This window comes from Azohydromonas aeria (assembly GCF_009760915.1).
GTDB classification, from domain to species: domain Bacteria; phylum Pseudomonadota; class Gammaproteobacteria; order Burkholderiales; family Burkholderiaceae_C; genus Azohydromonas; species Azohydromonas aeria.
Window position 1 is genome coordinate 1 of the sequence record NZ_VIDQ01000049.1, and the last position, 55,241, is coordinate 55,241.

Sequence of the window (55,241 nt, forward strand, 5' to 3'; positions counted from 1 at the left end):
GAACACGTCGGCCGTGTCCACCAGCTTGTGCATCAGCTCCAGCCCGCGCGGGTCCTTGAGGTTGATGCACAGGCCCTGCTTGCCCATGTTCTGCTGCAGGTAGTAGCCGCTTTGCCCGTTGACGAAGCAGGCGTGCTGGCGCCCGGCGTCGCCGGTGGTCGGGCGCTCGACCTTGATGACCTCGGCGCCCATGGCAGCCAGGCAGCGCGAGAGGTAGGGGCCGGCCAGGAAGTGGCTGTAGTCGATGACGCGGATGCCGGCCAGCGGCAGCGCTTCGGTTGTGCTCATGGAATGCTCTTGAATCGTTGCGGGCGGGGATCAGGCGGCGGCCGGGCGCAGCGGGATCATCAGGCGGTGCTCGCCCTTCTGGACCACCTCGCCGCGCTGGTTGATCAGCTCCGAGGGCAGGATGACGATGCCCCAGCCGCGACGGCTCCTGCTCTGGCGCGCCGTGCCGACGCGGAACTTCACGCGCACCCTGTCGCCGAGCTTGATGGGCAGCACGAAGTCCCAGGTCCAGCCCATGGACATGCCCGGCTGGAAGCGCAGCGCGCTGCGGGTCTTCAGGCCATCGGCGATGGACAGGCCGAACAGGCCATGCGCGACGCGGGTGCCGAACGGCGTGGTCCGGGCGTATTCCTCGTCGGTGTGCACGGGCGTGAAGTCGCCGGTGAGCTCGGCGTAGGCCATCACGCGGGCTTCGGTCACCTCGTACTCGGGGCTGGTGCACTCGGCACCCACCTCCACTTCGTCCCAGTACAGCTCGGGCGTGCCGGGGTCGGGGCTGTGGCTCATGTCTCGTTCCTTGGGGTTCGTGTCTTGCGTCCTGGAGGAGCGCGGGCTCAGGCGCGGGGGTCGATGGCGAGCGCCTCGGCCACGGCATTGCCGGTGGCCTGCAGGATCTCCACCGCCAGCCCGTCGGGCAGGCGCAGCCAGTTGCGGCCCTGGGGCATCTCGGTCACGCCAAAGGCCCTGGCCGCTTCCAGCGCGGCTTCAAGGTCGCTGGTCATCACGCCCAGGTGGGCCAGGCGACCCTCGGGGCCCTCGAAGCCTGGGTCCTGGATGAACTGCATGCCGCCGATGGTCCAGACCTGGCGCGGCGCCTCGGGGTCGCCATCGACCATGCGCGTGCTCATGCCCAGCACCTCGCGAAAGAAGCGCAGGTGCCATTGCAGATCCTTCACGCGCACGGCCACGTGCTCGACGTAGGAACGGGTGCTTGCCGTCATGGGGTGTCTCCTTGATGGGTTCAGGCGGCCTGCAGCCGGCGCTCGATGCCCTTGATGCAGGCCACCAGCGTGCGGTTGACGGGCGTGGGCACGCCCAGGCGTTCGCCCTGGCGCACCACGGCGCCGTTGATGAAATCCACCTCGGTGACGGAGCCCTTTTCCAGGCTCTGCAGCATCGAGGTCTTGAACTGCGGCGGCAGCCCGGCGCTGGCCTTGATCCAGGGTTGACGGGGGTCCGTCATCGACAGCCGCACGCCCTGGGCCTGCGCCACCGCGATGGCCTCGGCCACGGCGGCCAGCGCGGCCTGCTCGACCTCGGGCACGGCGTACAGGTCGCCGTAGGTCAGGCCCGTGATGCCGGCCAGTGCGCCGGTGGCCACGTTGACCAGCAGCTTGTCCCACATCGTCCCGAGGATGTTGTCGCTGACGATGCAGCGCAGGCCGGCCGCCTCGAAGGCCTTGGCCACCGCCTGCGCGCGGAAGCTCACCGTGCCGTCGAGTTCGCCGATGAGCGTTTCCTTGTCCTTGACGCCGATGCGCACCCGGCCCGGCGCCAGCAGCACGCCACCCACGTAGGTCTTGCCCGCCATCACGCGCTCGCGGCCCACGGCGGCAATGAGCTCGTCCTCGTGGCCCAGGCCGTTCTGCAGCGACATCACCACCGTGTCGGGGCCGACCACGGGGCCGGCCGCCTCGATGGCGCGCCGGGTGTCGAAGGACTTCACCAGCACGATGACCAGGTCCATCGGCTCCAGGCCGGCGCAGCCGGTGGCGGCACTCACCTTCACGCTGCGCTCCACGCCGTCCTCGACCAGGCGCAGGCCGTCGCGGTTCATGGCGTCCACGTGCGTGGCGTTGCGCGTCACCAGCGTGACCTCGCAGCCGCCCTCGGCCAGCACGCCGCCGATGGCGCATCCCAGGGCACCCGCGCCCAGCACACAGATCTTCAAGTTCATTCCTTGTCGCTTGGCTGCTGCCTGCAACGGCAGCGCGTGGCCGCAACCATAGGCAGCGGCGAAACTGCTGGCAATGCAATGCGGTCAATACACTCCATTGCGCTGCGCAATACGGAAGACGACCCGCCCATGAGCACTGAAGACCTCTCCCTGCCCGACCTGAAGCTGCTGCGCCTGTTCGAGCTGCTCTACGGCACGCGCAGCGTCACGCGTGCGGCCGAGCAGCTGGGGCAGAGCCAGCCCACGGTGAGCATCTGGCTGGGCAAGCTGCGGGAGCTGCTGCACGATCCCCTGTTCGTCCGCACGCCCGCGGGCATGCAGCCCACGCCGCGGGCGGATGCGCTCATCGGCACGGTGAGGGAGGCGCTCGCCTGCGTGCGCCGCCTGGCCGAAACCGCCCCGGAGTTCGATCCTGCCCAGGCGCAGCGGCGGTTTCGCATCTGCATGACCGATGCCAGCCACGTCACGCTGCTGCCGCAGTTGCTTGCGCACGTGCGCGCCGTGGCGCCGAGGGTTCGGCTGGAGGCCGCACGCATCGACGCGGACACCGCGCGTGCGCTGGAAGCTGGTGATGCCGACCTGGCCATCGGACTGGTGCCGGGGCTGGAGGCGGGCTTCTACCAGCAGACGCTGTTCGCGCAGGACTGGGTGTGCCTGGCCAACCGCCGCCACCCTCGCCTGGCCGACGGGCGGCTGACGCTGCGCCGCTACGAGGCCGAGCCGCACGTGGCCATCGCCTCGGGCACCGGCTACCAGTTGCTCGCGGCGACGCTCAAGGAACGCAACATCACGCGCGACGTGCACCTGGAACTGCCGGGATTCCTGGGACTGCCCGCCATCGTCTCCACCACCGACCTGGTGGCCACGCTGCCGCGCCACATCGGCGAGACGCTGGCGCGCACGGCAGATCTGCTGGTGCTCAGGTGTCCGCTACCCATCCCGGGCTTCGAGGTCAAGCAGCACTGGCATGCGCGCTTCCACCATGACGCCGCCAACCGCTGGCTGCGCGGCGTGTGTGCGGCGCTCTTCATGCAGGAGGGCGCACCGCGCAAGCCCGCGACGCAGACGCGGGACTGAAGCCAGCAGGTCAAATCGATGCAGCCGTCAACGGAAAAGCAGGACTCTTGCCGACACGAAGACCGCTGCCGCGATGAGGGACAGGCCAACGGCCTGGGGAACGAAATGGAGGAAGACCTTGAGCAGATCCAGCAGGTCCGCAAGGGTCTGGCGATGGTTTTTCACGGGAGTCGTTTCGCGGCGTGAGCCGGCCGGCACCGGGACACGAGGCCGCGTGGAATCAAGGGTTGTCCAGGATCGTGATCCGATTGTCCCGAAATGTGTTTCACGAATGTGAAAACCCCGGCCGGGGTTGTTTCATGGCGAAACCAGATCAGTCGTCCCGCACGGGCCCCATCTCGTTGCTGCCGCAATGACCAGCGCAGTTTCCGGTGCGCACGACAGGGATTCCGATCGTCGGACCCATGCGCTGCGTGAATGCCGCGGGGGCGCTGGACCTGCAGGCCGGCGCGGACCCGCTGCGCGCGCAAGGAGCCTTCGCGTGATCGAGATCGTGCGAGCACCGGTGCTCGGCACCGGAACCGGGCACGAGGTCGAAGGGCTGGAACGCACGGCATGCACCAACGGCACCGGTTGCCGGCTCAACCGCGCGCCCGACCGCCGATGCGGGGATCAGGCCATCGCGTGGCGCAGCGCGAGCCCCGTGTTGCCGCCGATACGGGCCTCGGCAGGCTGCCACGCCAGGTCACGGGCCACCCACAGGTCGCCCCAGCGCAAGGCGCGCCGGGCGCGAACCCCTTCCACGTAGTCCCGGGCACCGGGGGACAGGAAGGCGAGTTCCTGCAACTCCGCGTGCGCCGCCACGGAACTGGTCAGCTCGTCGAGATCGCGCGACAGCGGCTGGCAAGCGTGGACCAGCGCCTGCCAGCCGGCACAACGGCGCGACTGGCGGCCGAGCACCCAGATGCTGGCGAATCCCAGGCCGGCAATGCCTGCCATCTCGCCATCCCTCACGACGGCGCCCACAACGATGGGCACCAGCAGCATGAGGGCGGCTGCGAAGGCGAGCAGCAGGCCCAATGCGGATGTCGTTGCACAGAACTCCAGTTCCCGCACGGCCGTGGCGCATGCGCCGTCGAGCAGGGCGTCGGGCAGAACCGTGTGCAGGCTGAATACCTGACTGAAAAGCGTGTAGGCGGTGCTCACGTGGATGGTCCCAGGCGTTCTTCGGGCCCGGTTCCAGGCCCAGATACGGTGACAGGCCCGGGATCACAACACAGAACGCGCCGGCAGGCACCAGGGTGCCTCGATGTCCCGGCATGGCCCGCGCCCTCGCCATGAGCACTTCATCGACAATCCGCAGCCCCGGCCGGCGCCAGGGGCGCTCGCGGCCGGAGGGTGCGAGGGCGCAAACATCGAGGTCGAAGGCGTTGGATCAGCAGCAGGGATTCGTGCTCACGCGGCACTGGCGCGACACGCCGCAGGGCACGGAGGTGGAGTTCTGGCTGGCCACCGATGACGGTCCCTGCCGGGTGCGGCTGCCCTGCCAGAACTCGGTGGCCTTCTTTCCCGCCGAGCGGCACGAGCAGGTCGCCTCGCTGCTGCGCGGCGAGCGCGACGTGGAGATCCGCCCGCTCGAGCTGCGCGACTTCCAGCACCGCCCCGTGATGGGCCTGTACTGCTGGCAGCACCACCACTTGATGCGCGCCGAAAAGCTGCTCAGGCGCGCCGGCGTCCCGGTGTTCGAGGCCGACATCCGCCCCCCGGAGCGCTACCTGATGGAGCGCTTCATCACCGCGCCGGTGCGGTTTTCCGGCACGCCCGACGGCCGCGGCCTGGTGCGCCAGGCGCGCATGAGGCCCGCGCCCGGCTACCGCCCTCGCCTGCGGCTGGCGTCGCTCGACGTCGAGACCAGCCGGCACGGCGAGCTCTACTCCATCGCGGTCGAGGGCTGCGGCCAGCGCCAGGTCTGGGTGCTGGGCCCGCCCGGCGGCCACGAGGAAGCGGTCGATTTCCGGCTCGACGTTGTCGAGTCCCGGGCGCAGCTGCTGCAGGCGCTGTGCGACTGGCTCGCGCGCCACGACCCGGACGCCCTCATCGGCTGGAACCTGGTGCAGTTCGACCTGCGCATCCTGCACGAGCACGCGCAGCGGCTGCAGCTGCCGCTGCGCATCGGCCGCGGCGGCGCCGTGATGGAGTGGCGCGAGCACGGCACGCAAGGCGGCCACTTCTTCGCGGCCGCCGCCGGGCGGCTGCTCATCGACGGCATCGAGGCGCTGCGCTCGGCCACCTGGAGCTTCGCTTCCTTCGCGCTGGAGAACGTCGCGCGCGAGCTGCTGGGCGAGGGCAAGGCCATCGACACGCCGCACGAGCGCATGGCCGAGATCGACCGCATGTTCGCCCAGGACAAGGTGGCGCTGGCCCGCTACAACCTCAAGGACTGCGAGCTGGTGACGCGCATCTTCGCGAAGACGCGCGTGCTGCACTTCCTGCTGGAGCGCGCCACCGTCACGGGGTTGCCGGCCGACCGCAGCGGCGGCTCGGTGGCGGCCTTCACGCACCTGTACCTGCCGCGCATGCACCGCCTGGGCTTCGTCGCGCCCCTCCTGGGCGAGGAGAAGCCCGGCAGCAGCCCCGGCGGCTTCGTCATGGACTCGCGGCCCGGGCTCTACGACTCGGTGCTGGTGCTGGACTACAAGTCGCTGTACCCGTCGATCATCCGCACCTTCCTGATCGACCCGGTCGGGCTGGTCGAGGGCCTGCACGGCGCGGACGCAAGCGGCTCGGTGCCCGGCTTCGACGGCGCGCGCTTCTCGCGCACGCGCCACTGCCTGCCCGCCATGGTCGAGCAGGTCTGGCAGGGCCGCGAGGCCGCCAAGCACGAGGGCAACGCACCCCTGTCCCAGGCGCTCAAGATCATCATGAACTCGTTCTACGGCGTGCTCGGCACGCGCGGCTGCCGCTTCTGCGACCCGCGCCTGACGGCCTCCATCACGCGCCGGGGCCACGAGATCATGCGCAGCACGCGCGAGCTGATCGAGGCCCAGGGCTGGCGAGTCATCTATGGCGACACCGACTCGACCTTCGTCTGGCTGGGGCGCGAGCACAGCCAGGCCGACGCGGCGCGCATCGGCCACGCCCTGGTGCAGCACGTCAACCGGTGGTGGCGGGAGCACCTGGAAACGGAATTCGGCCTGCACAGCGCGCTGGAGCTGCAGTTCGAGACGCACTACCGGCGCTTCCTGATGCCCACCATCCGCGGCTCGCAGGAAGGCAGCAAGAAGCGCTATGCCGGGCTGGTCGCGCGCGACGACGGCAGCGAGCACCTGGTCTTCAAGGGGCTGGAGACGGTGCGCTCGGACTGGACGCCGCTGGCGCAGCGCTTCCAGCAGGAGCTCTACCTGCGCGTGTTCCAGCGCCAGCCCTACCGGGAGTGGGTGCGCGACTTCGTGCGCCGCACGCTGGCGGGCGAGCTGGACGAGCTGCTGGTCTACCGCAAGCGGCTGCGCCGGGACCTGGGCGACTACCAGCGCAACGTGCCGCCGCACGTGCGCGCGGCGCGCCTGGCCGACGCGAACGACAAGCGGCTCGGACGCCTGCTGGAGTTCCCGGGCAGCGGCCGCGGCCGCATCAGCTACGTGATGACGACCTCGGGGCCGCAGCCGCTGGAGCCGCGGCAAGCGCCCATCGACCACCACCATTACGTCGAGCGCCAGCTGCGGCCCGTGGCCGACGCCATCCTGCCCTTCGTGCAGGACGACTTCATGAGGCTGATCGATCCCAACCGCGGCCTGTTCTGAACCCGGCCTGCCCGAAGACCGAAGACCGCTCGCGAGGCAGCAGGACACGCAGAGCCCGCAAGGCCCTGTGCGATCCACGCCGATGCCGCCACGCTAGGGTTGCTCCCATGGCCACTTCCAAGCTCCCCGTGACGCTGCCCGCGCACTGGTTCGCCGAGGACGACTGGCGCGGCACCCTCCTCCACGCCGCGGACGGCAAGGGCCGCGTCCTGGCCTCGGTCACGGTCAGCGAAGAGGTGCGCGGCTACCTGGTCGGCGTGCAGCAGGTGCCGGCTTCCCACGGGCGGGCGCGGCGGTACATGAGCCGGGGCTGGCGGGCGCGGCTGTACCGGGATGCGCTGGCGGCGCTGATGTCGTCCTGGCGCGGCCTGCAATCCGCGCAGGACCCCGGCCACGCGGCGCTCATGGACGCATCCGGCAAGGAACGCTGAACCGGTAATCGTCTCCTGGCGCTCGCCTCGCCGTGTGGCGTTTGCCGGCGAGCGGCCTGCGTGGCGTCATCGCCCGCCGCTGCGGACCTGGGAGCGCGGCTCCTGTGCCGCCAGCGACAGCCCGATCCGCCATCCGACAGGCGGTTCCCGCCCGCCCTCACAAGGTCTTGAGGCGTTGAGCCTCGCAGGCCTCCTCCACGATCCAGTCGTGCACTGCCGATACCCGCCGGTCGTCCAGCGCGCCCGCGACGTACACCAGGCAGTACCGCTTGCCGGTGCGCACCGACTGCGCGAACGGCGCAACGAGCTGGCCGCTGGCCAGTTCATCCGTGGTCAGGGTGCGCCGCGCGATCGCCACGCCCATGCCGGCAATGGCGGCCTGGATCGTGATCTGGTTGCGGTTGAACATGTAGCCGCGGCGCACGTCGACCTGAGGCGCCCCGATGGCCCGCAGGTAGCGCTCCCACTCGGCATAGGGCGCGCTGCCGCGCCACGCCGTCATGTCGTGCAGCAGCGGATAGTGATCGAGCCGGTCGGGCGCTTCCAGCGGCGGCCGCCCGCGCATCAGCGCCGGCGCGCAGACCGGAAAGATCTCCTCCTCGATCAGCACCGTGCTCTGGAAGCCCGGCAGCGCGCCGTCGTTGAGGTCGATCGCCAGGTCGAACTCGCCCTCGCGCAGCGACCGGGTGCTGTCCTCGGCCTCGACCTGCAGCTCGATCCCCGGATAGCGCTGCATCAGCCGCGGCATGCGCGGCAGCAGCCAGATGGCCAGGAACGAGGGCAGCGAGCGCAGCCGCACCACGCCGCTGAGCGCGCCGCCACGCAGGCGTGCGATCGCGAGATCCACCGCCGCGTAGGCAGGATCGACCGCGGCCTGCAGGCGCCGGCCCTCGTCGGTGAGCTCGATGCGCCGCGTCAGGCGGCGAAACAGCCTGAAGCCCAGCCAGGCCTCCAGCGCCTTGATCTGCTGGCTCACCGCGCCGGTCGTGATGTGCAGCTCCGCCCCGGCTTCCGTGAACGACTGGTGCCGTGCCGCGGCCAGGAACACCTTCAGCCGCGAATGGACCTGTGATGGCGCAGTGACATTCATGCTTCAGTTTTACTAAACCGGAAGCAAGAAATCATCGTTTGAAACGTGAAATCCTGCTGCGCATACTTCGCCGCCATCGGCCCCCCATGGGGTACGTGTAAGTCAAACTGAACCTGCCGCCATACACATGTCCATCAGCGCACTTGATCTGTTCAAGGTCGGCATCGGCCCGTCGAGCTCCCACACCGTCGGCCCGATGCGCGCGGCGTACGAGTTCGCGCATCAGCTCGAGGCCCAGGGGCGCCTGGCAGCCGTGCACCAGGTACAGGTGAAGCTGTACGGTTCGCTGTCGGCCACCGGCATCGGCCACGGCACAGACCGCGCCGTGGTCGTCGGCCTCAGCGGCGAGCGGCCGGACCAGGTGGATCCCGACCGCATCGGTGCCATCGCCGACGGCGTGCGGACCGGCGGGACGCTGCAACTGGCCGGCCGGCACGCCGTGGCCTTCGACTGGGAGCGTGACCTGCGCCTGCTGCCGGTGTCGCTGCCGCACCACCCGAACGCGCTGCGCCTGGCCGCCCGGGGCGCGGACGGCTCGGTGCTGGCCGAGGAGACCTACTACTCGATCGGCGGCGGCTTCGTGGTCAGCGAGGCGCAGGCCCGCGGTGGCGCCACCGGTGCAGTCCCCGTGGACGTGCACTACCCCTTCGACAGCGCGGCCGAGCTGCTGGCGATCTGCCGCAGGCATTCGCTGCGCATCAGCGAGGTGATGCTGGCCAACGAGCTGGCATGGCGCAGCGAGAGCGAGACGCGCGCCGCGCTGGCGCGGATCTGGGAGGCCATGCGCGGCTGCGTGGCGCGCGGTATCACGCAGGAGGGCACGCTGCCCGGCGGCCTCAACGTGCGCCGCCGCGCCGCGGCGCTGCACCGCCGGCTGCAGGAGCGCGAGCGCTCGGGCAACCTGATCAGCCAGACCTTCGAGGCGCTGGACTGGGTCAACCTCTACGCGCTGGCCGTCAACGAGGAGAACGCCGGGGGCGGGCGCGTCGTCACCGCGCCCACCAACGGCGCGGCCGGCATCATCCCCGCGGTGCTGCACTACTACATGAGGTTCCAGCCCGGCAGCGACGAGCGCCACGTGGTGGACTTCCTGCTTGCGGCCGCGGCGATCGGCACGCTGCTCAAGAAGAATGCGTCGATCTCGGGCGCCGAGGTCGGCTGCCAGGGCGAGGTCGGCTCGGCCTGCGCGATGGCGGCGGCCGGGCTGGCCGAGGTGCTGGGCGGCACGCCCGAGCAGGTCGAGAACGCGGCCGAGATCGGCCTGGAACACAACCTGGGCCTGACCTGCGACCCGGTGGGCGGGCTGGTGCAGGTGCCGTGCATCGAGCGCAACGCCATGGGGTCGGTCAAGGCGATCAACGCCGCGCAGCTGGCGCTGCGCGGCGACGGCGCGCACGCGATCTCGCTCGATCAGGCCATCCGCACCATGCGCGACACCGGGCGCGACATGCTCGACAAGTACAAGGAAACGTCCCGCGGCGGGCTCGCCGTCAGCTTCATCGAGTGCTGACCCGACCGCCGGGCGCCCATGTGCCGCCCGGGGAGCCGCAAGTCCGGCAGCGCGACCGGACCCCATTCATACACATCGCGCGCACACCGGCCCCTGCCGCAGGAGACAACGCATCATGAACACGGCCGTACAGGCGCTTCCAAGGTTCTTCGCCCGCACCAGCCTCGTGACCCAGATCGCCATCGGACTGGTCTGCGGCATTGCCCTGGCGCTGCTGGCGCCCGGCGTGGCACGTTCGACGGCCCTGCTGGGCGACCTCTTCATCGCCGCGCTCAAGGCGGTGGCCCCGGTGCTGGTGCTGGTGCTCGTGGCGGCGGCCATTGCCGGGCATGAGAAGGGGCAGCCCACGCACGTCAGGCCGATTCTTCTGCTGTACCTGCTCAGTACCCTGGCCGCGGCGCTGGTGGCGGTGGCCGCGAGCTTCATGTTCCCGACCACGCTGGTGCTCAACGCGCCGCCGGTGAGCGGCGAGCCGCCCGGGGGCATCCTCGGCGTGCTCAGGAACCTGCTGCTCTCCGCGGTGAGCAATCCGGTCAAGGCGCTGATGGAAGCCAACTTCATCGGCATCCTGGCCTGGGCCATCGGCCTGGGCGTCATGCTGCGTCACGCCAGTTCCGGCACGCGCCAGATGCTCTTCGACCTTTCCGACGCGATGTCGTCGCTGGTCAAGGTCGTGATCCGTTTCGCGCCGCTGGGCATCTTCGGGCTGGTGGGCGCGACGCTGGCCCAGTCCGGCCTGGGCGCGCTCGTCGGCTACGGCCGGCTGCTGGCGGTGATGGTGGGCTGCATGCTGTTCGTCGCGCTGGTGGTCAACCCGCTGATCGTCTACCTGAAGACGCGCCGCAATCCGTATCCGCTGGTCTTCCTGTGCCTGCGCGAGAGCGGCATCACCGCGTTCTTCACGCGCAGTTCGGCCGCCAACATCCCGGTCAACCTGGAGCTGTGCCGGCGGCTGAAGCTGCACGAGGACACGTACGCGATCTCGATTCCGCTCGGCGCCACGATCAACATGGCAGGCGCGGCGGTCACGATCTCCGTGATGACGCTGGCCGCGGCGCATACGCTGGGCATGCAGGTGGACATGCTCACGGCACTGCTGCTGTGCATCGTCGCCTCGCTGGCAGCCGCCGGCGTCTCCGGCGTGGCCGGCGGCTCGTTGCTGCTGATCCCGATGGCCACGAGCCTGTTCGGCATCTCCACCGACGTGGCGATGCAGGTGGTGGCCATCGGCTTCGTGATCAGCGTCGTGCAGGACTCGGCGGAGACCGCGCTGAACTCGTCCACCGACGTGCTGCTCACGGCGGCGGGCTGCGTGGACGAGTACCAGTTGCCGTAGTCAGCGTCGCCTGCGCTGGCGGGGCGGGCCTGACCATGAGCGCGCGGACACGCGAACGCAAAATGAGCCGATGGTCTTGTCCACGCCGTCACCCACCCCGGCCGTGTCGCCGATGGCCGAACCCGTCGCCATGCCATGGCTGGCCGAACGCATCAGATCGCTGCGTTCGCTGCGGGCGGTCGCCCGGCATGGCAGCACGGCACGTGCGGCGGAAGCGATCCACGTCTCGCAACCGGCGGTGGTCCGCTCCATCGGCGCGCTGGAGAAGGCGTGCGGGCTGGCGTTGTTCGTGCGCACCGCGCGCGGCATGGTGCCCACGCCGCTGGGCGAGCGCCTGGCGCGGCGGGCCGAGACGCTGATGCTGCACCTGGCCTGCGGTGCATCGGAAGCCCTCGCCGCTGCACCGCTGACGGCGCGGACGCCCGCGTCGCCAGCGCGTTTCCCGGACATCGTCTCCGCCGGCAGCCTGCGCGCCCTGGTGGCCATCGCGGCCGGCGGCAGCGAGGCCGCCGCCGCAGCGGCGCTGGCGGTGACGCAGCCGGCCGTGCACGCCGCGCTGCAGGCGCTGGAGCAGGCGCTGGGCGTGCGGCTGTTCTACCGGATGGCGGCCGGCACGCGGCTCACGCCCGCCGGCGAGGCCTTGCTGCGCTGCGTGAAGCTGGCGCTCGCCGAGATCAGGGCCATGGAGGGCGACCTCGCGGCCTGGCGCGGCAACATCCGCGGGCGCCTGGTGGTGGGGGTGCTGCCGCTGTCCGTGTCCCTGTTCCTTCCACGCGCGGTCGAGGCCCTGGTCCGCGACCATCCCGACATCGAGATCGAGATCGTCGACGGGACCTACGAGAGCCTGTTGCGGCAGTTGCTCAGCGCAGACGTGGATGCCATCGCGGGTGCGCTGCGCGACGGGGCAGACCCGGACCTGCGCCAGTTGCACCTGTTCGATGACGACCTGGTCGTCGTGGCCCGTGCCGGCCATCCCTGCCTGCAGCGCCGGGGCCTGTCCCTGGGCGACCTGGCGCGATGCGACTGGGTCACTCCGCTGCCGGGCACGTCGGCCGACCGCGCCCTGCAGCAGGTCTTCCACGCGCAAGGCCTGGATGCGCCGCGCGGGCCGTTGCGCGCCAGCAGTCCCGCCCTGACCCTGGCCCTGGTGATGCAGGCCGGCCGCCTGGCCATCGCCTCGCGTGCCCAGGCGATGTCCGAGAGCCAGGGCGGCCAACTGTGCATCGTCCCGCTCGACTTGCCCACCACCATGCGGCGCATCGGCGTGGCCACCCGCGCCGTGGGCGAGCCCTCCCAGGATCTGCAGTTGTTCCTGCAAGCCTGCCAGGGCGCAGCCCGGCCACCGGCCGGCGACGCGCGCCGGCATCGCGGTTGACGCGACTGCCCCCTCGCGGGATTCACCGCGTGCGCGGCGCCCCATAAGCAGAAGTCATGGGCCAGCCCCGATCCGTGATTGGTCGGCGGCGCCCAGGCCTGTGATGCTCTCGCCTGAGGACAAGAAGCTGCAACGGCCCGCGCCATGCGGGTTCCGGCCTTGCTGGCCCGGAGCAGTTCCTGCACGGCGGCGCTGCCGCGGGCGGCGTCGCCGCCAGCCTCCCGGCCCGAGAGAGACAACCTGTTCCCCTGAGGACTTGTATGACCGACATCCGCAAGACGCTCGATGAGAGCGCCATGAGCCGCTTCCAGTGGGTCGCCGTGGCGATCTGCGTGATGCTCATCATGCTCGACGGCTTCGACGTGCTGGTGATGGCCTTCACCGCTGCCAGCGTGGCCGCCGAGTGGAAGCTCAATGGCGCGCAGCTGGGTGTGCTGTTCAGCGCCGGCCTGTTCGGCATGGCGGCGGGCTCGCTGTTCGTGGCCCCGCTGGCCGATCGCATGGGGCGCCAGCCCGTCATCGTGCTGTGCCTGATCGTCGTCGCGGCGGGCATGCTGCTGTCAGGCGTGGCGCAGAGCCACGCGCAGCTCGTGGCGCTGCGCGGCATCACCGGCGTGGGCATCGGCGGCATGCTTGCCAGCGTGGGCGTCATCACCGCCGAGTACTCCTCGCTGAAGTGGCGCAGCACCTGCGTGGCGCTGCAGGCCACGGGCTATCCCATCGGCGCCACGCTGGGCGGCCTGGTGGCCGCGTGGCTGCTGCAGCACTACGGCTGGCGCTCGGTGTTCGTCTTCGGCGGGCTGGCCACGGCGCTGATGATTCCCGTGGTGCTGTGGCGGCTGCCCGAGTCGGTGGACTTCCTCGTCGCGCGCCGTCCGGCGCGCGCACTGGAAAAGCTCAACCGGATCATGGCCTTCATGGAGCGCCCGCCGCTGCAGCAGTTGCCCGTGCGAGACGCCGGTGCGGCGGCCCAGGGCAATGCCGTGGCCGGCCTGTTCAGGAACGGCCTGGCGCGCCCGACGCTGATGCTCTGGAGCGCCTTCTTCCTGCTGATGTTCAGCGTGTACTTCTCGCTGAGCTGGACGCCGAAGCTGCTGGTGCAGGCCGGGCTGTCGGCACAGCAGGGCGTCACCGGCGGGGTGCTGATCAACGTGGGCGGCATCGTGGGCGGCAGCCTGTTCGGGGCGCTGGCCGTGCGCGTGCGGCTGGTTCACCTCACGGTGGCGGCCTTCCTGATCTACGCGCTGTTCACCGCGCTGTTCGGCGCGGTATCGGGCGCCCTGGGACTGGCCTTCGCCGTGGCCTTCGGCATGGGCATCTTCCTGTTCGCGTCGATGGCGGGGCTGTATGCCTTCGCGCCGGCCACGTACCCGGCGGCGGTGCGCACCACCGGCCTGGGCTGGGCCATCGGCATCGGCCGCATCGGCGCCATCGTGGCCCCGCTGACCGCCGGTGTGCTGCTCGACGGCGGCTGGCAGCCCGCGTCGCTGTACTACGCCTACGCGCTGCCGCTGGTGGCCGGCGCCCTGGCGGTGCTGGCCATCGGCACCGGCCGCACCTTGCCGGGCAAGTCGCGGCCCATGGCCGCGCACTGACACGCCTCGCCACCAGCCGTTGAAGCGCGCGGGGCTGATCAACCGTGAGTGGGACAACGCCCTCCTCGACAAGCTGATCGACGACCCCGAGGCGGCGGCGAGCATTGCGCACGTCGACTACGTGCGCGAGGCCGGCAGCGAGGGCATCGAGCTGGTGATGTGGCTGATCGCGCGCGGCGCGATGAGCGACGTCAACGCCGGCGCGGCCAGGCCCACCGTGAGGCCGCGCTTCCACCACGTGCCCGCCTCCAACACCGCGGTGGGCCACTTCATTCTCGAAAACAACTGACCTTGAAAGCAGGGCGTGCAAGCGCCCTGGGGAGTTAAACGATGACGCGACCCTGTGTGGTGTTGCTGCCGGGCCTGATGTGCGATGCCGCCGTGTGGGCGGCGCAGTGCGAGGTGCTGGCTTTCGCGGACTGCGTGGTGCCGTCCTATGGCGAGCTGTCCTCCATCACCGGCATGGCCCGCCACGTCCTGGAGACCGTGCCGGCGCAGCGCTTCTCGGTGGCCGGGCACTCGATGGGAGGCCGTGTGGCGCTGGAGATGGTGCGTCTGGCACCGCAGCGCGTCGAGCGGCTGGCGCTTCTCGACACGGGTATGGACCCGATTGCCGGGGGCGCCGCGGGCGAGCAGGAGCGGGCCAGGCGCCTGGCGCTGCTGCAACTGGCCCGGGACAAGGGCATGCGCACGATGGGGGCCGAGTGGGCACGCGGCATGGTCCATCCGGCCCGCCTGGACTCGCCGCTGTTCCAGGACATCCTGGACATGATCGATCGGCACACGCCCGCCATTTTCGAGGCCCAGATCAACGCGCTGCTGGCCCGTCCGGATGCGCGCAGCGTGCTCGCAGGCTTGCGCTGCCCGACGCTGGTCGCGTGTGGCCGCCAGGATGCCTGGAGCCCGCTGTCGCGCCACGAGGAGATGCACGCCTTGATCCCGGGCTCGCGTCTCGTTGCCATCGAGGACAGCGGCCACATGAGCACGATGGAGCAGCCCGCCGCCGTGTCACGAGCGCTGCTCGACTGGATGCAGGGGTGATGGATACGGTCGCCTGCCAGGACATCGAGCGGGCCTGCCGCGGGCTCGTGATGCGTGCAGCCAGCGCTGGAAGGCCAGGTGGCGCGACTGGACTACAAGGACAGCGCCGACGACGCCACGCTCGTGTCGCTGCGCACGACCTGTGCGTTGTCCAGGCGCACCGCCCTGTACCGGATTCCGCGCGTGACAAGGCCGCCTTCGAACAGGCGTGGCAGGACCGTGCCAAGGATGCCGCAGGCGAGGTCCATGCTTTCGAGCCGGACTACGAAGGATCGCCGATGGTGTGGCCAGGCAAAGTCGAAGGTCTCATTCCAGCTCCGGTTTGTCTGTGAAATGACCCGTTCGCCCTGATGCTTCGATACCTCAGGCGAACGGAATACTTCACTGGCTACTGCAAGTTGGAATTGGATCCAACAAAACCGTCGCCAGCCGGGACTCCTGGCTGCGTTTGCAATGATCAGGTCGGCCTGCAGGGCGCCGATCCGGACTCTTCGATCTCTGGCTTGCGCAGACCGGGATAATCGGCTCATGACCGAGCGCTTGGACCTTTTCACGCTGCGCGTGGTGATCGCGGTTGCCGAGTCTGGCTCCATCAGCGCCGGCAGCGATCGCATGCAGCTTGCCGTGGCCGCCGCCAGCGCGCGAATTTCCTCCATGGAGGCGGCCCTGGGCATCCGCATCTTTGAGCGTTCGCCGCGTGGCGTGGAACTCACGCCCGCCGGCCGCATGCTGGTGCAGCGTGGAGGGGAGTTGCTGGCTGACGCGGATCAGCTCGTCACGGATCTACGCGACTGGAGCCTGGGACTGGCAGGGCATGTGCGGATATTGAGCAATGCCTCGGCACTGCTTGAAGTGCTGCCGCAGCGCCTTGAAGCTTTCATGCGCAACCACCCTCGCATCCACGTCGATCTCGAGGAGCGCATGAGCCCCGAGATCCTGGGTACCGTGCTCGACGGCCGCGCCGACGTCGGCGTGGTCGACACCGCCACGCCGACGCGTGGTCTGACCTTCCATCCCTTCTTTCACGACGAGCTTGCGGTGGTGTTGCCCGCGATGCACCCGCTTGCTGGCGAACGGGAGGTGCGCCTGTTGCAGCTGCTGGGGGAAAGCTTCATCGTGCTGGCCGGTACCAACGCCGTGACGGCTCGCCTTTTCAACGCGGCAGCGGCACTGGGCGAGCCGATCAAGGTTCGCATGCAGATGCGCAGCTTCGACGCCGCCTGCCGCCTGGTGGCCGCTGGCATGGGTGTCGCAGTGTTGCCGTTGAAGGCCATTGCACCGCAGCTTGCGCATCTGGCGCTGAGTGCGGTCCCGGTAGCCGAGGACTGGGCGCAGCGCACTCACTACCTGGTGCTGCGCGCGGGAAAGGAGGCGCCTGCAGCCGCACGCTCGCTGGCCGAGGCGCTGCGCTCCGGGTAAACCCAGGATTTCGTCGTCGGCGAAAGCGCCCTTCGTGCCTGACCGCTCGCAGGTCGGCATGCGAGCCCCCAGACTGGCCGACATGAAAATCGCATCTGTTCGCGCCACGCCACTCAACCTGCCCGTGACCATGGGCAGCGGCGTCCGCGCCAAGTCCACCTCCCTTTCCCTGTGCCTGGTCGACGTGGAGCTCGACGACGGCCGTGTAGGCACCGGCATGACGGCCATCACCGAAGAGGAAGTGGTCGCCTCCATCGTCAACGACATCGCCAGCCATGCCCTCGCCGGCCTGGACCCGCTGCGTCACGAGCAGATCTGGGACAAGCTCTACTGGCTGCTGACGCCGCGGGGCCAGTCTGGTTACGCCAGCCACGCCATTGCCGCGATCGACCTCGCGCTATGGGACTTGAAGGGGCAGATCCTGGGACAGCCGGTGTGGCGCCTTCTCGGCGGTGCGCGGCCGCAGGTTCCGGTGTATGCCACCTTTGGCTTCGCCTTCTTCGACCGCGAAGAGCTTGCCGCTGCTGCGAAGTCCTGGGTGGAGCGCGGCTTCAAGCGATTGAAGATGACGGTGGGCCACCACGCACTGCAGCGGCGCGACGAGCCACGGCCGCTGGCCGAGGTAATCGCGGAAGACGTCAAGCGCATTGAGGCCGTGCGCGCGGCGGTAGGTCCCGACGTGCAAATCTTCATCGACGCCAACTGCAGCCTGGACTACGTCCACGCCTTGACGCTGGCACAGCGCATCGAGGATCTGGGCATCGCCTTCTTCGAAGAGCCGGTGTCGCAGAACGACATCCCCAACCTCGTGAAGCTGCGCGGCAAGACGCGCATCCCGTTGGCCGCCGGCCAGAACGAGGGCCTGGCCAGCCGGTTCCGCGACATGCTGGTGGCTCAGGCCGTGGACGTGGTGCAGCCCAATGCCTGCATCAGCGGCGGCTACACGCAGTGCCTGCGCATCGCGGGCATGGCCGCAGCCTTCAACACGCAGTTCGCCAACGGCGGCGCCTGGCCGCATCACAACATGCACCTGCATGCCGGTCTGGCCAATGGCTCGCTGGTGGAATACCACTCGGTGGCCGTTGAGGTGTGCAAGCAGGTCTTCGATGGACTGCCCGAGCCTGAGCACGGCCTGCTGGCGCTGCCCGATACGCCGGGCCTGGGCTTCCGACCCAACCGCGAGCGGGTGGCCGAATTGGCAAAGCGCCCGGGTTCACGCGGCGTTGGCAAAGCTTGAGAACACAACGGATCGATGCAGGAGACAACGCAGTGAGAGCTTACTTGACACGCCGTGCCGTTCTGGCTGCCGCACTCGCCGCCGCCGCGCCGTTGGCCGGCGCCCAGCCGGACTATCCCAGCAAGCCGATCCGCCTGCTGGTGGGATACAACGCCGGTGGCGGCGTCGATGCTCTCGCCCGCATGCTGTCCTCGCGACTGTCCACGGTCCTGGGACAGCAGGTCGTGGTGGAAAACCGCACCGGTGCCGCCGGCATGATCGCGGCCGACTTCGTGTCCAAGTCGGCACCGGACGGCTACACGCTGCTGATGGGGGAAAGCGGGCTGCTGGTGGCACCGTACCTGCAGAGCAAGACCTCCATCGATCCGTTGAAGGCGCTGGTGCCGGTCGCGGGCACCTTCATCGCGCCACTGATGATCGTGGCCAACAACAGCGTGCCGGCAAGCAATCCCAAGGAACTGATCGAGCTGCTGAGAAAAAACCCGGGCCGCCTGTCTTACGCCACCTCCGGCGTGGGCACGGTACACCACCTCGGCTTCGAGCTGATGAAGGCGCAAACCGGGACCTTCATCGTGCACGTCCCCTACCGCGGCGCCTCGCAGATCGCGCCGGACGTGATTGGCGGACAGATACCGATCGGCGTGGTGAGCGCGGCCGCAGGCCTCGCGCAGGCGAAGTCGGGCAAGCTGCGCGCCGTGGCGCTCATGAACACCGACAAGCTGCCCGGCGCGGAGAACGTGCCGGCCATGGCCGATGCGCTGCCAGGCTTCAACGTTGCGCCGCGCCTCATGCTGCTGGCGCCCAATGGCACGCCAGCCGTCATCGTTGAGAAGCTCAACGAAACGGTGCGTACCTTGCTCGCCAGCGCCGACTTGGTGCAGGCCGCTGCCCTGCAAGGCGCGATTCCCGCATACATGCCGCCGGCGCAGCTTGGCCCAGAGATGCAGCGCGAGTCGGCTGAATGGGGCCGCATCATCAAGGCGCAGAAGATCTCGGCGGAGTGACCATGGCGGACAAGACCCCTTGCATAGGCCTCGTCGTGCCGCCGGCCCATGGCAGGGTGCCTCAGGACGGGCCCCTGCTGTACGGTGAGCGCTACCGGTTCATCGCCCGTGGCCTTGGCATCGGCGGCGTATCGCCGCAGGGTTTTGCGCCGGTGGTCGACGGTATCGTCGAGCGCGCCATCGAACTGCGCAAGGCGGGAGCCGAGGCGATTTCCATGATGGGCACCTCGATCAGCTTCTACCGCGGGCCGGCGTTCACCGAGTCGCTGCGGCACGCAATGGAGGAAGCCACGGGTGTCCCCTGCACGACCATGAGCCACGCGATCGTGCGTGCGCTGCGGCAGCTCGGGGTCAGTCGGGTGGCGGTAGCCACCTCCTACATCCCCGAACTCAACGACAGGCTGGTTGCCTACCTCGCGCATGCGGGCATCACCGTGACAGCGATCGAGGGCATGGCCATCACGGACGTGGAAGAGGTGGGCGCAGTCAGCACCGAGGCCCTGGTGGCGCTCTCGAAGAAGGTTTACGCGCATGATGCTTCGGCCGAAGGCGTGTTCATTTCCTGCGGCGGGCTGCTGACGCTGGACGCGATCCGCCGGCTGGAAGATGAGCTCGGCGTGCCGGCGACCGCCAGCTCGCCCGCAGGCTTCTGGGACGTGGTGAGTCTGGGCGGATGGCCCCCATCCAGCCCGGGCTTCGGTCGCCTTTTCAGCGCATCGTAAGCACGCTGCCTGGGCAATGACCACGGATCTCAAGATGCTGCTCAACACGGACGACTTCAGGCGCGAAGCCCGAAGGCGGCTGCCCCGCTTCGTGTTCGACTACGTGGACGGCGCCGCGGACGACAACAGCTGCCTGCGCCGCAACCATAGCGACCTGGACGCCCTGACGCTGACGCCGCGGGTCTTGCGGGATACCAGCCGCATCGACACGTCGATCGAGGTCTTCGGGTCGAGATGGGCGCTGCCCTTTGGTGTCGCGCCCACCGGCTTGAACGGACTGGTTCGCGCTGGCGGGGACGCCATGCTCGCCAGGGCGGCTGCACGGAACGGCGTCCCTTTCGTGTTGTCCACGGCCGCCAACATGCGGCTCGAAGACATCAGAGCGACTGCCACGGATGCCCTTCAGTGGATGCAGCTTTACGTCATGCACCGGGAGATGGCTGCGCGCATCGTGCAGCGCGCCCGCCAAGCAGGCTACCAGGCGTTGGTCTTGACCGTGGATGTGCCGGTCAGCGGCAACCGGGAGCTCGATGCCAGAAACAGCTTCCGCGTGCCCTTCAGGCCCACCGCGCGACTAGGCTGGGATCTCGCCACGCATCCGCGCTGGTCGGTAAGCACGCTGCTCAACGGGCCACCGGACTTCGCCAACCTGGCAGACCTTGGGCAGAGTGCGGACTCGGCAAGCATGCAGGCCGCTTTGCTGTCCCGTGCCATGGACCGGACCCTGGTGTGGGAGACGCTGGGCTGGTTGCGGGACCATTGGAAGGGTCCGCTGCTGCTCAAGGGGGTCCTGCACGCCGATGATGCGCGCGCTGCGGTGAGCTACGGCGTGGACGGCGTCATTGTCTCTAACCATGGAGGGCGTCAGCTCGACGCCGCCCCATCGGCCATATCTGCGCTGCCGGACGTCGTGGCTGCAGTACAGGGCCGGATACCGGTCTTCATGGACAGCGGCATCCGCCGCGCCACGCATATCGCCAAGGCAATTGCCTTGGGCGCCAAGGCTGTGTTCTTGGGTCGTCCGCTTCTCTATGGGTTGGCAGCCCGCGGCGAGGCCGGTGTTGAAGCCGTGATCACCATGTTCCGAGACGACCTGGAGCGGAACATGGCGTTGCTCGGAGCGTCGCAGACTGAACAACTCTCCTTGATGCAACACGGAAACCGGCTGGGAAGATCCAACCTCAACTGTTGAGATTGGGCCTTGTGCGCTCGGGCTTGCGCAGGCTGCGGGTGCAGTAGCGGCCACGGATCGCCCCAAGCGCCAGGATCACGCCAGCTCGCGGCTGGCCAGGGCGGCGGCTGCGGCACGGGTTTCCACCCCGAGCTTCTCGAACACGTGCTCCAGGTGCTTGTTCACGGTGCGAGGGCTCATGCCAAGGATGTCGCCGATGTCCTTGTTGGTCTTGCCCTTGGAAACCCAGGAAAGCACCTCGGTCTCGCGCGGCGTGAGCGCGGCCATGCCAACGCGACCGGCGCCCGGTGGTGGTGCCGCGGCGGCATCACGACGCAGCAGCAACATGCGCTCACCCAGGTTCACCGGACCGAGCGGCTGCACACGCAGCCAATGGCCGTCGCGCAGGCGTCCGACCTCGCGCGGTGGATCGCTGACGGCACCATTGGCCCACTCGACCCAGGCCGACGGATCGTCCTGGCCTTGCCCCTCCTCCATCCAGGCCGCCGCCTGGGGCGACCGCCAGGCAATGCGTCCGTGCGCGTCGAGCACCAGCACGCCCAGCCCTGCCACGTCGGCGGCTTCGCGCGCCAGGCGCATCGCGCGCGCATTGCGCACGTGCGTGCGCAGCCGTGCCAGTACCTCCGGCACGCGCACCGGCTTGACGACGTAGTCCACCCCGCCGCAGGCGAAGCCTTCGACGATGTGATCCGTCTCTGACAGCCCGGTCATGAAGATGACGGGAATGTGGCTCTGTGCCGGGTCTTGCTTGAGGCGGCGACAGGTTTCGAAACCGGAGAGTCCGGGCATGAGGGCGTCCATCAGGATGGCGTCAGGCGACACCAGGTCCAGCCGCTGCAGGGCCGATTCGCCGTCCTGGGCCACCAGCGTGGTGTAGCCGTGCGACTCCAGCTCGCTGCACAGGGACCCGAGCGACTGGGGCATGTCGTCCACCACCAGCACCATGTTCGATACGTTCATTCCACCAGCTCCGGTGCGTTGCGCAGGGCCTCGGCCAGCTCCTCGCGCAGGCCCTGCAGGTCCAGGCTGTCCAGGAGCGCCAGCAGCCGCTGCAGCGTGGTGCCGGTCTGCGGGTGGACCTGCAGCGCCGCCGCCAGCGCCGTGCGAAGGCCTTGCACGTGGCCCAGCGCGGCATGGCGCATGAGCGCCGAGAGCAGCTCGCGCGGCACCGGCGGCGAAGCCGCGACAGTCTCGGACGGCGGTGCCCACTCCGGGCGCGGCAGCTCCGCCACCCACTTCAGGTCCAGCGTGCGCTGCAGCGCGTCCAGCAGCTCCGACTCCATCACGGGCTTGTCGATGAAGCCTTGGCATCCGGCCTCCAGCACGCGCTCGGGCCGGTTCTCGAAGGCGTTGGCCGAGACGATCAGGATGGGGAACTGCGCACCTGCGTCGCGCAGCCGCCGCGCCGTCTCCCAGCCATCCATGCCGTCCATGCTCAGGTCCAGCAGCAGGGCATCGGGACGCTGCGCTGCCACGCTGTCCACACATTCCTCGCCGCTGGCGGCCTCGCGCACGGCGAATCCCAGTGGCATGAGCATGCCCGCCAGCAACTGGCGCTGGGTAGGTTGATCATCGACCACCAGCAGCGTGCGCCGCGTTCCGAGGTAGCCGGTGACGGGACGGTGCAGCCGCGGCGGGCACGGCGGCGCCTCCACCTCGCCCAGGTACAGGCGCAGCGTGAAACGGCTGCCTTCACCCGGCGTGCTGTCCAGTCGCAGCTCGCCGCCCATGAGCTGCGTGAGCAGCCGCGTGATGGTGAGCCCCAGCCCGGTGCCCGGCATGCCGCTGCGCCGCCCGGCGCTGCCGCGCTCGAAAGGCATGAGCGTGCTGACGACCACCAGGTAGTGGCCGACGCGGAAGTTCAGCCGCGCGGCCAGCGGTGCGGGCAGCAGCCGGTGCAGCAGCAGCTGCATCTGGTCACCGGCGCGCGCGCGTCTTGCAACGGTCATGGCAGCGCGACTCCAGCGAGCAGCACAGCGAGCAGATCGGCGCCGCGTAGGCGGGGCAGCCGGCCATGTCCTCGGCCTCGAAGGCGTTCTCGCACACCACGCAGCGCACCGGCGCGGCATTCCAGGCGACCTCGGGCTCTCGGGCCAGGTAGTAGCGTCCGCGCGTCCACCACGCCAGCAGCGGCGAGCCCACCAGCGCGGTGGCCAGCGCGATGAACGGTGCAAAGGCGCGCGCCACGCTGCCCAGCAGCCCGGCGTAGGCCAGCACGCCCAGCAGTGCCGCCAGCACCATGGCGCCCAGGCCCACGGGGTTGAGGTCGTAGAGATGGGCGCGCTTGAACTCGATGCGCCGCGGGCTCCAGCCCAGGGGCTTGTTGATCACCAGGTCCGCCACCAGCGCCCCGACCCAGGCCACGGCCACGTTGGCGTAGAAGCCCAGCACCCGCTCCAGCGCCTCGAACACGCCCAGCGTCATCAGCAGCAGTGCCACAAGCACGTTGAACACCAGCCACACCACGCGCCCGGGATGGCTGTGCGTGAGGCGCGCGAACACGTTGGACCAGGCCAGCGAGCCGGCGTAGGCGTTGGTGAGATTGATCTTGACCTGCGACACCACCACGAACAGCGTGGCGAGTGCCAGCGCCCAGCCCGGGTCGGCCACGACGCGCTCGAAGCCCAGCCGGTACATCTCCGTGGGCTCCAGCGCCTGGCGCAGCCCGCCGCCGGCCTGCAGCACCAGCGAAGCCAGCAGGGCGCCACCGAGCATCTTGATGCATGCCCGGCAGGATCCAGCCGGGCCCGGCCGCCAGCACCGCCGCCCACCAGCGCAGCCGGTTGGCGCGCGTGCGTTCGGGCAGGAAGCGCAGATAGTCCACCTGCTCGCCCACCTGCACGATCAGCGAGAAGGCCACCGTCGTGGCGGCGCCAAACATGAGCGGGTCGAAGTGGCTGCCCTTGGACACCAGGCCTTGCACCTGTTTTGCAGGTTCGACCAGCTCAGAACCACGGCAGCGCTGCCAACAGAGGGAAATGGCAAGGCAAGCAGGGCCGCACCCAGCCATGCAGCGCACCGGTTCACGTTGAGCGGGCTACGGCCGTTGCTGACGCAACGTTACGCTGGCGTCGGAAACTCGGCCCCGTCGTACTGTTCCGGCACCTTGAGGCGTTCCTGCGCGATGTCCTGCGCTGTCCGTTCCACGCGCGCACGCACCTGCGCCGGCACGTCAGGCGCCATGGTGAGCTTCACCGCATCGCCCTGTGCCAGCCCCAATCTGCGAACCTGGCCAGCCGGGAATAGCCCGGCCTGCAGGGCTCGCACTGCTTCGAACACGCCCTGCCCCACGCTCGCCACGGCTGAACCGATGAACACCTGCGGGTCGCGCTCTACCCAGTCGATCACGTTGCCGATCTGTCGGCATCCTCGGTCCCTGCAGGCCTGCGTCACGCCATCGCGCCCCGCGTTGAGCATCGTGAAGATGACATCGGCCCCGGCCGCGATCTGGGCCTCGGCCACGCGGCGCGACAGGGCGTTGTCGTCCTGGTTGCCCGAGAAGTTGGTCAGGAGCCTTACTCGGGTATCGGTGTCGCGCACGCCCGCAGCGTAGGCGGCACGGCCCTTGAGTCCCGGCCGCACGCGGATGCCGGACATGTGGCCGACGACCCCGCTGCGCGTCGTCAAGGCTGCCAGCACGCCGGCAAGGTACGCCGACTCCTCCTGCAGCACCTCGTAGCTGGCCAGGTTGTCGCCTGTCACGCTGCCTTGCGTGACCACGAAGCGCTGGCGCGGGAATCGCGCCGCGACCTCGGCACAGACTTCGTTGTTCTGGCCGCCGTGCGCGATGACCAGATCCGCGCCCGACTGCGCCAGCCGCGTGAGCGCTGCAGCGAGCGCATCCTTCTGCGGCGCGACTCCGTCGGCATGCGAGACGTTGACGCCGAGTTCGCTGGCGGCGCGCTGCAGTCCTCTCCAGCCGGCCTCCATGAATCCACGGTCGTCGATGCGGCCAGCGAACAGTGCAGCGACCTTCAACGGCGTGCCTCCGTCGGCAGCCAGTGCCCGGGACAGATGCGCAGCGGTAACTGCCCCGGCCGTGCCCAACATGAGACGACGAGTGCACGACCATGAGATGGCAGCGTTCATGGACCTTCCCTTTCATCCGTTGCTGCATGGTAGGACGGCTGCCGCTGCAGCTTCTGTCCTTTGCGCCCGGCGCTCCAGGCGTCGCTCCACTGGCTGCGGTGAGCCACTGGAGGAGTTCTGGACACGGCGCGCGCCCTCTCGGGAGCGCCATTGCGATGCCGGCGACACCGGGGTGATTGACGGTCAATCACCCCGTCTTCAAAGCTCTCAAGCGAAGAACTTGCGCAGCACTTTCTCGAAGGCGTCCCACTTCTCGGCGGGCAACATGCCCGGGGTCATCTTGAGAACGGTGTTGCCGGCGGTGTCGGTATGCAGGGCCACCTGCCGCCCATTGCCCAGGTCCAGGCTGCGCTTGGGCGCGCTGGAGCGCCTGTCTGCGTCCACGGGCAGGCACGCCGTCAGGAGTTCATGCACCTGGGCAGCGCCGAGGCCGCTGTCCCGGCACCGAGCCGCAGCGGAAAGCACCGTTGCCTTGTCATGCGCCAAGGCCGCGCTCAGGGTCGTGGCCCAACGGAACTGGATCTCGTTGGGGGTGGCGAAGGCCGCGACCACCTCACCGGGCAACTCGGCGATCTGCAGGGCCCGCACCACGTCAGACACCGAGCGGCCGATCGCCTCGGCCAGCTTGCGCCGTGAGGCGAACAGTCCCTCGTTGAGCGCCCGCAGGTACATCGCTCCCTGCTCATAGGCAGACAGACCGGCGCGCAGCCGGTTCTCGCGCTCCATCTGCGTGAACAGCGCCTCGTCCGACAGCGGCTCGACGACGGCGAGCACCGGCAGGCCCAGCTCCAGGCAGGCCTGATGGCGCCGGTGGCCGAACACCACCTCGTAGTGCGGCTCGCCCGCCTGGACCTCGTGGCGAGGCCGGACCTTGATGGGCTGCACGTTGCCGCCGGCATCCTGGATCTCGGCCTTGAGCGCCTCGAACTCCGGCGTCTTGAAGGAGTCCCGGTGGCGGTTGGCCCAGCGCGACGCGACGATGTCACGGGCGTCGATGGGTTGGGCGCCGCGCTCCTTTTCCAGCTGAGCCACCTCCCCTTCCAGCTCGTCGATGCGCCGCTGCTTCGCGTGCGCGTCGCCGATCAGTGAGTTCACCCGGCCCAGCCCCGTGTGGTAGCCAGGGCTGGCCGACACGGCCGGCGCACTTGCGGGCGCTGCCACGGCGGGATTCGCAGTGGCAGCAGGCGCAGGCGCAGGCTCAGGAGGCAGCGCGAGCGCGATGTCCTCACCTGCCTGCGCCGCCGCTGGTGCAGCGACCGCGGGAAGGACGAACTTGATGCCGACGGCTTTCTTGCCTGCAGAGGCCATTACGCAGACTCCTTCCCGGTCAGCTGTTTCTGCCAATACCTTTGGACCTGGTCCTCGATGAGCTCGACCACCCGGTCGAACGCATCGGTGGCGCGCTTGACCGTCTTGGTGCTTCCCGCCGCGCCGTCATAGACGGTCCCGAAATTGGCGGATGCCGCGCTCATGGCCATGCTCTTGGGCACCTCCACGGGCAGCAGCCGCTCCGCATAGGCCGCGGCCATCCACTCCAGCACGCCGGTGGAGGCCTGGTCGGTGAACTCGACCTTCGTTGGCAGGATGCTGATGAAGGAGAAGGTCTTGTGGGCGCCGCCCTGCGCGGCCATCAGCTTGGCCACGTCGTTGAACTGGCGCCAGAACTGCGCGCTGGAAGCGAAGTCCAGTGCGTTCGGCGGCAGCGGCATGATGATGCCGTCGCTGGCCATCAGGGCGTTGATGGTGACGTAGCTCAGCGCCGGCGGCGTGTCGATCACGATGACGTCGTACTCGTCACGCACGTCCTCCAGTCCCTGTTCGATGACGCGCCAGTACTCGAACCCCGGCGTTGCCGCCATGCGCATCGAGAGCTCGAACTCGGCCGAGAACAGGACCGGCGAGGCGGCCACCAGGTCGATGCCGTCCCAGTACGTCGCCTTGACGGCGCTGCGGATTGACGGCTCGGTACCCACCAGCAGCGGCAGGATGGTGTCGGTTTCCGGCACTTCGGTATCGGGCAGCAGGCCGAAGAGGGTGGTCAGCGATCCCTGCGGATCGCAGTCGATCAGCAGCACGCGGTGTCCGCGGATCGACAGCCCCTGCGCCAGCGTCAGCGCCGTCGTGGTCTTCGTCACCCCGCCCTTGAAGTTGCCGATGGAGACGACGGCTGCTCGCGCACCGGCGGGGCGGAGCTCCTTGTTGCGGGTGGCCCGAACCCACTGGCGGGCCTCGGTGAGCGTGAACTCGCGCCGGGCCCCGGTTGTACTGAGCGTGCCGCTGGGCAACTCGCCACGCCTGATGCGGTAGTCGAACTGCGCCTTCTCCAGTCCGGTCATCGACAGCATCTGGCCCGCGTTGAAGGTGGGGGGCGTCTTGCGCGACTCAGGGGCCAGCATGGCGCCGCGGACCTGCATGACGATGTTCTGGACTCGGCTGGCCTGCTCCTCGATGGCGGCCAGGTCAATGTCACCGGCAAATGCGGATGCCATCGTGCCCCTTTCACTGATTATTTGTAGAAGCGAAATATTATCCATTCTCCGCTTTTCTGCGTCCTGACACTCATCGCGCGTGCGCAGAAAAGGCAGTGACCTGTTGCTGCGGCACCACCATTTGCGTGCATCGGGCTTCGTCAGCCCGGGCGGCGAAAGAGGCGATTGACGGTCAATCGCCCCTGCGTGTCCTGTGCACTCGGGATGCGTCCTGGCGGACCGGTCAGGGCTGATTGTTCCCGGCGTGTCGCCTGGCACAGGCAGCGGCCTGTCCTGGCGAACCCACTTCGCACGGCTTCGCGCCGGGGGTGATTGACCGTCAATCACCCTCGCGTTTCGCTGGGGAGGGTGGCACTTCACCCCCTGCTTCGACGGTCCGTCTGGCAGAGGCACTTCAGTTCTTCAACCGGACCGGCGCAGCAGTGCGGAGATCCATGCGTCGAGGCGATGCACGAGGCTGGCCCTCTCGGCGCGGCGTACGGACGCAGTCGATGCCTGCAGAGCTTCGACATCGAGGGCGACGGATCGTCGGCCAGCACAGGCCAGAACGCCCCAGCATCTCCAGTGAACCGCGCCACAGTCCATGCCGGCGCACTGAAAAGGGCGTGAGGTTTCACGCAGGGCCGAGTGCCGCTGTCGGGCTGATGGACCTGCTCGAATTGGGTGACGCGGCGCAGTGTTGCCCCAGGCCGCCTCACGCACCACGGGCGGCCGGCTGCCGAGCCTGGGCATTTCCGCCACGGGCAGGGCATTGGAGTTCTGCCCTCGCGGCAGACCGATCGCACGGCGCATGGTCGATCCGGCTGCCGGCTCGATCAGGCCAGTGCAGTCGAACGCAATCCAGGTCTCGCCATCGGGCCCCGTGTTGGCAGCGGCCATCCGGCCGTTTCGTGTGGCCCCTCAGGCTGGCGTCGGGCCCTTGCGCGGCCTTCGCAAGCCCGCTTTCCGCCTGGCCGCTCCCAAAGCTGCTTCACTTGCCCGCTGGCCGATCACCCCGTACAGGGCCCGTTCGAACCTCACGAAGACGGGTTACGAGTTCAGCGAGCCGCTCGCTGCTTCGGGCGTGAGGCCGCGCGCTGCAGCCACCCAGGTGACCCCGCCGCCCGCCTCGTCGAGCATCGTGATGCCCGGTGCTGCCTGCAGCAGCGACAGCAGCCGCTCGCGAGGCGGTGCAGTGCATCGAGGACACGCTGGCCATCCCGGCCGTGTCCACCGCGGTGCGCACGGCGCGCGGGATGCTCAACCACCTGGGCCTGGAGCCCATCGTCCCGGGAGCCGGGACACTGCGGGCTTGAGCGGTGCGCTTGCACCGGCTCAAGCGGTGTCGACGGTACCGCAGAGCCGGCTTGAGCAACGACGACCGCCACCTGCGCAATCACGGCTTTGCCCTCGATTGCCGCTTGAGGGCTCGAGGCTGGGACCGCTCTATGGCGTCATGCCCAGGCCCGGCCACGATCAAGATCGCTTCCTGCCTGCAGGAAGTCGGTGCCAAGGGCAAGCTCGCCACGCTGGACAACGCGCTCAGCCATTGCGCCGCCCTCGCCCTCAGCCCGTGTCAAGCGATCGAACTCGCGCACCAGGTATGGAAGCAGGTGAAACCGGGGCAACCGGTACCTCATCGGGACCGCACCGCTTCAACCAGTACGCACCTGTGCCCCGGGTGCAATGGTTGGTGCCGCGGCATTGAGCGCATCCATCGCAAAGCCGGCAGCTGCCTTGTAGCGAGCCATGAAGCCTTCACGCTCGGCTGCGGGGATCACACGGTCGATGTCGTCAAATACTCCCCCGCAGCGCTCGTCTACCAGTCCCAGCAATCCGAAAGGGCCGGCGCCGCGGTTGCGCAGCACCAGTGCCGAGATGTCGGCGCAGAGATTGTCGTCGTAGCTGCGCAGCGCAGCCGGGCCCACCCCATGCTCCACCAGCGCTGCACCGAACACGCGCGCGTCCACGATGGCCTGGCTGGCGCCGTTGGAGCCCACCGGGTACATCACATGCGCAGCGTCGCCGAGCAACGCTACGCGGTGGTCCACCCAGCTCGAAACGGGGTCCCGATCAATCATCGGGTACTCGAACACTTCCTTGGCACCGCGCAGCATCGCGGGCACGTCCAGCCAGCCGTAATTCCAGCCTTCGAAGTGCTGGACGACTTCCTCGACATTGACGCGTCGGTTCCAGTCGCCCTGCGACCAGCCCCCAGCGCTGTCCACGGTGATCTCGGCGATCCAGTTGATGGTGGCCAGGCCCGTGGCCGGGTCGGGCTGCGAGATGGGATAGAACACCACGCGGTGGCGCAGGCTCCCCAACCCCACGAAGGAGGCGCCAGTGCGTATGGGCACGCCCGGCGTCGTGCCGCGCCACATGATGGCCCCGCCCCAATGGATGGGTGGCTGCCCCGGATACATCTGCGCGCGCACGGCCGAGTGCAGGCCGTCTGCTGCCACCAACAGCGCGCCGCCGACTTCCAGCCGTTGCCCATCCCGGGTTTCGAGCAGTGCAGTGACGCCGTCATCGCGGTTGCGATAGCCCACCACGCGGTGTCCCAGGCGCACCGCCTCGGGCCCCAGGCGTTCCAGCACGGCCCGGTACAGCAGCATCCGTAGTTGACCGCGGTGCACGGCGTACTGCGGCCAGCGATAGCCTGCGGCCAGTCCCCGCGGCTCGGCATAGACATCCCGGCCGTTGCGGCCCACCAAGGCCCATTCGCGCGCCTGGATACCGATGGTGTCCAGTACCGCGTCAGTCAAGCCGAGGTCGTGGAGCTCGCGCACGGCATTGGGCTGCAAGTTGATGCCCACGCCCAACGGCTGCAGGTTGGCCACGGCCTCGTAGACCACGCATGGCACGCCGATCTGGTGCAGCGTGAGTGCCAGGGCCATGCCGCCAATGCCACCACCGGCAATCAGCACCGGGGCCAGGGAAGGGGAGCTTGAGATGTGCGGCATCGCCGGATTGTCTGCGATGGCTGCATGCGCCGAGCGCTCGCCTCGGGCGCGCCGCACTCGGGCCGCTACATCGGCAGCGTCGGCGGGGCGCAGTGGTCGTCGAGGAAGTCGGCCACGATTTCTTCGAACCCGCCGTCTTCCCAGCTCTCGGCAGTCATCGACCTGTGTGGATGGGAGCGCGCGGAGTTCGTGCCGGAGCCCAAGGCGGTCTTCATGACCTGCTCCCGGATGTCGTGGTCGCTCCTGGCTGCATGTGTTTCGGGCATGGCTCGGGGACAAGGCAAAGGACTGTGGTCGTGCCGCAGCACGTCGATTCAGCGGTTCCATAGCAACACGCGTTCTCAACGCCTGCCTCCAGCGCGATGAAGCGCTGTTCATGCCAGGCAGATCCACCAGAACATACGGTGGCCGCAGACGGACATGCCGATCCAGCTGCCCGAAGCACGCACGTTCGGAGCCGTCACGCGGCAGGCCCTGCTCGATGCCGGCCGACGAGTTCGAACGCAGCTGCGTGGCCCGGGTCGCAGGGGCGGCATCGCCGTTACTGGCTGCCCAGCGCTGGTTGATGCCCACGATCCGCCACGTCGTGGTGGCCAACATCCCTGGCCGCCACGAGTAGCAGCAGGATCGCTGTCGCGCGAATGCCACCTGGCTTTATGTCTGGAAGCGGCAGGGGTGCAACACGTTCCACTCAGGCAAGCAAAACAGAATCTGGCGTACCTGGGCTTGCGACACGCCGCCAACCTTTCGAGAGCGGCGTCCGCCTCCTTATGCCAAGTCGAAAATGGCGAGCGCGCGATGAAAATGAACTGATCCAAAAATCAGCCGATCGCATATCCAGACGGCTGCCACCCAGCACGCTGCGACCACGAAGGAGTCAGCACGCCCGGACTTCCATAGATTCAAGGAATGGCGAGACCACAGAATGGGAATGCCCAGCGGATTAGGCCAATCGATGAGCAAATGTACCAAGCCCCCGACGGCAAATCCGAACAGGGGACCGCACCACCAATGGATGCCCAGCCCGGCGTTGGCTGCATAAAGCAAGGCGACCCACATGGGAACCCAGTGCGTGATCGTACGATGCGTGCACCAGCGCTTGCCCTTGCGCCAGGGAATGAGTTCCAGCCAGTCTGGTGCCGTACCGCCCAGATAGCCAGTCAACACGGTTGCCAGCGCCAGAACCTGATAAGGGCCAGCCGTTTCCCGATGCAGGATCCACGCCGCAGCGGCGATTCCCGCTGCCCAACCTGTCAATTCATGCGCCTGCCTGGAAGCCAAAACTGCAAAATCCATACTGCGTAAATATCAATTTTAATACAAGAAACCAGTTTTTCCTGAATGCAGCCCGGGCTGCCCATGAAAATCGACTCACGACCTTGGTCAGTCCAGGAGCGACCGCATGCGCATGGAGCGCTTTATCTGGATCCCGATGAGCCGTTGACTCGTATCCCACTCGGTGCTGTGTGAATCTCACTGCCGCTGCGGCCAGCCGATACGTGCTCCGGCGTACCGGCTCCCGGTCTTCGGGCAATCCCCCTGCGGCCAAGGACACCGAACGCTGGCGGTTGCCAGGGGCCAGTGTCGAGACTGACCAGCGGCCAGGCGTCCGACGCCGGCAGGACGGTACCGGCCATGCCTGAAGCGCAGTCCGGCACGGACACCGCCGGCGGCGTGCGCGGCGCCCGCATTTGCGGCGAGAGCCTCCTGCAGCAGTGGGTGCGCGATGGCACCCTGATACCCAGCACCGAGCTCGACAGCAGCTGGGGAGTGAGCCGTCAGGCGCTGGACCAGGCCGTGGAGCGGGGCGAGCTGTTCTCCCTGAAGATCGCCGGCCGACGCTACTACGTGGCGCAGTTGCGCGACATCACGCGCGAGCAGGCCAGCGAGGTTTGTCGTGCGCTGGGTGCCCTCTCGCCCGGCGAGAAGCTCACGTTCTGGCTGCGCGAGCACGGCGGCCTGCAAGGCAGGACAGCCGTGGCCGCAATCCATGGAGGTCAGCTTGGCCGCGTGGCGCAGTTGGCACGCGCTTGGTCGGCCGAGCGCGCAGGTCCAGTGGGCGAGCCGGCAAGCGATGCGCGCGCCTGAGCCCGGCACCTTCGAGCACCTGCTGCAGCCCGTCGAAGTTCCTGTCCAGCGCCTGTCGCGACGGCTGGCCACCGAGCCGTGGCGCGGGGAGGGCGGCCAGCGGCCGCTTCCGACGATCCGCGGCAGGAGTTTGGCGTCTGCGATGCCGCTGACACCGTGGCCACGACCTTCGCCGAGACCATGATCCACGAATCGTCTGCCTGGAGCCAGGGCGCCTGGCTGGTGGCCGAGGCAGATCTGACAGGGCGCTGGGTGGTGTCGTTCCAGCCCGTGACTGTTGCAGCAACGAAGCCCAGAATGGCGCAGAAGGTCAAAGTGGCCCGTTGAACAGTGGCGCACCCGCCGTGTTGCGTCGTGACCGCCGCTGCGGCGTTATGTGATATTCAGTCGATTCTGACCCGGCGCGTCACTTGGAAATAATTGGAAAACCAAAGTGCGCCTGTGGCGGTCATGCATTACTTTCCGGTCTGCGCTGCCGACGTGCAACTGCCCCCACAAAGACCACCCCAACCATCATCAACGCGTGAACCGACGGCTCCGGCACTGGAGTTGCCATGTAGGGATGCAAGGTACCGTCCATGGATCGTCCCATACCGACAATTTGTCCCTTATTGTTTATCGCAGTGGCAGAATAAAGTTTTTTCCAAGCTACGGCATCTTGATCCCTCATATGCTCCTGCAGGTCGAAGCTTTGACCATTCTGGTACAGAACGGCACGAGTGATGAAATCACCCTCATCTTCGTCATACAGTTCGCGAGCGCCTGCAGCCCAACCCTGGTCGTTGATGTCGAATATATAGCGTGGTGTGCCCTTCAGAAATGATCCGTCATCATAAATTCTTGAATAGGCCAGAAAAGTACTGGGATCCCAAACGTCGAGCACGATGGCGCCAGCATTGTTGATGCGTCTGGCGTAATTGTCGACCTGATAATCTACGGTGTCTCCTATTCTTGGTAACAATGATGCCCGGCCATTGCGGTATTCGAAGGCGAATGCAGTGAATTCCGTACGGATCTCGCCCACGATTACACCATGGTCGTTGATGTCATAAGCTTTGCTTGGTGCCGTGGCGCCAGTGTTCAGAAAACTAACCTGTGTCCCGTCGTAGATGAAAGCCTTGCCGTCTGCCGTGCCGACAATTTGTCCTGACTCGTTGATGGCATGGGCTGAGCCCTGGCTGGCACCCAACACCGATGACAAATCCGTCAGGCGTCCATTTCGGTACAAGAACGGACGCGGCTTGAAATCGGGACCAAGAAAATCGCCAACCACGTCACCGCGGTCGTTCAAATTCAGCCCAGCGGCTTCTGTGCCCGTAACGGCATGAAGTTTTCCGCCGCGATAGAGATACCCCATGCCATCGGTGGCATGCAGCGTAAAGTCGCCATGATTGTTAAGATCATCAAACCTTTCTACAGGCACTCCGATCATCGCGCTCAAATCTTGAACTCGGTATTTAGACGCTTCCGCCTTTAGCGCACCACACGCACCCAGGACAATAACTGAAAAGATGCCGCGAATCCATGCATTCATACAACGTTCCTTTTAATGGTCAGCGCAGACCATCTTGGCCGCTCCTGCCAAGGCAGCTTTCGTCAGCCCTTCACGACTCTTGAATGGACGATTGATCATGAAGAGCCTCGACCCAAATTTCATTGTTGAAGCCCCAAAACTATTGCCGCATTCCTCGCCAACCGTCCAAGACGAAGATAGATCAAGGGAGCAGTCCTTGAAAGGACGGATGCCATCTGCTGCGCTGGATAAATAATTCTTGCTTCATTGCACAAAGCCAAACTCATGGTAACCCTTCAGACAAACCATGCATAGACATTGGAAACGCGGTTTCACGTGAAGCAACAAAGGGCCAACGGCGAAATGACGTGCAATCAGCCAGCGCAATGCTGTCAGATGCAGAAAGCAACGGATTTTGGAAAGGCGGATTCCATCAAGGGTGTAACTTCATTTTGACACAGACGGCGACCGTGCCGTCTTTCTTGAATGAGACCACATAAGCGCCTCTGGGACCGATGGCAATAACGTTATTAAATCCGAAAGGCACCGTGTTTTGGCCAAAGCGATCATGGCCCCCAGCGAGCGCCGTGCCGTCTTTTCTGAGCACCACGGTCTCTGGATCCCCAGCAGCGATGGCCATGACATGATCAGGACCATCGGGCACGGCAATTTGACCGCAGCCGTTCCAACCCCAGGCGAGGACTGTTCCATCCTTCCTAGAGCGGGTTATGAACCTTGGCCTTGCCCCAGCGGGAGCGGCCCCATCTTGGCTGGATGAGCAGGAAGCCGTACCCGAGTGATTTGAGCCAGGAGGAATGAGATTTCGTGGCGCCGTACCTCACGCTGATGAAGGAGGACGAGCCGCAGCGCGAACACAGCCTGCGCGAGGTATTCAACGCGTTGCGCTGGCTGGCCCGGGCAGGTGCGCCGTGGCGCATGCTGCCCAACGACTTTCCAGCCTGTGCAGCGGTGTATCAGCAGTTTCGTCGGTGGAGCGAAGCGCGCTGTTTCGAGGCCGTGGTCAGCGACATGCGCTTCATCATCCGTGCCGGCCAGGAACGCCAGGGTCAGCCCAGCGCCGTGATGTTCTTGGCCACTGGGGAAGGTGCATAACACGCTCTAAGCCCTTGTCGGGCCATGCCAGGGTGCCGCACAAGCTGCAGCCAGGGCACGTTGGCTGCTTCTTTTTAGTTTGTTGATAATTGCGCTTATCAATTTTTGGCATTGCAACTTCGTCCCCGGTGGCCCTGAGCAGGTGCCATGCCCTCATGCCCTTGGCGGCCGGCATCGATGCCGCGAACTTCGTGGGGAACAGCGCCGGGTGAATGATCCCCACACATTCGCGTGTTCGAACCCCTCACAGTTCTACAAGGGGTTCCAGCGGCCACCCCAGTGCCACGTGCACGCCAGTTCTCACCGGTAGCCTCCAGCAGCACGACGAATTCCTCAACAGCTACAGCTTCAGTCTTGAGCCGGGAGCACCTCCAGCGGCAGCTCCACGCTGAACGTACTGCCCTGACCCGGCTGGCTTGCCACCCGCAGCGTCCCGCCCATCATGTCCACCAGGCGCCGCACGATGGACAAGCCCAGGCCCGTACCGCCGAAACGCCGCGTGGTGGAGCTGTCGGCCTGCGTGAACGGCTGGAACACGGCAGCTTGCCTTTCAGGAGGGATGCCGATGCCCGTGTCTGCCACCTCGAAGCGAAGCATGACCCGTGACGGCGGCTGGCCCAATGCAGCGTCAGTCGGCGTCAGCTGAGCTACCCGCAGTGTGACACTACCGGCTTCGGTGAACTTCACGGCGTTGCCCAACAGGTTGGCCAGGATCTGCTTGAGCCGCGTCGGGTCGCCGATGAGGCGCTGCGGCAGCCCCGACTCCAGCTCGAACTCCAGCCGCAGATTCTTCTGCGCCGCCGGCAACTCCACAAGGGCGCGGGCCTGCTGCAGCAGTGTGGGCAGGTCAAAGGGCGCGGACTCCAGGCGCATCTCGCCGGCCTCGATCTTGGACAGGTCCAGAACGTCGCTGACAAGCGCGAGCAGTTGCCCGGCGGCAGCATTGACGTGGGTGATGAACATGCGCTGCCGCTCGTTCAGCTCGGTTTGCGCGAGCAGTTGGCTCAGTCCGATGACGGCGTTGAGCGGCGTGCGGATCTCGTGGCTCATGTGGGCCAGGAACGTGCTCTTGGCCCGGTTGGCGGCATGGGCCGCGTCGCGCGCGGCGGCCAGTTCGGCTGTTGTGGCCCACGGTTACTGCGAATGACGGCCACGGCTTTTTCGAATGGCGGCGTGACTTAACCCATTGCCATGCCAAGAGAAAGCGGCATTTCTGCCGCATGGGCGCAATGTTGGCTTCGCGCCACATGGCATATGCCAAGGGTCGAGGTTCTCGCGAACGTGGCTGCAGTGACCATGGTGCATGCGAATGTGGGTCAGCCCACCATGGATCACTCCATCAGCGAAATCTTCCGGGCCATGGGCAGATTTCGTCCTGCTCGGTCCATCGGCGCCGTTGGAGCAAGTTGACGTCTCAACGGAAAGGGGCGGTTTCCCCGCCACATTCGCAGAAACCTTGACCTTATTCGCAGCAACCGTGGACCCCAACAGCTGTTATTGCCGCTGCTGGTGCGCTTGAGCACCCCTTCGGCCCAGCCCATCTCCCACTGCCGCGCCTCGTCCGTGCCTTGCGGGTAAGGACAACGGCTGCCGAACACCAGCCCGGCCTTGGGCCCCTGGTCGCGTACGCCGATTCTTCGCCTCTTCCACATGTCGCTTCCTTTGTAGAGGCCATCGTCCCGGGGCCGCACCAAAGAAAAGTGGCCCGCACGTCATGCGGGCCACAAACGAAGGCGGCTCTCGGAGGGAGGAGGAGGTCAGGAGTTCACCGCCTTTGGGGTATGCTGGCCCCGGGAAACATTCTGCAGACCCAGGCAGTTCCTGGGTGTTTCAAAATTGAAGCAGAACTGGAGACCGCGGTCCTTGACCCTCCCACGCGGCTGGCTGTCTCAAGGCGCGGATGCGTCTTCGATGTCAGCGACCAATGCCGGTTGCCGGCATGGGTTCGGGTCATCAGTTTGGCCGGCCAGCCATGGCGGGGGGTCCGTTCTTGCTCGCGCCATCCTGAGGCTGTCGCGAGCCTGCAGCCCGTTGCGCAGGATTTGCCATGGACCACAAGCTGCATGACGCGCCGCAGGCGCAGCCGTCCCAGGATCAGGCGCAGCGCGCACTCGATGCCGCGGACCTGGGCACCTGGGAAGTAGACCTCAGGACACAAACCTGGACTCATCGCTCGCCGCGCCATGACGAGCTGTTCGGCTACCCAGGGCGGCAAGCGCAGTGGAATCTGGCAACCGCCGAGCGGCACGTCCTCGAAGAGGACAGGCCGGCATTGCGCAACCTGTTCAGGCATGCACGTGAGGCAGGTCGCTTGAGGCTGGAGCTGCGTGTGCGGTGGCCCGACGGCGCCACGCGCTGGATCGAGTTGCGTGGGAGCCGGACCAACGACCCTGCCGGCGGCACCGAGCGCCTGTCGGGGGTGATCGGCGAGATCACCGAGCGCCGGGCGCCGGCGCTGCGGGCACAGCGCGCGCAGCTGCTGGAGGACGTGTTCGCCAAGGCACCGTCGTTCCTGCACGTGCTGCAGGGGCCGGATCACGTCTTCGAGCTGGCCAACGAGGCCTACTACCGGCTCGTGGGCCACCGCGATCTCATCGGACGGCCAGCGTTCGAGGCGTTGCCGGAAGCGGCGCACGAGGGCTTCCAGGACCTGCTGGCACGTGTGCTGGAAACCGGAGAACCCTTCGTGGGCCACGAGCTGGGCGTGACGCTGGCGCGCACGCCGGGTGCGCCAGTGGAGCATCGCATCATCGACCTGGTGTACCAGGCACTGGCCGAGCCCGATGGCAGCCGCACCCGCGTGCTGGGCCACGGCGTCGACGTCACGGAACACGTGCAGCGACGCCGGCAGGCCGAGGCGGCACTGGCCACCAGCCTGCAGCGCTTTCAGCTGCTGGCGCAGGCGTTGGAGCGGCTGGTCGCCGCGACCACGCGCGAGCAGCTGCTGCAGGTGGTGTTGGAGTCGGCGCGCAGCCTATGCGGCGCCGACGGCGTGTCACTGGTGCTGCGCGAGCAGCAGCAGTGCTTCTACGCCGGCGAGGACTCGCCCAGGGGCCCGTTGTGGGCGGGCCAGCGCTTCTGCGTCAATGACTGCGTCTCGGGCTGGGCCATGCTGCAGAGCCAGACCATCGTCATTCCCGACGTGCGCGCCGATCCGCGAGTGCCTCGCGAGCCCTACGCCCCCACGTTCGTGCGCGGCATGGTGGTCGTGCCCGTGGGCGCCACGGAGCCCGCAGCGGCACTGGGCGCCTATTGGGCCCAGGTGCACACGCCAGGCGCCGAGGAGCTGGCCCTGCTACAGACCCTGGCGCGTGTTGCCGGTGCCGCGCTGGAGCTGCGCCAAGCCGTGCAGCAGCGGCTGCAGGGCGAGGAGCGGCTGCGCCTGGCGCTGGACGTGGCCCACATGGACGCCTTCGAGTACGAGCCCGGCACCGGGCAGGTGCGGCGAAGCGGCAGCCTGCACGTGGAGCTTGGACTCGCGGCGCAGGGGCCGGCCACTCAGTTCTTCGATCAGCTGCACCCGCAGGACCGCGCAGCGCTGCAAGCCAAGCTGCAGGCCCTCACACCCGAGCGGCCTGTCCACATCGCCGAGTACCGCTACCGCTCCACGCATGGCAGTTGGCGCTGGCTGATGGACCACGCCCGCATGAGCTTCACCGCCGATGGGCAGCCGCTGCGTCTGGTCGGCGTCAGCATGGACATCACCGAGCGCAAGCAGGCGCAGGATGAGCTGCGCTCGCTCAACGCCACGCTGGAGACTCGCGTGGCGCAGCGCACCGCAGAGCTCGCCGCCGCGCGGGACGCGGCCGAGGCCGCCAACCGGGCCAAGAGCGCATTCCTGGCCAACATGAGCCATGAGATTCGCACGCCCATGAATGCCATCCTGGGCTTGACGCATCTTCTTTCCCGCGAGGAGACCTCGCCGCGGCAGGCGCAGCAGCTGGGGCGCATCGATACCGCGGCGCGGCACCTGCTGACCGTCATCAACGACATCCTGGACATCTCCCGCATCGACGCCGGCAAGCTTCAGCTGGAGGAGCGCGACTTCGATCTGCCCGCGCTGCTGGAGCAGGTGCGCTCGATGGTGGGCGAGGGCGCCGCAGCGAAGGGACTGAGGCTGCAAGTGGACGTCGATCAGGCGCCCCGGCGGCTGCGCGGTGACGACACGCGCTTGCGCCAGGCGCTGCTGAACTACGCGAGCAACGCCGTGAAGTTCACCGAGGCCGGCACCGTCACGCTGCGTGCACGGCAGTTGGAGCAGCGCGCCGGCGATTGGCTGCTGGTGCGCTTCGAGGTCGAGGACACCGGGGCCGGCGTTGAGCCGCACCAGGTACCGCGCCTGTTCCAGGCTTTCGAGCAGGCCGACACCTCCACCACGCGCAAGCACGGCGGCACGGGACTGGGCCTGGCCATCACGCGGCGCCTGGCCGAGCTCATGGGCGGCAGTGCCGGCATGCAGCCGCACGAGGGGGGCGGCAGCGCCTTCTGGTTCACGGCCCGGCTGGGCCGCGGCGCCGAGATGCCGCTTCGTGACGAGGCCCGGCCGGCACGGGCCGATGCCCAGCTGCGCCAGCGCCACGCCGGCGCGCGGGTGCTGGTGGCCGAGGACAACGTCGTCAATCGCGAGGTAGCGGCAGCATTGCTGCAAGCCGTGGAACTGCAGGTGGACTTCGCGGAGAACGGCCAGGACGCCATCGACAAGGCGCGCCAGCACGGCTACGCGCTGGTGCTGATGGACGTGCACATGCCTTTGCTCGACGGACTCGAAGCCACGCGGACGCTGCGCGCGCTGCCCGACCTGCAGCGGCTGCCCATCCTGGCCATGACGGCCAATGCCTTCGACGAGGACCGCGCTGCGTGCCTGGCCGCCGGCATGAATGATTTCGTCGCCAAGCCCGTGGAGCCGTTGACGCTGTATGCGACGCTGCTGCAGTGGCTCGACCGCGGCGAAGCCGGGGTGAACCGTCCCGCACGTTGAGTGGCACCCGGGGCGCCGTTGCCCCGGGAAGCGAATCAAGTCGCGGTCGAGTACTGGATGAGCAAGGAATGTCGCCGGGTACCGGCGTCAGCCGGCGAGCCGCCCCTCAGCCTTCGTCCGCGAGCTTGCGCAGCAGTTGTGCCTGCATCGCTGATGCGGCTGGCTACCTCCTGTGGCCACGGCTGCTGAGCGCCTTCATGCCGAGCCGGCGCGGCTGCAGGCACTTCATGCCCTACAGATCCTGGACACACCGCCGGAAGCCGAGTTCGACGACTTGCCTGGCTGGCGGCCCGGCTGCGCGACGTGCCGATCGCGCTGGTGAGCCTGGTGGATGCGAACCGGCAGTGGTTCAAGGCACGCCGCGGACTGGACGCGCAGCAGGACCCGCGCTTCGCCGACAACCCATTGGTCACGGTCACCGGTGAGCCCCATGTTCGCTTCCATGCCGGCATGCCGCTGGCCACAGGAGGAACCTTGACCTGTACGAGCCCGGCGGGCGAGCGCTGCCGGCCACCGAGCGCATCCCGCCGCTGCGTGCCTGGCGCGATCCGGTGGTGGTGGCCCGCAAGGTGCTCGCTGCCACGGAACCCGGCGCCTGCGTGAATGAGCAGGTCCTGCAGATCAGGCCAAGCATCGGCGTGGCGGGGCAGCGCGGACCCATGCGCGATGCGGGACGACTCATGCAAACCGCTGACGCGGCGATGCACACGCCCATTTGACACTGCTGACACGGTTGCGCCTGTCAAGCACTGGACACTGTCGCCCCTACGCAGTAGGAGGTTTTTGTGGAGCTTCGGTCTTTGACGGTCAGGTCCAAGCTGACGTTGGGTTTTTCGCTGCTGGCCTTTCTGGTCATTGTCCTGGCCGCGTTCGCCATCCGTGCGCTGAGCAAGGAGCACGACGGCTTCGAGCACTACACGGCACAGGTGGCTGTGCGTCTTGCGCTGGTTGACGAAATACAGGGCGCCGCCAACGCCCGCGCCATCAGCGCCCGCAACCTCGTGCTCGTGACCAGTGCCTCGGACCGGGACAGCGAGAAGGCGGCCGTCACGCAAGCGCACGATCAGGTCCTGGCGGCGATGAAGCAGCTCAAGGCCATGCTGGACAAGGCCGAGGGCGTCAGCGAGCAGGAGCGCAGCCTCTTCAAGGACATCGAAGTCACCGAGTCGCGCTACGGCCCCCTGGCACTGAGCATCGTCGCGCTGGCGCTGGACAACCGCCGCGACGAAGCCATCGCCAAGATGAACAGCGAGTGTCGCCCGCTCCTGGCCACGCTGGTCAGGCAGGTCAGCGCCTACAACAAGCAAGTCGATGTCCAGGCCAGCAGCGAGGTGCGGGCCGCCGCCTCCACCTACGAGACCAGCCGCAACCTGCTGCTGGGCGGCTGCGTGCTCGCTGCCGCGCTTGCGCTGGGGCTGACGTTCACCATCACGCCGTCCATCACCCGGGCGCTGGGTGGGGAGCCGACCCAGGCCGCCGACGTGGCTCGGAAGATCGCCCAGGGCAACCTCACGGCCGAGGTGCCTTGCCGGGCTGGCGACACGACCAGCCTCATGGCCGCGATGAAGGCCATGCGCGACAAGCTGGCGCACACCGTGGGTGAAGTGCGCCGCAATGCCGAAGGGGTGGCCACGGCCAGCGCCCAGATCGCGCAGGGCAACCAGGACCTGAGCCAGCGCACCGAGCAGCAGGCCTCGGCGCTGCAGGAGACGGCTTCCGCCATGGAGGAACTCGCCAGCACCGTGCGCCACAACGCCGACAACGCCAGCCAGGCCGACCAGCTGGCGCAAGGCGCCTCGGCGGTGGCCATGAGCGGCGGCGGTGTCGTGAGCCAGGTCGTCGACACGATGCGCGGCATCGAGGAAAGCTCCAAGCGGATCGCCGACATCATCGGCACCATCGACGGCATCGCGTTCCAGACCAACATCCTGGCGCTCAACGCCGCGGTCGAAGCGGCGCGTGCCGGCGAGCAGGGCCGGGGCTTCGCGGTGGTCGCCGGCGAGGTGCGGGCTCTGGCCCAGCGCAGCGCCGAAGCCGCCAAGGAGATCAAGACGCTCATCGGCGACAGCGTGCAGCGGGTGGAGCAGGGCTCCGCACTGGCCGACCAGGCTGGCCAGACGATGAAGGAGGTCGTCACGTCCGTGCAACGCGTGACCGACCTCATGGGCGAGATCAACAGCGCCAGCGCCGAGCAGAGCAAGGGCGTGGCGCAGGTCGGCGAAGCCGTGACGCAGATGGACCAGGCGACGCAGCAGAACGCGGCCCTGGTGGAGGAAAGCGCTGCCGCGGCCGACAGCCTCAAGACGCAGGCGCAGCGGCTGCTCGAAGCCGTCTCCGTGTTCCGCACGGAGCCTGCCGGGGCAGCCACCGCAACGTCGTCATGGTCCGGCCAGGAGCGCCGCGGTCCCGACCGCGCCAGGAACGTGGTGCGGCCGAATTTCAGCGCTCATGCTGCCAAGGCGCCGGTGCAGGCCACCACGCGTACGGGCACGGACGACTGGGAACAGTTCTGAGCTTGAGAAGGACATCGCCGCCCCCGCGCGGCTCGAGGAGCGGCCGAGCGGGAGGCAGTCCGGCCCCTGACAGCACGAGGCAAATTCTTTGAAGAACAACCAACCTGTCAGCCAGCACGAGTACACCTTCCCCGCTGGCGAAACCCTGGTGTCGGTGACCGATCTGAAGGGCCGCATCACCTACTGCAACCAGGCCTTCATCGAGGTCAGCGGCTATGGCGCGGCCGAGCTCATGGGGCAGCCGCACAACATCGTGCGCCACCCCGACATGCCCGAGGAAGCCTTCCGCGACATGTGGGCCACCATCCAGGCCGGCCTGCCCTGGACCGGCCTGGTGAAGAACCGGCGCAAGAACGGCGACCACTACTGGGTGCAGGCCAACGCCACGCCGATGCGCGACGGTGACCGCATCGTGGGCTTCCTGTCGGTGCGTACCGCGCCGCGGCGCGCCGACGTGCAGGCGGCCGAGACGCTGTACCGGCGGCTGTGGGACGACGCCCGCCAGGGCAGGCGGTCCTGGGCGCTGCGCCAGGGCGTGCCGCAGCGCGTGGACTGGGCAGGGCGCCTGACTGCAGGGCTCAAGCCCGGCCAGGGTGCCAAGGCCACGCTGCTGCAAGCCGGTGCGGTGGCCCTGGTGGCGGGTGCCGGGCAGCTGGCACCCTGGGCTGCCTGGGCCGCGGTGCTGCCGGTGGCCGCCGCGTCCGCCTGGCTGGTGCGGCGCAGCGCGCTCGCGCCCATGCGCGCAGTGCTATGCGATGCCCATCGCCTGGCCTCGGGCGACCTGGCTCACCCGGTGAACACGGGTGCCGAAGGGGTGGCGGGCGAACTGCAGCGGGCCCTCGCACAGCTCTCGGTGAACCTGCGTACCGTCATCAACGACGCCCGCGCCGGCGTGCAGCAGTCGGAGCTGGCTGCCACGGAAATCGCCACGGGCAACGGCGACCTGGCCTCGCGCACCGAGTCGCAGGCCAGCAGCCTGCAGGAGACGGCGGCCTCGATGGAGCAGATCACCGGCACCGTGCAGAACAGCGCCGACTCCGCCGCCCAGGGCGCGCAACTGGCCGCCACCGCGGCGCAGGCCGCGCAGCACAGCTTCGAAGCCGTGCAGGCCGTGGCCCAGACCATGGACGGCATCGCCGAGTCGGCCAGGAACATCGAGGACATCATCAAGACGGTCGAGGGCGTGGCCTTCCAGACCAACATCCTGGCGCTCAACGCGGCGGTGGAAGCCGCGCGCGCGGGCGAGCAGGGCCGCGGCTTCGCGGTGGTGGCCAGCGAAGTGCGCTCGCTGGCGCAGCGCAGCGCCGCCGCGGCACGCGAGATCCGGGATCTCATCACCGAGTCCTCCAGCCGCGTCGCCGAGGGCGGCAAGCGCACGGCCGATGCGCGCGAGCGCATGCAGGCGGCGCTGGGAGCGGTTTCCAACGTCAACCAGACCCTGGAGAGCATCCGGCTGTCGAGCGCGGAGCAGCAGCGCGGCATCACGCAGATCAACGAGGCCGTGACGCACCTGGACGGCATCACGCAGCAGAACGCCGCCATGGTCGAGCAGCTGTCGGCGTCGGCGACGTCGCTGCAGCACCAGGTGGAGTCGGTGCGCAACTCCATGCGGCTGTTCCGCCTGGCGCCAGGTGAAGCCACGGTGGCGGAAGTGGACGCGGTGCAACTGCGCCGCGAGGTCAAGGCAGCTTCGGCATAGCACTGCGAGTCTGCGCATCCCGCGTTGTTTTCGGCGGCAGCACGCAGTGCCATCAGGAACCGGCGCGAGTTCACAACTCCGTCACCACGCCCGGCTTGTCGCGCCAGAAACTGTCCTTCGACAGCTTGCCGGCGCCAGATCACCGCCACGGACGAACACGACCGTGCGGCGCGCACCCCGTTGTCCGCCTGGAGGTCGACCGTCGTGAGACCAGAGCTCCATTGAGCGGCGTCTTGCCAGCCAAGGCTTTGCCGTCGAGACACAGCCAGGTGCGGGACCCGGACGAGGGGCGAGCTGTTCTGTTGCCTCCATCTCCAACCCATGCTTGCCCACCATCCTCTCCTCGTCCACCGGTGCCGCGCGCGCCGCCGCGCGTCGGCGTCTGCGCGAACTGTTCTGAGGCGTCTCCTGTCCTGGGGCGGGGCGCTGCTGCTGCCCATGGGCGCTGGCGCCGACGAACTGCTGCTGCGCGAGGTGCCTTCCGTCTTCGCCGCTTCGGGCTTCGAGCAGCCCGCCAGCGACGCCCCGTCGTCGGTGTCGGTCATCACGGCCGCGGACATCGAACGCTTCGGCTGGCGCACGCTGGCCGAAGCACTGGGCAGCCTGCGGGGGTTCCACACCAGCAGTGACCTGGCCTACGAGTACCTGGGCGTGCGCGGCATGCTGCGCCCCGGCGACTGGAATGGCCGCATCCTGCTGCTCGTCGACGGTCAGCGCGTCAACGAGAGCATCTACGGGCAGGCCAGCCTGGGCCATGACGCCATGGTGGACCTGGGGTCGGTGGAGCGCATCGAGGTCGTGCGGGGCCCCGGCTCGTCGCTCTACGGCGCCTCGGCCCTGTTCGCGGTGGTGGACGTGACGACCAGGCGGGGGCGTGACTACCAGGGCTGGCAGGCCGAGGTGCGCGCCGGGTCGCAAGGCACCCGCGCGGTGCGCCTGGGCGGCGGCCATCGCGACGCCGACCTGGAATATGCATTCACGCTGTCGGCCCTCGACAGCGACGGAGTGCGCGGCATGCGGCTGCCGCAACTGGCCGCCATCACGCTCACGAACGGCCATTCGGCCGGTGCCGACGGGCTGCGCAGCCATCAGCTCCAAGGCAGCGTGCGCTGGAAGGGCTGGAGGCTGCAGGCTGGCAGCCAGTACTGGCACAAGCAGCTTGGCACCGGCGCCTATGGCACCACGCTGTCGGACCCGCGCAACTTCTACACGCAGCAGCAGCAGTACCTGCGCGCGGGCCACGAGATCGAGGCCTGGCAAGGTGCGCTGCTGCGCCTGAGCGGTTCCGTCAACCGCTACCGCTACACGGGGGACTACGTCTCTCGCGAGGGCGGCACCACGAACCTCGACGTCGCCGAGGGCGTGTGGAGCCGTGCGGGGATGGTGCTGGATCAGCGCCTGGACGGTCGCACGCGGCTGATCCTGGGCGCCGACGTCCAGCGCAACCTGCGCATCCGGCAGTTCAATCACGACGCCGAGGCGGTGTACCTCGACGATCTGCACCGCAGCAGCGAATTCGGCTTGTTCGCCCAGGTGGAACACGCATTCACGCCTGAGCTTCGCATCAACGCGGGACTGCGGCGGGACCAGTTCAGCACCTTCGGTAGCGCCACGAGCCCGCGCCTGGGCCTGATGTGGCGGCCCGTCGAACGCCATGCCTTCAAGCTACTGCAGGGCATGGCCTTTCGCGCGCCCAACGCCTTCGAGCTCTGGTACGGCGACGGCGGCGCCACGCAGCTGCCCAATCCCGGGCTGCAGCCTGAGCGCATGCGCAGCATCGAAGCCGTGTGGGAGGCCAGCTGGAACGAGCGCTGGCAGACCGGGCTGTCGGTCTACCGCAATGTGCTGCACGGGATCATCGACGCCGGGATCGAGCCCGCCAGCGGGCTGCTGCGCTACGCCAACCAGAGCGGCATCCATACCACCGGCGTCGAGGCACAGCTCGATGCACGGCTCGGTGCTGGCGTCGAGACGCGGCTGTCGCTGTCCTGGCAGGACAGCCGCGCCCACACGATGTCCACGGCGCTGTCCAACTCGCCGCACCTGCTGGCCAAGGGGGCCATCGTGGTGCGGCTGGGTGATGCAGGCGCCACGCTGGCGCTGGAGTCACGCAGCGTCAGCAGCGTGCTCACCCTTGCCGGTGAACGGCTGCCTGGCTACACCGTCGTCAACGCCACGCTCAACCTGCCGGCCGGCACCTCGGGCTGGCGCAGCGCGGTGTCCGTCTTCAATGCGCTGGACCGCCACTACGTCCAGCCCGTCGGGCAGGAGCATGCGCCCCAGACCTGGCTGCCCCAGGCCGGCCGCATGGTGCTGTTGCGGCTTGAAAAGAGCCTGTGAGCAGCCCGCCACTACGCATGAAGTTCCCCATGTCACGGTTCCTGCGGCTATGCCTGGCGATGCCCCTGGCGCTGCTGGGCCTCGTGCCGGGCAGCTCGCACGCGGCCACGCTCTCGCGTTCGGTGCTGCTGGTCATGCCGGCTCAGGCCGGTGCGCTGGAGCAGATGGTGCAGGGCTTGCGACAGGCACTCGGCGGCGCGGCGCAGGTCAAAGTCGTGGCGCCGGAGGCACTGCGCGAGCTGGCGGCGGGCATGGGGAACGTGGACGTGGTCATCGGCGTTGGCTCCTCCGGCGAGCAGGCCGCGCGCTCCCACGTTGCCGCTGCCGCCACTTCACGGCTGATGTCCTGCGGTGCGCCCACGACGTCCTATCCGGGCGTCGTACTGGAGCACGACCATGCGGTGCAGTTTGCCCAGTTGCGCCGTATGCTGCCCTCGGCACGGCACGTCGGACTGGTGTTCCACACCCGAGACGGCAGCGCGCGCTTTGACGCCGCAGCCCAGGCCGCCCGCCGTGCGGGTCTGGAGGCTGTCGCCCTGGGCGTGGAGTCGGCCGCTGAGGTGCAAGCCACGGTGGAGCGGCTGGCTGGCGGGCTTGACGCGCTGATGGTGCTGCCCGACGCCGAGGTGCTGTCGCCGCAGGCTGCCCGGGCCTTGCTGACCGTGTCGATGCGCCAGCGCGTGCCCCTGGTGGGCCCGGCCGGCAGCTGGGTTCGTGCAGGTGCGCTCTACGCGCTGGAGTGGGACTACGAGGACCTGGGCCAGCAGTGTGCCGACGTCGCGCAGCGCCTGCTCGGCCTGCGGGCGCAGCCAGCCGCGACGCAGCCGCCCCGGCGCACCGTGCTGGTCATCAACCGCCGCGCCGCACAGCACCTGCGGGTTGCGGTGCCCAACGACGTGCTGCGTTCCGCAGGGAGCATCCATGAATAGGCCCACGCTGGGACTGGCCGCCAAGCTGGGAGTCTGCGCGGCGCTGCTGATCCTGCTGACCACCGTGTCGCTGGCGATCAGCCTGGCCGTGAGGCACCAGCAGCGGCAAAGCGAGGCCTTCCGCGAGATGGGCCTGGGCTTGGCCAAGACCATGGCCGAGCAGGTGCAGATGGGGGTGTTCTCGGGCAGTGCCGACGAGCTCGAGCGCATCGCCCATGGCGCATCGGCCTTCCCCGACGTGGCCAGTGTGGCGGTCTACGACGCTTCGGGACGCTTCCTGGCGCGCCACGCCAAGATGCCGGCCGAGCGGGCCGCGCCAGTGTTGCCGGCAAACCGCCCGCGGGCCCAGCCAGCCATGCTCGGTGAACTCGACGGCCTGCTGCCCGAAGTGCGACAGATCAGCTTCATTGCGCCCGTGCTGATGCCCGCCGGCCCGGCGATGCCAGGCGTCGAAAGCAGTCCGCAAGAGCAGGAGCCGCTGGGCCATGTCGTGGTGTCGATGAGCACGGCCTCGCTGCGGGAGCAACTGGTGCTGTTCATGGAGACAGCGCTTGGCGCAGCCGCGCTGATGGGGCTGCTGGGCGTTGCCGTCATGGCCATGCTGGCACGGCATGTCCTGCAACCCCTGCGGGAAGTCACCGTGGCCGCGGGCCAGGTGGCGGCAGGCCACCTGGAGCACCAGGTGAGCGTGCGCAGCCACGACGAGGCCGGCGTGCTGGCGCGTGCCTTCAACGCCATGACGGTGCAGTTGCGCGAGGCGCGTGACACGCTGGAGCAGCGGGTGGCCGAGCGAACCCGGCAGCTGGAGGAGGCTTCGGCCGAGGCCTACCGGCTGGCCAAGCATGACGCGCTCACCGGGCTGCCCAATCGGGTGCTGCTGCGCGAGCGGCTGGAGCGCGGGGTCGACGCCGCGGCCCGGCGCGACAGCAGCGTGGCGGTGTTCTTCGTGGACGTGGACCACTTCAAGGCGGTCAACGACTCGCTAGGCCACGACAGCGGCGACCTGGTGCTTCAGGCCATCGCGCAGCGGCTCACGGCACTGATTGCTGACGATGGCTTTGCGTCAAGGCTGGGCGGCGACGAGTTCGTCGTGGTGCATGAGGCATTGCCCCGGCAGCAGGCTGCCGCCATGGCGCTGGCGCTGGCCCGGCGTGCCATCGAGGCCGTGTGCCAACCGGTTGCGCTGTCGGGCCAGGAAGTGCGCATGGGTGCCAGCATCGGCGTCGCCCTGTTTCCCGAGCATGGCCAGGACGCCGCAACACTGCTGCGAGCAGCCGACACGGCCATGTACGCCGCCAAGACCAACGGCCGCATGGGCGTGCAGCTCTTCCATGCCGACATCGAGGCCCCCGTGCGTGAACGCCTGCACCTGGAAACGGACCTGCGGCGCGCGCTCATCGACGACGAGTTCGAGGTCTGGTACCAGCCGCAGTGGAGCATCGACGGGCAGCGCCTGGTGGGCGCGGAGGCCCTGGTGCGCTGGCGACATCCGGAGCGCGGGCTGGTGTCGCCGGCGCTGTTCATCCCGGTGGCCGAGACCAGCGGCCTGATCCGGGAGATCGGCGCCTGGGTGCTGGAGCAGGCCGTGTGCGATGCCCGGGCCTGGAATACCGACAAGGCCTCGCCGCTGCGCGTCGCGGTCAACGTCTCCGCCTGTCAGCTCAACCGCTCGGACATCGTCGAAACCGTGGCGAAGGCGCTGGCCGCGTACCGCTTGCCGCCGGCGCTGCTGGAGCTGGAGCTCACCGAATCGGGCATCGTCGAGGATCCCGAGCACGGGCTGCAGGTGCTGCTACGGCTGCAGGCGCTGGGCGTGCAGCTGTCCATCGACGACTTCGGTACCGGCTTCTCCAGCCTGTCCTACCTCACGCGGCTGCCGGTGAACGCGCTCAAGATCGACCGCTCCTTCGTGGCCGGGCTGCCGGATGCCCGCAATGACTTGGCCGTGGTCCAGGCCATCTGCGCCATGGCGCACAAGCTGGGCTTGAAGGTCGTGGCCGAAGGCGTGGAAACCCCGCAGCAGCTGGAACTGCTTCAGCACATCGGCTGCGACATGGCTCAAGGGTACTTGCTTGGCAAGCCAATGCCACAGGCCGAGTTTTGGCAGCTGCTGCTGGCAAAGCGCTCGAATTCAGTTCCGTCTTCGATGTCAAGTCGGGCAGCCCCTTGACCTTTCGCGCGCTGGCAGCGAGCCCGCTGCACTGCACCGCGGGCGGATGAAATGCCAGTTTCTTCAGGTCGACATGATGCAACGGTGATCCTGGGGCCCTGCGAGCCGATCGACGGCCACCGGGTCGCCGTGATCGACGACGAGCCCCGCAGCCGGATACCGTGAGACGGCCTCCCCTGGCCCGCCCGCCTGCGGGGAGACCGGCGCGATCAGAGGCCGAGCAGCGCCTTCGCGCGCCGCAGGTTGGCCATGCGATCGTCGAGCCCGTTGTAGCCGCCGTTGATGCGGCGGGTCACGGCCTTGACGTCGTCGGCTTCTGCGAGCTTCGGCAGGCCGCGGTCCACCCAGAACCAGCAGGCGACGTCGACGGCGGCCTGTGGATCGCTGGCAAGCAGCTCCGGCTGGCCCACGTAGTTGATGCCGGTGTACTTGCTGTAGGCCGCGTAATTGGCCCGCCCGGTGAGCTGGATCAGGCCGCGCCCCTTGAAGCGCCGGCCGTCGCCGGGCTCGGTGTTGCCCAGGTCGCGGCGGCCCTCGTAGGCATCTCCACTGGCAATCTCCTCGCAGTAGAGCAGGGAGCCGGACTCGTGTCCGAGCTGGGCGATGAAATGCGCCATCTGCAGCGGCGACGTGATCCCGTACTTGATCATCCCGGTCCTGAGCGGCTCGAAGTAGCGCTCGATGCGGCTCTCGGCCGCCAGGGGCAGCACGATGCTGAGCTTGTCCTTCGTCGGCCCGGGTTCCAGGCCCGCCAGCAGCGCGGCGATGGTCGCGTCGCCCGGCGCGATCAGCGCGTCCGACGCACGCAGCTTCATCACCTCGGTTTCGAAGGCCTCGATGCGTTCCAGCGTCTTCGGCCCGATGCGGCCGTCAGGCTTCAGCAACCCGAGACCGCGCGATGTGAATCGTCCCAGGTTGAGATTGAGCAGCACCTGAACCGCGGCAACGTCGGCAAGATCATTGCGGCCGCCACGGCCGACGGAATATGCAATGCACATGGACAGTCCCTCCTGACGGGGCTTCATCAATGACGCCGGAACGGATTCCAGCGTCCCGAATGGCGGACCGTCGCCATCGCGCCCTCAGAAAATGCACCGCGGCCCGACTCCGACGTCCACCACATGCGCCTGACTGTGTACCAGCGGCGGCGCCAGTGCACGTGTCCAGGCCGCACAGGTGCCTTTGTTCATGCCTGCGTTGACCCGGCCGGTCCAGCTTCAATGCCGTGCCGGGAGGATGGCCGCAACCGGGTGCCGCCGTGTCTTTCTTCCTCTGCCTGCAGGATTGACGTGCGCCGCGCGCGCTCAGCATCTACATTCGACCCCGCCAGCGAAAACGACAACTTGCCCTTCAGGAGGGAGAACTCGTGAGTCAAACCACGCCTTCTTTTTCCGTGCCCGAGCTGTCCGTGGCCGTGTGCAGTAGCCAGGGGCAGCAGGAGCGCGCACAGGTCTTGAGCGCCATGTTGCGGGGCGGCGGCCTGCGTGCCGGGGCGTCCGCGGTCGCCGGGTTCGGCGTACCGCTCCAGGGCACCGGCCTGGTGCTGCAGCTGGTCGGGCCCGAGGACTTCGGGCCGGCACTGCGCCAGCTGACGGAGCTGCGCGTGGCGCAACCCTGCTGCCCGGTGCTGGTGGCCGCGTCGGCGCAGCTGGCGCCGCAGGCGCTCGACGCGCTGCTGCACGCCGGCGCCAGCGACTTCCTGCGCGAGCCCGCGTCCGACGCCGACGTGCTGCTGCGCGTGCGCCGCGCCCTGGGCGTGTGCGGCGCCGCGGCGCCGGCCCTGCCGTTGCCCGCGCACCCGGCGCTGCACAACCTCATCGGCGACAGCCCCGCCTTCGCGCAGCAGGTGGCGCGCGTGCCGGTGCTGGCGCGCTACGACGCCAGCGTGCTCATCCTCGGCGACACCGGCACGGGCAAGGAGGTGTGCGCGCAGGCGATCCATTACCTCTCCGCGCGCGCGGGCGGGCCCTGGGTGGCGGTCAACTGCGGCGCGATCCCGGGCGAGCTGGTGGAGGCGGAGCTGTTCGGGCACGTCAAGGGCGCCTACACGCACGCCCACGCCTCGCGCGCGGGCCTGGTGCGCGAAGCCGAGGGCGGCACGCTGTTCCTCGACGAGATCGACTCGCTGCCCTACGGCGCGCAGGCCAAGCTGCTGCGCTTCCTGCAGGAGAAGGAGTACCGCCCGGTCGGCTCCAGCCAGCTCGCGCGCGCGAACGTGCGCGTCATCGCCGCCACCAACCGCAACCCCGCGGCGCTGGTGGCGCAGGGCTGCTTCCGCCAGGACCTGCTGTTCCGCCTCAACGTGCTCACGCTGCACCTGCCGCCCCTGCGCGAGCGCCGCTCCGACATCGCGCCGCTGGCGCAGTACTTCCTGCGATGCGCGGCGCGGCAGTGGGTCAAGCCGGCACCCGCGCTGTCGCCCGCGGCGCTCAACAAGCTGCTGGCCCACGACTGGCCGGGCAACGTGCGCGAGCTGCGCAACGTGATGGAGCGCGCGGTGCTCATGTCCGGCGCCACGCTGCTGGGCGCCGCGGAGATCGACCTCGACGGCTGCAGCGCGGCGCCGGCCGAGGCGCCGGCCGCCGCGGAATCCTTCCGCGCCGCCAAGGCGCGCGTGGTGGAGAGCTTCGAGCGCAGCTACATCGAGCAGCTGCTGGCCTCGACCGCCGGCAACGTGACGCACGCGGCGCGCGCGGCGCGCAAGAACCGCCGCGCCTTCTTCGAGCTCATGCGCAAGTACAAGCTCGACGCCAAGACCTACCGCGAAGCTTCCTGATCCCGCGGCGCACGGCCCCGGGCGCGCCCGCACCCGCCAGCGCGCCGCGGGCCGGCCCGCGCGGCCTGCGCCCGGCGCCCGTGCCCCGCCCGCACGGGCACCCGGCGGCGCCCTTCATCCCCTCGCTGCATCCGTGACGGCCTGACGCCGTGCCGCGACCTCGGGCGCCGCCCCGTCGCGCCGGTGCCCGCGCCGTGCCCATGCGCGGGCGTTGCGCACGCACCCGGGCAAACGCCCGGACAAATGCGCCGCGGGCCAGGACATTTTTGTCCTGCCGTCGCCCCCCGCCTTCGCGGGGGCCGGCACGGCGGCGCGGGCCGGGCGGCGTCGGGACGAATCCGTCCACCCCGCCGCCGTTGCCGCTCCAGAAAGGCCTGCGGCGACAGGCACTTGCCGCTCTTCGTTGCGCTGGCACCGCTCTTGCGCTGTAGCGGCACCGCCAGCGAGGTGACTGGTATGCCTTCTGACCCGGACCTCATGACCCTCGTGCAATGCCTCAGCCGCTACCTGCGTGAGCACCCGGACGCCTGCGACACGCCCGACGGCATCGCGCGCTGGTGGATCGCCGCGGAGCTGCCGGCCGCGCCCGTGGCGCTGGTGGAGCAGGCCCTCGACGGGATGCAGGCCTGCGGCGCGGTGGAGTCCTCGCAGGCGGCCGACGGGCGGGTGCGCTTTCGCCGCGCCGGCGCGGCCGCCGGCATCGAGGCGCGGCTCGACGCGCTGGCCGCCGACCCGGGCCCGCTGCTGGAAGCGGCGGCGCGGCGGCCCGGCGGCAAGCGTGGAGGGATGCACTGATGGCCACCGTCTCCGCCATCCACGCGGTCGTCAGCGGCGTGGCGCAGGTGCTGTCGCGGGCCTACCAGCTGCGCCCCATCGCCGGCATCAGTAGCAAGTTCGAGCCGGTGGGGGTGTCGGACTTCAAGAAGCTCGACGGGCAGGACACCAAGGTCACGCTGATGCTTTACCGCGTCAGCCACAACGAGCACCTGCGCAACCGCCCGCCCGCGACGCTGCCCACGGGCCGCGCGGTGCCGCTGACGGTGAACCTGCACCTGCTCGCGACCGTGTGGGCCGACACTGCGCTCAAGGAGCAGAGCCTCGTGGCCTGGACGCTGCGCGAGCTGCACCAGCGCCCGGTGCTGGACCGCGGCAGCTTCGCCGACAGCGGCGGCTTCGGCCCCAACGACCTCGTCACGCTGTTCCCGGAGGAGCTCTCGCTCGATGACCTGAGCAAGCTGTGGCAGGTGCTGACGCCGCCGCTGCGCCCCTCGCTGGGCTACGTGGCGCGCAACGTGATGATCGACCTTGACAGCGCACCCGACGCCGAGCCGGTGGTGGCCACGCGCTTCTCGGTGGGCGACGCCACGGCCAGCGGGGAGGGCGGCCGGTGATCGAGCACGTGGAACGCCGCGTCTTTGGCGCCATCGAGTTCCTCGACGACGTGACCGGCGCGCGCGTGCTCGCGCCGCTGTCCGTCGCCGGCCCCGGCCTGCGCATCGTCCCCAACCATGGCGGGCTGTACGTGCTGCGCGCCTGGGCCGGCCACGACGACTACACCCGCGCCTTCGACGGCGCGCCCGCCGACCCGCCGCGCAGCGAGGTGGCGCTGAGCGTGCACGACCCGGCGCGGCGCTACCTGCCGCGCGCCTTCAGCCTGGCCTTGCCGCGGCGGCTGCCCACGCCCGGGCAACCCGTGCCCGATGCCGACAACGCGCTGCGGCCCGTGCCCGTGCGGCTCGCGCCCGCGCCCGCGCTGCCGCTGCGCGGCAGCTGGGCGGTGCTGCGGCTGCAGGTCGTCGCGGACGGCAGCACGCCGCCGCTGGGCCTGGCCAACGTGCTCGTGGAGGCCACGCCGGCGGTGGCGGGGCTGGCCGTGCAGCGCACGCTCACCGATACGCGCGGCGAAGCCCTCGTCGCAATCGCCGGCGTGCCGCCGCTGCTGCCCGATCCCGGCCCCTCCGGGCTGACGCGCGAGTTCGGCCTGGCGCTGCGGCTCGTGCTCGACCGCGCCGTGGTGCGCACCAGCGCCGAAGCCGCCGATTCCAACCTTCCGCTGGCCGACCCCGACCTGATCGCGCGGCGGCTCGCCGCCGCCGACCCCGCCGTGCGCGCCGTGGCCGCCGACGCGCCCCCGCATCTCTCCGCCGGGACGAGCCGGCGCTTCCAGGCGAGGGTGACATGGCCCTAGCCGCCGTCAACCCACAGGAGGTCCACCGTGCCTGAATACCTAGCACCAGGCGTCTACGTCGAGGAAGTCAGCTTCCGCTCGCGCTCCATCGAGGGCGTGAGCACCAGCACCTGCGCCTTCGCCGGACCCACGCGCAAGGGACCCAGCGGCCTCGCGCCGGAACTGCTCACCAGCTTCGCCGACTTCGAGCGCACCTACGGCGGCGTGGACGACCTGGCCTTCGACGGCACCACCAGCGCCGTGCACAACCGCAACTACGTCGCGCACGCGGCGCAGGCCTTCTTCAACAACGGCGGGGCGCGGCTGTACGTGTCGCGCGCCCTGGGCAGCGGTGCCCGGCCGGCCCGCGCCACCCAGGCGGTGGTGGCCGCCGCGGCGCCCGCGCCGGGCCCGGCTCCCGCACCGGCGCCCGGGCCCGCACCGGCTCCGGGCCCAGCACCGGCTCCCGGCCCCGCGCCCG

The 55,241-nt window shown here is 68.7% G+C and carries 45 protein-coding genes and 5 pseudogenes; 30 read left to right on the forward strand and 20 right to left on the reverse strand.

The annotated features are described in order from the left end of the window. The 4 genes from FJ694_RS23715 to FJ694_RS23730 all read right to left on the reverse strand — a co-directional run. Positions 1 to 288: CoA transferase (locus FJ694_RS23715; protein WP_198320962.1), on the reverse strand; the 288-nt coding region annotated here is incomplete at its 3' end. 30 nt (positions 289 to 318) lie between these two features. After that, positions 319 to 795 carry a MaoC family dehydratase gene (locus FJ694_RS23720; protein WP_157269801.1) on the reverse strand — a complete coding sequence of 159 codons (477 nt, stop codon included), beginning with the start codon at positions 793 to 795 and terminating at the stop codon, positions 319 to 321. A gap of 47 nt (positions 796 to 842) precedes the next feature. Beyond that, positions 843 to 1,229, reverse strand: a complete 387-nt coding sequence (locus FJ694_RS23725; protein WP_157269802.1) for a VOC family protein — start codon at positions 1,227 to 1,229, stop codon at positions 843 to 845. Positions 1,230 to 1,249: 20 nt separating this feature from the next. Beyond that, positions 1,250 to 2,179 (reverse strand): ketopantoate reductase family protein, encoded by a 930-nt coding sequence (locus FJ694_RS23730; protein WP_157269838.1) that lies wholly within the window; start codon positions 2,177 to 2,179, stop codon positions 1,250 to 1,252. Between the two features lie 135 nt (positions 2,180 to 2,314). Between FJ694_RS23730 and FJ694_RS23735 the strand changes: the two genes are divergently transcribed. Beyond that, on the forward strand, positions 2,315 to 3,262 hold the full coding sequence (locus tag FJ694_RS23735; protein ID WP_157269803.1) for a LysR family transcriptional regulator: 948 nt from the start codon (positions 2,315 to 2,317) through the stop codon (positions 3,260 to 3,262). Between the two features lie 27 nt (positions 3,263 to 3,289). Here FJ694_RS23735 and FJ694_RS23740 read toward each other — a convergent pair whose 3' ends face one another. Further along, positions 3,290 to 3,427 carry a hypothetical protein gene (locus FJ694_RS23740; RefSeq protein WP_157269804.1) on the reverse strand — a complete coding sequence of 46 codons (138 nt, stop codon included), beginning with the start codon at positions 3,425 to 3,427 and terminating at the stop codon, positions 3,290 to 3,292. A 447-nt stretch (positions 3,428 to 3,874) separates the two neighbouring features. Continuing rightward, positions 3,875 to 4,408, reverse strand: a complete 534-nt coding sequence (locus FJ694_RS23745) for a hypothetical protein (RefSeq protein WP_157269805.1) — start codon at positions 4,406 to 4,408, stop codon at positions 3,875 to 3,877. A gap of 224 nt (positions 4,409 to 4,632) precedes the next feature. Between FJ694_RS23745 and FJ694_RS23750 the strand changes: the two genes are divergently transcribed. Continuing rightward, on the forward strand, positions 4,633 to 7,002 hold the full coding sequence (locus FJ694_RS23750) for a DNA polymerase II (protein ID WP_157269806.1): 2,370 nt from the start codon (positions 4,633 to 4,635) through the stop codon (positions 7,000 to 7,002). A 107-nt stretch (positions 7,003 to 7,109) separates the two neighbouring features. Continuing rightward, complete coding sequence (locus FJ694_RS23755; protein ID WP_157269807.1) at positions 7,110 to 7,433, forward strand: hypothetical protein; 324 nt, start codon at positions 7,110 to 7,112, stop codon at positions 7,431 to 7,433. 157 nt (positions 7,434 to 7,590) lie between these two features. Here FJ694_RS23755 and FJ694_RS23760 read toward each other — a convergent pair whose 3' ends face one another. Beyond that, entirely contained in the window at positions 7,591 to 8,523 is a 933-nt protein-coding gene (locus FJ694_RS23760) for a LysR substrate-binding domain-containing protein (RefSeq protein WP_157269808.1), read from the reverse strand. A gap of 127 nt (positions 8,524 to 8,650) precedes the next feature. On the opposite strand from FJ694_RS23760, the gene FJ694_RS23765 reads away from it, so the two are divergent. From FJ694_RS23765 to FJ694_RS23790, 6 genes and pseudogenes are all read left to right on the forward strand, one after another. Continuing rightward, positions 8,651 to 10,033 (forward strand): L-serine ammonia-lyase, encoded by a 1,383-nt coding sequence (locus tag FJ694_RS23765; protein WP_157269809.1) that lies wholly within the window; start codon positions 8,651 to 8,653, stop codon positions 10,031 to 10,033. Between the two features lie 115 nt (positions 10,034 to 10,148). Beyond that, positions 10,149 to 11,369 (forward strand): serine/threonine transporter SstT, encoded by a 1,221-nt coding sequence (sstT, locus tag FJ694_RS23770; protein WP_157269810.1) that lies wholly within the window; start codon positions 10,149 to 10,151, stop codon positions 11,367 to 11,369. A 112-nt stretch (positions 11,370 to 11,481) separates the two neighbouring features. Further along, positions 11,482 to 12,744 (forward strand): LysR family transcriptional regulator, encoded by a 1,263-nt coding sequence (locus FJ694_RS23775; protein WP_157269811.1) that lies wholly within the window; start codon positions 11,482 to 11,484, stop codon positions 12,742 to 12,744. A 260-nt stretch (positions 12,745 to 13,004) separates the two neighbouring features. Beyond that, positions 13,005 to 14,339 (forward strand): MFS transporter, encoded by a 1,335-nt coding sequence (locus FJ694_RS23780; protein WP_157269812.1) that lies wholly within the window; start codon positions 13,005 to 13,007, stop codon positions 14,337 to 14,339. Between the two features lie 25 nt (positions 14,340 to 14,364). Further along, positions 14,365 to 14,628: pseudogene (locus FJ694_RS23785) on the forward strand (DODA-type extradiol aromatic ring-opening family dioxygenase); the annotation flags it as partial. Between the two features lie 41 nt (positions 14,629 to 14,669). Further along, entirely contained in the window at positions 14,670 to 15,380 is a 711-nt protein-coding gene (locus FJ694_RS23790; RefSeq protein WP_157269813.1) for an alpha/beta fold hydrolase, read from the forward strand. A gap of 92 nt (positions 15,381 to 15,472) precedes the next feature. On the opposite strand, the gene FJ694_RS23795 is transcribed toward FJ694_RS23790, so the two are convergent. After that, a complete protein-coding gene (locus tag FJ694_RS23795) occupies positions 15,473 to 15,628 on the reverse strand; it encodes a hypothetical protein (RefSeq protein WP_157269814.1) in 156 nt (51 codons plus the stop codon). Positions 15,629 to 15,908: 280 nt separating this feature from the next. On the opposite strand from FJ694_RS23795, the gene FJ694_RS23800 reads away from it, so the two are divergent. The 5 genes from FJ694_RS23800 to FJ694_RS23820 all read left to right on the forward strand — a co-directional run bounded on the left by FJ694_RS23800 (position 15,909) and on the right by FJ694_RS23820 (position 20,954). Then, positions 15,909 to 16,799: a LysR family transcriptional regulator gene (locus tag FJ694_RS23800; protein ID WP_198320963.1), complete on the forward strand. Its 891-nt coding sequence runs from the start codon at positions 15,909 to 15,911 to the stop codon at positions 16,797 to 16,799. 82 nt (positions 16,800 to 16,881) lie between these two features. Continuing rightward, complete coding sequence (locus tag FJ694_RS23805; RefSeq protein ID WP_157269816.1) at positions 16,882 to 18,036, forward strand: mandelate racemase/muconate lactonizing enzyme family protein; 1,155 nt, start codon at positions 16,882 to 16,884, stop codon at positions 18,034 to 18,036. Between the two features lie 44 nt (positions 18,037 to 18,080). Continuing rightward, positions 18,081 to 19,040 (forward strand): Bug family tripartite tricarboxylate transporter substrate binding protein, encoded by a 960-nt coding sequence (locus FJ694_RS23810; protein WP_232540202.1) that lies wholly within the window; start codon positions 18,081 to 18,083, stop codon positions 19,038 to 19,040. Between the two features lie 2 nt (positions 19,041 to 19,042). Beyond that, the gene (locus FJ694_RS23815; RefSeq protein ID WP_157269817.1) at positions 19,043 to 19,762 is read left to right on the forward strand and encodes an arylmalonate decarboxylase; all 720 of its coding nucleotides are present in this window, start codon (positions 19,043 to 19,045) and stop codon (positions 19,760 to 19,762) included. A 34-nt stretch (positions 19,763 to 19,796) separates the two neighbouring features. Next, positions 19,797 to 20,954, forward strand: coding sequence for an alpha-hydroxy acid oxidase (locus tag FJ694_RS23820; protein ID WP_157269818.1), 1,158 nt, complete (start codon positions 19,797 to 19,799; stop codon positions 20,952 to 20,954). Between the two features lie 75 nt (positions 20,955 to 21,029). Here FJ694_RS23820 and FJ694_RS23825 read toward each other — a convergent pair whose 3' ends face one another. The 5 genes and pseudogenes from FJ694_RS23825 to FJ694_RS23845 all read right to left on the reverse strand — a co-directional run bounded on the left by FJ694_RS23825 (position 21,030) and on the right by FJ694_RS23845 (position 27,532). Beyond that, positions 21,030 to 21,914: a response regulator transcription factor gene (locus FJ694_RS23825; protein WP_157269819.1), complete on the reverse strand. Its 885-nt coding sequence runs from the start codon at positions 21,912 to 21,914 to the stop codon at positions 21,030 to 21,032. Continuing rightward, positions 21,911 to 23,826 (reverse strand): annotated as a pseudogene (locus FJ694_RS23830) (response regulator); the annotation flags it as partial. The pseudogene FJ694_RS23830 and the gene FJ694_RS23825, both read right to left, overlap by 4 nt. Positions 23,827 to 24,014: 188 nt before the next feature. Then, positions 24,015 to 25,043 (reverse strand): BMP family protein, encoded by a 1,029-nt coding sequence (locus FJ694_RS23835; RefSeq protein WP_198320964.1) that lies wholly within the window; start codon positions 25,041 to 25,043, stop codon positions 24,015 to 24,017. Between the two features lie 207 nt (positions 25,044 to 25,250). After that, entirely contained in the window at positions 25,251 to 26,351 is a 1,101-nt protein-coding gene (locus FJ694_RS23840; protein ID WP_157269820.1) for a ParB/RepB/Spo0J family partition protein, read from the reverse strand. After that, on the reverse strand, positions 26,351 to 27,532 hold the full coding sequence (locus tag FJ694_RS23845) for a ParA family protein (protein WP_157269821.1): 1,182 nt from the start codon (positions 27,530 to 27,532) through the stop codon (positions 26,351 to 26,353). The genes FJ694_RS23840 and FJ694_RS23845 overlap by 1 nt, the downstream gene beginning before the upstream one ends. A 1,130-nt stretch (positions 27,533 to 28,662) precedes the next feature. Here FJ694_RS23845 and FJ694_RS23850 point away from each other — a divergent pair. Continuing rightward, positions 28,663 to 28,827 carry a hypothetical protein gene (locus FJ694_RS23850; protein WP_232540203.1) on the forward strand — a complete coding sequence of 55 codons (165 nt, stop codon included), beginning with the start codon at positions 28,663 to 28,665 and terminating at the stop codon, positions 28,825 to 28,827. 339 nt (positions 28,828 to 29,166) lie between these two features. Here the strand turns inward: FJ694_RS23850 and FJ694_RS23855 are convergent, their stop codons facing one another. From FJ694_RS23855 to FJ694_RS23865, 3 genes are all read right to left on the reverse strand, one after another. Further along, the gene (locus FJ694_RS23855) at positions 29,167 to 30,474 is read right to left on the reverse strand and encodes a flavin-dependent oxidoreductase (protein ID WP_157269822.1); all 1,308 of its coding nucleotides are present in this window, start codon (positions 30,472 to 30,474) and stop codon (positions 29,167 to 29,169) included. 65 nt (positions 30,475 to 30,539) lie between these two features. Beyond that, on the reverse strand, positions 30,540 to 30,689 hold the full coding sequence (locus tag FJ694_RS23860) for a hypothetical protein (RefSeq protein ID WP_157269823.1): 150 nt from the start codon (positions 30,687 to 30,689) through the stop codon (positions 30,540 to 30,542). A 553-nt stretch (positions 30,690 to 31,242) separates the two neighbouring features. Beyond that, a complete protein-coding gene (locus FJ694_RS23865; protein ID WP_232540204.1) occupies positions 31,243 to 31,770 on the reverse strand; it encodes a metal-dependent hydrolase in 528 nt (175 codons plus the stop codon). 339 nt (positions 31,771 to 32,109) lie between these two features. On the opposite strand from FJ694_RS23865, the gene FJ694_RS23870 reads away from it, so the two are divergent. Together FJ694_RS23870 and FJ694_RS23875 are read left to right on the forward strand one after the other, a co-directional pair. Continuing rightward, positions 32,110 to 32,562, forward strand: a complete 453-nt coding sequence (locus tag FJ694_RS23870; protein WP_157269824.1) for a hypothetical protein — start codon at positions 32,110 to 32,112, stop codon at positions 32,560 to 32,562. Between the two features lie 156 nt (positions 32,563 to 32,718). Beyond that, positions 32,719 to 32,889: a hypothetical protein gene (locus FJ694_RS23875; RefSeq protein ID WP_157269825.1), complete on the forward strand. Its 171-nt coding sequence runs from the start codon at positions 32,719 to 32,721 to the stop codon at positions 32,887 to 32,889. A 121-nt stretch (positions 32,890 to 33,010) separates the two neighbouring features. Here the strand turns inward: FJ694_RS23875 and FJ694_RS23880 are convergent, their stop codons facing one another. Together FJ694_RS23880 and FJ694_RS23885 are read right to left on the reverse strand one after the other, a co-directional pair. Beyond that, the gene (locus tag FJ694_RS23880; RefSeq protein ID WP_157269826.1) at positions 33,011 to 34,096 is read right to left on the reverse strand and encodes a PEP-CTERM sorting domain-containing protein; all 1,086 of its coding nucleotides are present in this window, start codon (positions 34,094 to 34,096) and stop codon (positions 33,011 to 33,013) included. 412 nt (positions 34,097 to 34,508) lie between these two features. Beyond that, positions 34,509 to 34,715 (reverse strand): hypothetical protein, encoded by a 207-nt coding sequence (locus FJ694_RS23885; protein ID WP_198320965.1) that lies wholly within the window; start codon positions 34,713 to 34,715, stop codon positions 34,509 to 34,511. Positions 34,716 to 34,900: 185 nt separating this feature from the next. Between FJ694_RS23885 and FJ694_RS23890 the strand changes: the two are divergent. Next, positions 34,901 to 35,161: pseudogene (locus FJ694_RS23890) on the forward strand (transposase); the annotation flags it as partial. Positions 35,162 to 35,536: 375 nt separating this feature from the next. Here FJ694_RS23890 and FJ694_RS23895 read toward each other — a convergent pair. Further along, a complete protein-coding gene (locus tag FJ694_RS23895) occupies positions 35,537 to 36,301 on the reverse strand; it encodes a sensor histidine kinase (RefSeq protein WP_259373177.1) in 765 nt (254 codons plus the stop codon). A 934-nt stretch (positions 36,302 to 37,235) separates the two neighbouring features. Here FJ694_RS23895 and FJ694_RS23900 point away from each other — a divergent pair. The 7 genes and pseudogenes from FJ694_RS23900 to FJ694_RS23925 all read left to right on the forward strand — a co-directional run bounded on the left by FJ694_RS23900 (position 37,236) and on the right by FJ694_RS23925 (position 49,817). Beyond that, positions 37,236 to 40,166, forward strand: coding sequence for an ATP-binding protein (locus tag FJ694_RS23900; RefSeq protein WP_157269828.1), 2,931 nt, complete (start codon positions 37,236 to 37,238; stop codon positions 40,164 to 40,166). A 172-nt stretch (positions 40,167 to 40,338) separates the two neighbouring features. Then, positions 40,339 to 40,637, forward strand: a pseudogene (locus FJ694_RS37285) (sensor domain-containing phosphodiesterase); the annotation flags it as partial. Between the two features lie 314 nt (positions 40,638 to 40,951). Beyond that, a complete protein-coding gene (locus FJ694_RS37825) occupies positions 40,952 to 42,679 on the forward strand; it encodes a methyl-accepting chemotaxis protein (RefSeq protein ID WP_157269829.1) in 1,728 nt (575 codons plus the stop codon). A gap of 88 nt (positions 42,680 to 42,767) precedes the next feature. Next, on the forward strand, positions 42,768 to 44,378 hold the full coding sequence (locus tag FJ694_RS23910; protein ID WP_157269830.1) for a methyl-accepting chemotaxis protein: 1,611 nt from the start codon (positions 42,768 to 42,770) through the stop codon (positions 44,376 to 44,378). Positions 44,379 to 44,816: 438 nt separating this feature from the next. Then, positions 44,817 to 46,718: a TonB-dependent receptor plug domain-containing protein gene (locus FJ694_RS23915; RefSeq protein WP_157269831.1), complete on the forward strand. Its 1,902-nt coding sequence runs from the start codon at positions 44,817 to 44,819 to the stop codon at positions 46,716 to 46,718. 29 nt (positions 46,719 to 46,747) lie between these two features. After that, positions 46,748 to 47,647 (forward strand): ABC transporter substrate-binding protein, encoded by a 900-nt coding sequence (locus FJ694_RS23920; protein ID WP_157269832.1) that lies wholly within the window; start codon positions 46,748 to 46,750, stop codon positions 47,645 to 47,647. Next, complete coding sequence (locus FJ694_RS23925) at positions 47,640 to 49,817, forward strand: putative bifunctional diguanylate cyclase/phosphodiesterase (protein ID WP_157269833.1); 2,178 nt, start codon at positions 47,640 to 47,642, stop codon at positions 49,815 to 49,817. The genes FJ694_RS23920 and FJ694_RS23925 overlap by 8 nt, the downstream gene beginning before the upstream one ends. Positions 49,818 to 50,026: 209 nt before the next feature. On the opposite strand, the gene FJ694_RS23930 is transcribed toward FJ694_RS23925, so the two are convergent. Continuing rightward, positions 50,027 to 50,842: a glycoside hydrolase family 19 protein gene (locus tag FJ694_RS23930; protein WP_198320966.1), complete on the reverse strand. Its 816-nt coding sequence runs from the start codon at positions 50,840 to 50,842 to the stop codon at positions 50,027 to 50,029. A gap of 341 nt (positions 50,843 to 51,183) precedes the next feature. Between FJ694_RS23930 and FJ694_RS23935 the strand changes: the two genes are divergently transcribed. From FJ694_RS23935 to FJ694_RS23955, 5 genes and pseudogenes are all read left to right on the forward strand, one after another. After that, a complete protein-coding gene (locus FJ694_RS23935; protein ID WP_157269834.1) occupies positions 51,184 to 52,593 on the forward strand; it encodes a sigma-54 interaction domain-containing protein in 1,410 nt (469 codons plus the stop codon). A gap of 456 nt (positions 52,594 to 53,049) precedes the next feature. Continuing rightward, on the forward strand, positions 53,050 to 53,388 hold the full coding sequence (locus tag FJ694_RS23940) for a hypothetical protein (protein WP_157269835.1): 339 nt from the start codon (positions 53,050 to 53,052) through the stop codon (positions 53,386 to 53,388). Beyond that, entirely contained in the window at positions 53,388 to 53,984 is a 597-nt protein-coding gene (locus FJ694_RS23945; RefSeq protein ID WP_157269836.1) for a Pvc16 family protein, read from the forward strand. Before FJ694_RS23940 ends, FJ694_RS23945 begins: the two co-directional genes overlap by 1 nt. Continuing rightward, positions 53,981 to 54,781, forward strand: a complete 801-nt coding sequence (locus FJ694_RS23950; protein WP_157269837.1) for a hypothetical protein — start codon at positions 53,981 to 53,983, stop codon at positions 54,779 to 54,781. Before FJ694_RS23945 ends, FJ694_RS23950 begins: the two co-directional genes overlap by 4 nt. Before the next feature lie 27 nt (positions 54,782 to 54,808). Continuing rightward, positions 54,809 to 55,241 (forward strand): annotated as a pseudogene (locus FJ694_RS23955) (phage tail sheath family protein); the annotation flags it as partial.

What these genes read in the sequence shown, in the direction of transcription:
- FJ694_RS23940 (WP_157269835.1), top strand. Translation starts at nt 53,050, where the DNA reads ATGCCTTCTGACCCGGACCTCATGACCCTCGTGCAATGCCTCAGCCGC.
- FJ694_RS23805 (WP_157269816.1), top strand. Translation starts at nt 16,882, where the DNA reads ATGAAAATCGCATCTGTTCGCGCCACGCCACTCAACCTGCCCGTGACC.
- FJ694_RS23885 (WP_198320965.1), bottom strand. Translation starts at nt 34,715, where the DNA reads ATGGCCATCGCTGCTGGGGATCCAGAGACCGTGGTGCTCAGAAAAGAC.
- FJ694_RS23735 (WP_157269803.1), top strand. Translation starts at nt 2,315, where the DNA reads ATGAGCACTGAAGACCTCTCCCTGCCCGACCTGAAGCTGCTGCGCCTG.
- FJ694_RS23915 (WP_157269831.1), top strand. Translation starts at nt 44,817, where the DNA reads ATGGGCGCTGGCGCCGACGAACTGCTGCTGCGCGAGGTGCCTTCCGTC.
- FJ694_RS23855 (WP_157269822.1), bottom strand. Translation starts at nt 30,474, where the DNA reads ATGCCGCACATCTCAAGCTCCCCTTCCCTGGCCCCGGTGCTGATTGCC.
- FJ694_RS23920 (WP_157269832.1), top strand. Translation starts at nt 46,748, where the DNA reads ATGTCACGGTTCCTGCGGCTATGCCTGGCGATGCCCCTGGCGCTGCTG.
- FJ694_RS23845 (WP_157269821.1), bottom strand. Translation starts at nt 27,532, where the DNA reads ATGGCATCCGCATTTGCCGGTGACATTGACCTGGCCGCCATCGAGGAG.
- FJ694_RS23880 (WP_157269826.1), bottom strand. Translation starts at nt 34,096, where the DNA reads ATGAATGCATGGATTCGCGGCATCTTTTCAGTTATTGTCCTGGGTGCG.
- FJ694_RS23760 (WP_157269808.1), bottom strand. Translation starts at nt 8,523, where the DNA reads ATGAATGTCACTGCGCCATCACAGGTCCATTCGCGGCTGAAGGTGTTC.
- FJ694_RS23815 (WP_157269817.1), top strand. Translation starts at nt 19,043, where the DNA reads ATGGCGGACAAGACCCCTTGCATAGGCCTCGTCGTGCCGCCGGCCCAT.
- FJ694_RS23870 (WP_157269824.1), top strand. Translation starts at nt 32,110, where the DNA reads ATGCCTGAAGCGCAGTCCGGCACGGACACCGCCGGCGGCGTGCGCGGC.
- sstT (WP_157269810.1), top strand. Translation starts at nt 10,149, where the DNA reads ATGAACACGGCCGTACAGGCGCTTCCAAGGTTCTTCGCCCGCACCAGC.
- FJ694_RS23725 (WP_157269802.1), bottom strand. Translation starts at nt 1,229, where the DNA reads ATGACGGCAAGCACCCGTTCCTACGTCGAGCACGTGGCCGTGCGCGTG.
- FJ694_RS23765 (WP_157269809.1), top strand. Translation starts at nt 8,651, where the DNA reads ATGTCCATCAGCGCACTTGATCTGTTCAAGGTCGGCATCGGCCCGTCG.
- FJ694_RS23865 (WP_232540204.1), bottom strand. Translation starts at nt 31,770, where the DNA reads ATGGATTTTGCAGTTTTGGCTTCCAGGCAGGCGCATGAATTGACAGGT.
- FJ694_RS23820 (WP_157269818.1), top strand. Translation starts at nt 19,797, where the DNA reads ATGCTGCTCAACACGGACGACTTCAGGCGCGAAGCCCGAAGGCGGCTG.
- FJ694_RS23800 (WP_198320963.1), top strand. Translation starts at nt 15,909, where the DNA reads ATGACCGAGCGCTTGGACCTTTTCACGCTGCGCGTGGTGATCGCGGTT.
- FJ694_RS23930 (WP_198320966.1), bottom strand. Translation starts at nt 50,842, where the DNA reads ATGAAGCCCCGTCAGGAGGGACTGTCCATGTGCATTGCATATTCCGTC.
- FJ694_RS23860 (WP_157269823.1), bottom strand. Translation starts at nt 30,689, where the DNA reads ATGAAGACCGCCTTGGGCTCCGGCACGAACTCCGCGCGCTCCCATCCA.
- FJ694_RS23945 (WP_157269836.1), top strand. Translation starts at nt 53,388, where the DNA reads ATGGCCACCGTCTCCGCCATCCACGCGGTCGTCAGCGGCGTGGCGCAG.
- FJ694_RS23835 (WP_198320964.1), bottom strand. Translation starts at nt 25,043, where the DNA reads ATGAACGCTGCCATCTCATGGTCGTGCACTCGTCGTCTCATGTTGGGC.
- FJ694_RS23780 (WP_157269812.1), top strand. Translation starts at nt 13,005, where the DNA reads ATGACCGACATCCGCAAGACGCTCGATGAGAGCGCCATGAGCCGCTTC.
- FJ694_RS23795 (WP_157269814.1), bottom strand. Translation starts at nt 15,628, where the DNA reads ATGGACCTCGCCTGCGGCATCCTTGGCACGGTCCTGCCACGCCTGTTC.
- FJ694_RS23755 (WP_157269807.1), top strand. Translation starts at nt 7,110, where the DNA reads ATGGCCACTTCCAAGCTCCCCGTGACGCTGCCCGCGCACTGGTTCGCC.
- FJ694_RS23790 (WP_157269813.1), top strand. Translation starts at nt 14,670, where the DNA reads ATGACGCGACCCTGTGTGGTGTTGCTGCCGGGCCTGATGTGCGATGCC.
- FJ694_RS23720 (WP_157269801.1), bottom strand. Translation starts at nt 795, where the DNA reads ATGAGCCACAGCCCCGACCCCGGCACGCCCGAGCTGTACTGGGACGAA.
- FJ694_RS23900 (WP_157269828.1), top strand. Translation starts at nt 37,236, where the DNA reads ATGGACCACAAGCTGCATGACGCGCCGCAGGCGCAGCCGTCCCAGGAT.
- FJ694_RS23840 (WP_157269820.1), bottom strand. Translation starts at nt 26,351, where the DNA reads ATGGCCTCTGCAGGCAAGAAAGCCGTCGGCATCAAGTTCGTCCTTCCC.
- FJ694_RS23925 (WP_157269833.1), top strand. Translation starts at nt 47,640, where the DNA reads ATGAATAGGCCCACGCTGGGACTGGCCGCCAAGCTGGGAGTCTGCGCG.
- FJ694_RS23825 (WP_157269819.1), bottom strand. Translation starts at nt 21,914, where the DNA reads ATGAACGTATCGAACATGGTGCTGGTGGTGGACGACATGCCCCAGTCG.
- FJ694_RS23775 (WP_157269811.1), top strand. Translation starts at nt 11,482, where the DNA reads ATGGCCGAACCCGTCGCCATGCCATGGCTGGCCGAACGCATCAGATCG.